Genomic DNA, 54,909 nt, shown 5'->3' with positions numbered 1-54,909 from the left:
TCGATCACCTCGGGGTCTGAGGGAAAGTACGCGTACGTGCGGGAAGGGCGGCGGGCGGGGCCCGGGGTCAGCGGGCGGTCGCCCCGAGGGCCCCGGCGCGGCGGTCGCGCGGGCGGCGGCGGTCCGGGCTCGGGCTGTGCTCGACCAGGCCGGCCCGGAACAGCCCGTAGCTGATCCGTCGTCGCGCGGCCGACTCCAGCTCGTCCCGCAGCGCGCCGCCGCGCAGCAGGGCGTCGGGGCCGAGCAGCCCCTCGACGACCGCCAGCGCACCGGCGGTGTCGCCGTGGTCGAGCCGCTCGCGGACACCGTGGAGGCCGGCGGGGCGCCGGTGCGCCTCGTCGATGGCCTGCAGGCAGGGCAGCGGTGTGCCGGTCAGCGCGACCAGCAGCTCCTCCCGGCGGATCTCCGCCGGGTCGTGGTCCAGTGCCGTCAGCACGCCGTCGACCAGGCCGATCCGGTGCCGGGCCCCGCGGCAGTCCACCGGGCGCGGCTGCCCGGGCCGGTCCTGGAGCGGGGCCGGTCCGGCCGGCGCGTGGCCGGGCGCGAGCGCCGCGGCGACCAGCGGGTGCAGCCGGTCGGCCCCGATCGCACCGGTGCGGAGCAGATCGAGGTCGGGGAGCACCCAGGTCGCCGCGTCGGGCAGCACCGGCAGGACCGGACCGGCACCGCCGACGGGCGCGGCGACGATCCGCCGGGCGGGCGGGCCCGGGCCGTCCCCGTCCGTGACGGGCTCCAGGAGCAGCCGCCGCCGCGCTCCCAGGCGGATGTCCACCGGCCCGGCGGCGCGCCCCTCGGCGGCGAGCAGGATGTCGGCCTCGGCGGCCCAGCGGTCGACGGCGCAGCGGAGCCCCGGTGCGCCCGGCAGGGGCGGCGGCTCGCCCCGCGGTCCGGGCTCCCGGTCCGGCCGGGAGCGGCCGTCGGCGCCGGACCGGTGGCGCAGTTCGCCGCTGCGGTGGGCGTCCCACAGGTGGCGGTGCAGGTCGAGGCGGAACCGCCGGTCGGGGCGGGGGTGGGGGTAGCGGGAGGCGCCGGCCGCGCGGTGGGAGCCGTCCCAGAGGGCGAGGCTGATCCGCTGGCCGGCGTCCGCCCAGGCGGGCGGCGTCCGGGCGACGAGCCGCACCGGGGGCCCGCCGTCGGGCCGGTGGGCGTCGTAGCGGGCCAGGGCGACCGTCAGGCCCGGGCGCAGCAGACCGTCCGGGGCGATCCTCGGCAGATGCCAGCGGAGCAGGTCGGGGGCCAGTCCGCGCAGGTCGGCGCGGAGTTCGGCGGCGAGGGCCCGGCCGTGGGTGCGCGTGACGGTGCGCAGGTCGAGGTCGACGTCGATGTTCGCGGCGGCGCAGGCTCCGGCCCAGTCGCCGGCCTGCCGGCGGGCCGTCGCGGTCTCGATCATGGACGGCGGCACGGCGAACTCGCGCACGCGCAGCCAGAGGGAAAGGCGGGAAGGCGTGTCCGCGGTCGAAGTGAGCATCAGCACTCACCTTGCGCGGACGGGGCCCCCAATCCGAATGCGGAAGGAGTAGTCATCGCGGGGAGCGTAGCGCTGGTGCCGTCGGGCTGTCAGCCGCTTTTCCGCGGGCCTGCCCCGACGGCCGGACGCGACCCGACAGACCGGGCGCGACGCGACGAACCGGGCGACCCGACAGACCGGGCGTGCCCCGGACCGACCGGTCCGGGGCACGCCGTCGGCTCGGCTACGGCACCTTGGCGTCGGGCAGCCGGACGCCCTTCACCAGGCAGTCGCGGAACTCGTACCAGGGCGCGGGGCCCGTCCAGCGCAGGAAGCCGGCGGCCCCGGTGCCCTCCGACCGGTTGGCGAACCGGCTGCCGTCGTACAGCAGCTTGCCGGCGGTGGTCGCGGTGCCGGAGGTCACCTGGTGCGACCCGAGCAGGGCGCAGTCCTGGTAGCGGATCACCGGCCCGCGCGAGGGGTTGACGGCGTCGAAGCGGTACACGTGGGGGACGACCGTGTCGTCCACCCAGGACTCGAACGAGCGGGCCGTGTCGTCGCAGGACACGAAGGTGATGCTGCCCTTGTACCAGGAGGAGTCGATCACCTTGTGGCCCGGGCCGCGGATCTCGAAGCGGATGCCCTGGGCGTACAGGCGCATCACCGAGTCGGCGCGCGGCGAGTTGGCGCCCAGCTTGAAGAAGGTGCCGGTCGACTTGGCGTCGACCAGGATGTACGACCCGCCGATGAAGTTCATCGAGCCGCCGCGCTCGTTGCGCACGAAGACGCCGGACTGGAACTCCACCTTGCAGTCACGGAAGGAGAAGTTGAGGAACTGGTCCTGCTGCTGCTCGGTCGGTGTCCCGCCCATCACCAGGAAGGCGTCCGCGTAGCTGCCGCTGATCTGGCAGTGGTCCCAGCCCATCTCGCTGTTGAGGTTGGAGTTGGCGGTGGGGCCGTCGAGGACGATGCCGGCCTTCCAGGTGCCGCGCCAGTCGACGTCGGTGTACCAGGTGTCCTGCACGCCGAAGGTCTTGGAGGAGTACGAGTAGTTGAACGTCGCGGTGGCGTCCTGGCTCTCGAAGGTCAGGCCGCTGATCCGGATGTTCCGGTAGCGGTCCATGTTCCGCCAGAACACGGTGTCGCGGACCGTCGGCGCGTACACGATGCGGGAGAGGCGCTTGCCGAACCCGGTGATCGAGATGCCGTCGATGACGCTCTGCTTGGTGCGGTCGGTGTTCTGGGTGGCCGGCAGCAGGCTGTCGGGCTGGGTGAGCAGGTAGGTGCCCGGCGGGATCAGCAGGACCTTCCCCGGGGTGACGCCGGTCTCCGGCGCACCGGCGAGGACCTCGGCCACGGCCTCGCGGAAGGCGGTGTCGCTGGGCGTGGCCCCGGTCGGGTCGGCGCCCTTGGCGACCACGTCGACCACGTACCCGCCCGCACCGGCCGCCACCGCGGCGGGCGCGGCGAGGGCGCTCTGGCCGCCGAGCGCCAGGCTCCCGGCCACGGCGCCCGCGCCGGTCAGCCCGGCGAGCAGGGCGCGCCGGCCCGGACGGCGCCCCGGGTCGCCCTCGCCCTCGGGCCCGGAGGCCCCGGACCGCGTGCCGTGCGTGGAATGTGTGGACATCGCCAACCCCCGTCGATCAGAACTGTCGGGGCCACGACCCTTGAGTGGATCATGACCGAACATCGTGATCATCTGGCATGTCCCGGCCCCGGCACAAGACTCCGGACCGCCCGGATCGGCCCGCCCGGCCCGACCGGGCCGTCCGGGGCCCCGGACCCGGGCCACCCGGGCGGGCGCACCGGACGGCGGGCCCGGTGGGGCGTCGGTAGCTTGGGCGGGACAGCCGCGGCACGGAGCAGCTGGGCCGCGCAGCAGCGCAAGACCGGGCAGGTTCAGATGGTCAGTGGCGAACTCGATCTCACCGGGCTCCGGCGGGTCTACGGGCGCCCGGGGAGCAGGCTCTTCTACACGCTCGTCTGTCGCAACGCCCGGCACTGGGGGTGGACCGAACCGGGCCAGTCGAAGTGGCGGTGCTGGCAGGCGCAGCGCCGGCTGGAGGGCGTCCTCGGCCGGAAGCTGTCGCTGCCCGCCGGGTCACGGGTGCTGGACGCCGGCTGCGGTGCCGGGGTGGTGGCGCGGCAGCTGGCCTCCCGGTTCGGCCTGCGGGTCACCGGCGTCGACGTGCTGGACTTCCACGTCCGCGAGGCCCGCCGGCTCAGCGCCCGGGCGGCGCTGGAGGAGCGGACGAGCTTTTCCTGGGGCGACTACCACGACCTGGAGTTCCCGGACGGCTCCTTCGACGGCGTCTACTCGATGGAGACCCTGGTGCACGCCTACGACCCCGAGCGGGCGCTGGCGGAGTTCCACCGGGTGCTGCGGCCGGGCGGGCGCCTGGTGCTGCTCGGCCCGGTGGGCGCGCCGCCGGAGGAGATCAGCCCCGAGGGGCACGCGGTGCTGGACCCGTTCATGGACGCGATGGTCTTCCCCGGGGCCAAGCGGTACGACTCCCGCAGCCTGAGCGTGCTGCTCGCCCGGGCGGGATTCCGGGTCGAGGAGGCCCTGGACGCCACCGCCCGCTACCGGCCGACCTCCGACGCGCTCTACGCCTACTTCCGGCTGCCGTACGCCCTGCTGCGGCTGTTCGGCCCGGCCGAGAAGTGGCTCAACCTGCGGTCGGTGGTGGAGATGTACCAGGTGCGGGAGTACGTCTCGTGGTTCGTGCACACCGCCGTGAAGCCTTAGCCCCGCGCCCTGCCCGGGCCCCGAGCGTCCGACCCGCGCCCCGCCCTCAGGCGACCCGCGCGCCGAGCATCCGCAGCACCAGCTCGCCGTAGCGGCGGCCGAGTTCCTCCGGGCTCTCGCTGCTGCGGTCGGTGTACCAGCGGGACACGTCGATGCCCAGCGAGGTGACGGCGCGGGCCGCCGTGCGGACCTCGGCGACCTCGAAGGCGCCGGCCGCGACGCCCGCCGCGATGAGGGAGCTGACCTCGCGCTCGATGTCCAGCCGCAGCGCGGCGACCACCGTGTAGGCGTCCTCGGGCAGCGCGTGCAGCTCGTAGTTGACCACCCGGCCGACCGTCCGCGCCCGGGCGTGCCAGGCCGTGAACTCCTCCACCAGGCGCCGCATCCGGGCCACCGGCTCGCCCTCGCCGGCCACCGCGTCGCGGACCAGGGTGAGGGTGGCCGCGTGGCCGGCCCGGCTGATCTCGGCCAGCAGGGCGGCCTTGGAGGGGTAGTGGATGTAGAGCGCGGCCGGGCTCATCCCGGCGGCGGTGGCGATGTCCCGGGTGGTGGTGGCGTGGAAGCCGCGCTCCGCGAAGGACTCGACGGCGGCCTGGAGCAGCCGGAACGCCGCCTCGGGGCGGGCGTCGGCGGCGCCGGGCAGGGCCGGCCAGAGCTCGGCGATGGGCGTGCTGGTCATGGCGCCATCCTCGCAGATGAGTCGTACCGGAATTCCGGCTGCGCCGGCCGGGAGGCCCGGCCGACTGTTGACAGGGTCCCGCACCGACAGCATGCTAAGCAAGCGCTTAGTCACGAGCCCGGTCGGGTGGTCCGTCCGGCCGGCCCGGCAACCCTTGGCGGCCGGGCCGGCCGGACGGCGCGGGACCCGACAACTCCGCAGAACCGTGCGAAAGGACCCTCCGTGGTGCACTCCTTCAAGGGCCAGGTGGCCGTCGTCACCGGATCCAGCCGGGGCATCGGCCTCGGGATCGCGCGCGAGCTGGTCGCCCGCGGGGCCCGGGTCTGCCTGACCGCCCGCACCGCCGAGCCGCTCGCCGAGGCCGTCCGCGACCTGGGCGGCCCCGAGGTCGCCATCGGCGTCGCGGGGAAGGCGGACGACCCGGCCCACCAGGACGAAGCGGTGGCCCGCACGATGGAGGCCTTCGGCCGGCTGGACCACCTGGTCAACAACACCGGCATCAACCCGGTCTTCGGCCCGGTCCTGGACACCGACGAGGCGGCCGCCGCCAAGATCCTGGCCGTCAACGTGCTCGCCCCGCTCGGCTGGACCCGCCGCGCGCACGCCGCCTGGATGGGCGAGCACGGCGGCTCGGTGGTCAACGTCGCCTCGATCACCGGTATCCGCGCCTCCCTGGGCATCGGCATGTACGGCGTCTCCAAGGCCGCCCTGATGCGGCTGACCACCGAGCTCGCCGCCGAACTCGGCCCCCGGGGCATCCGGGTGAACGCGGTGGCGCCGGCCGTGGTCAAGACGAAGTTCGCCGCGGCGCTCTACGAGGGCCGCGAGGAGCAGGTCGCCGCCGCGTACCCGCTGGGCCGCCTCGGCGTCCCGGAGGACGTCGCGGGCGCGGTCGCCTTCCTGCTCTCCTCCGACGCCGCCTGGATCACCGGCCAGACCCTGGTCGTCGACGGCGGCGTCACCCTCGGCGGCGGGATGTGACCGCCGTGACGGACGAACACGGGAGCCCGGCCGCCGAGTACGCGGGCCAGGGCGTGGTGGTCACCGGCGCCGGGCGGGGGATCGGGGCCGCGCTGGCCCGCGCCTTCGCCGCGGCCGGTGCCCGGGTGGTCGTCAACGACCTCGACGCCGCGGCCGCCCGGAAGGTGGCCGCGGACTGCGGCGCCGCCGCGGTGCCCGGCGACGCGGCCTCCGCCGAGGGCGTCGCCGCGCTGGTCGACGCGGCCCGGGCGGCGCTCGGCGACATCGACGTCTGGTGCGCCAACGCCGGCGTCGCCCCGGTCGGCGGGGCCGGCGCGCCGGCCGCCGCCTGGGCGAGCGCCTGGGAGGTCAACGTGCTCGCCCACGTACGCGCCGCCGACCTGCTGCTCCCCCGCTGGCTGGAGCGCGGCAGCGGACGGTTCGTCGCCACCGTCTCGGCCGCCGGGCTGCTCACCATGCTCGGCTCGGCCCCGTACGCCGTCACCAAGCACGGCGCGCTCGCGTTCGCCGAGTGGCTCGCCGCCACCTACCGCCACCGGGGCGTGCGGGTGCACGCCCTCTGCCCGCAGGGGGTGCGCACCGACATGCTGGCCTCGACCGGCGCGGTCGGCGAGGCCCTGCTGGCACCGACCGCGCTGGACCCGGAGGACGTCGCCGGGGCCCTGCTGACCGCGCTGCGCGAGGACCGCTTCCTCGTCCTGCCGCACCCCGAGGTCGCCGAGTACTACGCCGCCCGCGCCACCGAGCCGGACCGCTGGCTCGGCGGCATGAACCGGCTCCAGCGGGAGCTCGAAAGGAACGAGGCGCTGTGAGGGCCTGGCAGGTCACCGAGCTGGGCGAGCCGCGCGAGGTGCTGCGGCTGGCCGAGGACGTACCGCGCCCGGCTCCCGGGCCCGGGCAGCTGCTGGTCCGGGTGAAGGCCGCCGCGGTCAACTTCCCGGACGCGCTGATGGTGCGCGGCCAGTACCAGGTCCGCCCGCCCCTGCCGTTCACCCCGGGTGTCGAACTCTGCGGCGAGGTGGTCGCGGGCGAGCGCGCCGGGGAGCGGCTGATCGGCACCCCGCTGCTGCCCGCCGGCGCCTTCGCCGAATACGCCCTGCTGGACGCCGCGGCGGCCTTCCCGGCCCCGGCGGCGCTGGACGACGCGGAGGCCGCCGCCCTGCACATCGGCTACCAGACCGCCTGGTTCGCGCTGCACCGGCGGGCCGCCCTGCGGGCCGGCGAGACGCTGCTGGTGCACGCGGCGGCGGGCGGGGTCGGCAGCGCCGCCGTCCAGCTCGGCCGGGCGGCCGGCGCGCGGGTGATCGCCGTGGTCGGCGGCCCCGCGAAGGCGGCCGTCGCCCGCGAGCTCGGCGCCGACCTGGTGGTGGACCGGACCGCCCAGGACTTCACCGCGGCGGTCAAGGAGGCCACCGGCGGGCAGGGCGCGGACGTGGTCTTCGACCCGGTCGGCGGCGCGGCCTACACCGGCTCCACCCGGTGCGTCGCCTTCGAGGGCCGGATCGTGGTGGTCGGCTTCGCCGCCGGCGAGATCCCGGCGCCCGCGCTGAACCACGCGCTGGTGAAGAACTACAGCATCCTCGGGCTGCACTGGGGCCTCTACAACACCCGTGACCCGCAGGCCGTGCTGGCCGCCCACGAGGAGCTGACCCGGCTGGCCCGGGCCGGTGTGGTGCGACCGCTGGTGAGCGGGCGCCTCCCGCTCTCCGGGGCGGCCGAGGCCGTCCAGCGGGTCGCCGACGGCCGCAGCACCGGCCGGCTGGTGGTGCTCGGGGAGTAGCACCGGCGGGGCCGCGCCCCGGTCACCCGGCCGAGTCCGCGGCCGCTCCCGCGCCCTGCGCGATCACCTCCAGGGCCGGGCGCGGCGGGCGGCCGAGCAGGGCGGCGAGGTCCCCCGGCTTGCCCGGCCCGGCCAGGAAGCCGTGGGCGATCGCCGAGTACGTCCCGGCCACCATCGGCACCTGGAAGTCCGCGGCGCCCGAGGCCGCCACGGCCGCCCGCGCCCCGGCCAGCGTGCCGGGCCGGTACTCGACCGTCCGTCCGCCGGCCCGGGACAGCGCCGCCGCGACGTCCGCGCCGCCCACCGCCTCCTCGCCGACCAGCTCGTAGACCCGCCCGGCGTGCCCGGCCGGGGCCAGCGCCACGGTGGCCGCGACCTCGGCCAGATCCGCGCGGGCGACCGCCGCCAGCCGGCCGTCGCCGAGCGGCGCGGTGATCACGCCGTCCCGGTCCGGCGCGGCCAGCGAGCCCAGCAGTTCGGCGTAGAGCCCGTTGCGCAGGATCGTCCAGCGCAGCGAGGCGGACTCGCGCAGCCGCCGCTCGGTCCAGCGGTGCGCCAGCGCGTAGGCCAGGTGGTCGCCGTCGCCGGAGAGACTGGTGTAGACCACGTGCTCGACGCCGGCCCGCTCGGCGGCCTCGATCGCGGCCCGGTGACGGGCGATCACCACGTCGTCCTCGCCGTAGCCGGCCGAGATCAGCAGCAGCGTCCGCACCCCGGCGAAGGCGGCCGCCAGGGTCCGCGGCCGGTCGAAGTCCACCGTCCGGACGGGTACGCCGGCCGCCGGGGTCCGCTCCGGGGTGCGGCTGCCGGCCAGCACCCCGTCGAGCCCGCCCGGCAGCGCGGCCAGCCGCTCCAGCACCAGAGCGCCGAGTCCTCCGTTGACACCGGTGACGAGAAGCACCACGACCTCCAAGATCGGTTCCGGGCCCGCGGCTCTCCGCACCGCCCGGTGACCATCCTCGGTACCCTGACCGTTCGGCGTAAGGAGGCACTTCGATGTCAGTGGGGCACACCGCGGTAACCACCCCCCGGCCGGTGGTCTGGTGCGAGGACGGCGTGGACTGCGGGATCCGCGGGCTGCTGGACCGGCTCGGCGACAAGTGGTCCGTCCTGGTGGTGGTCGAACTCGCCCAGGGCGTCCGGCGGTTCCGCGAACTCCAGCGCGCCGTGCCGGGCATCTCGCAGCGGATGCTGACCCTGACGGTACGCCGGCTGGAGCGGGACGGGCTGGTGTCGCGGACCGTCCACCCGACCGTCCCGCCGCAGGTGGACTACGAGCTGACCGCGGTCGGCCACAGCCTGACCCATCTGATCCGGGCCATGGTGGACTGGTCCTACGACCACCACGACGCGATCCTCGACTCCCGGCGCGACTGGGACGCCGCCAACCCGGACTCCGAGATCCGCTGACCGCGCCCGGGCCGGTGCCGCCCCCGGCCCGCCCCCCGGGCCGCCCCGGGCCCGTGTCAGCGGGCGAACTCCATCTCCGGGAAGCGCGGCGAGGGCCCGTCCAGCAGGTGGTCGTCGTGCCCGCGCAGCCACCGGTCGAAGAACGAGGCCACGTACGCCCGGGTGGCGAGCACGGCCCGCTCCGGCCGGACGTCACCGACGTCGGCCCGCAGCGCCTCGCCGTCCACCGCGCCCTGCCGGGCGAGTTGGGGCAGCAGCGACTGCGCGTCGGTGTACGAGCCGTGCTGCGAACCGGCCAGTGTGACGTCGGCGCGCCAGCCCCGGCTGTGCTGCCAGAGGGCGTCCCAGCCGGGCTGGTGGTGGTAGTCGCCGGAGTCCGCGCTGTGGGTGCCCATCAGCAGGAACGGGCGGTCCAGACCGTCCTCGGCGACGCTGCTCAGGAAGACGCCCTCGCCGGTCGGCCCGGGGAAGTGCAGCTGGCCGTCCATGTTGACGCCGGCGGTGACGCGCGGGTCGTCGTGCATGGTCTGGACTGCGGTGAAGCCGCCGGCCGAGTGGCCCACCATGCCGATCCGGGTCAGGTCCAGCGAGCTCCCGAGACCGGCCGGGAGCCGCCGGTCGGTGCGCAGCGCGGCCAGTTCGTCCAGGACGAAGCGGGTGTCGTCGACCCGGGCCCGCATCGCCTTGCGCAGCAGGGCGCCGATGTCGAGGTCGGGCGTGCCGAGCATGCCGGGGAAGACGGACGTGGCCAGGCCGCCGTCCGGGAAGGCCACCTCGGAGGCGTCGTAGGTGTGGTCGACGGTGACCACCACGTAGCCGCGCGAGGCGAGGTCCTCGACCAGGCCGGTGCCCCAGGTGCGGGGGTCGCCGAGCCCGGCCGAGTAGAGCACCACCGGGCGCGGGCGGCCGCCGCCGGGCAGGGCGGGCGCGTCCTGGCGGGCGTGCGTGCGGATCGCCGACCAGTCCGTCCGCCCGCTCGCCGCGCGGTAGTTGAAGACGGCGGCGCCGCCGTCGCCGCCGAAGTGCTCGGCGGCGCCCGGCTCCATGGAGCGGGCCCGTTCGTCGCCGACCGCGGGGCGCGAGGTCGGGTACCAGAGGCTGATCATCAGTTCCCGGGCCCGCCCGGGCTGCCACGGGTCCGCGCGCCCGGCGTCGGTGAGGTGCAGCGAGGTGGTGCCGACCGGGTACGGCCCGGTGGGCTGCGGCAGCCGGGCGCGGGCCCGGCGCTCCGCCACGGCCGGCGCGTCCAGCGCCGCCGCCGGCGCGACCGCCGTGCCCAGCACCGCCGTGGCCGCCAGCAGCGCCGCGATCCCGGTCCGCACGCCCGGCCCCGACCCCCGCCTGCGCGTTGCACCCCGCACGACGTCCCGCGTCACTCCCCGCATGGCTCCCCCAGCTCCTCACCGTCGACGGCCGCCGCCCACCGGCCCGGCCCGTAGCGTGACCGTACGGGCCGGGGTGGTGCACGAACGTCATACCGCGGAGCCAATTGCCGCCGTGCTACCGCGGTATGACACGCCGGGCGCGGTGCCCGACGGTCACCCGCCCGGCGGCCCGCGCCTAGCGGTCCCCGGCCCGGTGGCGCTTGAGCTCGCGCCGGGCCAGCGAGCGCTTGTGCACCTCGTCCGGTCCGTCGGCCAGGCGCAGTGTGCGGTTGCCGGCCCAGAGCTGGGCGAGCGGGGTGTCCTGGCTGACGCCGGCCGCGCCGTGGGCCTGGACGGCCTTGTCGAGGATCCATTCGACGGTGCGCGGGGTGGCGATCTTGATGGCCTGGATCTCGGCGTGCGCGCCGCGGTTGCCGACGGTGTCCATCAGCCAGGCGGTCTTCAGCACCAGCAGCCTCAACTGCTCGATACGGACCCGGGATTCGGCGATCCAGTCCTGCACCACGCCCTGCTCCGCGAGCGGGCGCCCGAAGGCCACCCGGTCCAGCGTCCGGCGGCACATCAGCTCGACGGCGCGTTCGGCGATGCCGATCGCCCGCATGCAGTGGTGGATCCGGCCGGGCCCGAGCCTGGCCTGGGCGATCGCGAAGCCGGAGCCCTCGGCGCCGATCAGGTGGCCGGCCGGGACCCGGACGCCGTCGAAGTGGACCTCGGCGTGGCCGCCGTGGTCGGCGTCGTCGTAGCCGAACACCTTCATGCCCCGCCGGACGGTGACCCCGGGGGTGTCGCGCGGGACGAGGATCATGCTCTGCTGACGGTGCGGCTCGGCGCCGGGGTCGGTCTTGCCCATCACGATGAAGATCCGGCAGCGCGGGTTCATCGCGCCGGTGATGTACCACTTGCGGCCGGTCACGACGTACTCGTCGCCGTCGCGCTCGATCCGGGTGGCGATGTTGGTGGCGTCCGAGGAGGCGACATCGGGCTCGGTCATCGCGAACGCGGAGCGGATCTCGGCGTCCAGCAGGGGCCGCAGCCACCGCTCGCGCTGCTCGGCGGAGCCGAACTGGGCGAGCAGCTCCATGTTGCCGGTGTCCGGGGCGGCGCAGTTGAGGGCGGGCGGCGCGAGCTGCGGGCTGCGCCCGGTGATCTCGGCGAGCGGCGCGTACTGGAGGTTGGTCAGGCCGGCGCCGCCCTGCCCCGGCCGGTCCGCGTGGTCCGCGTGGTCCGGCAGGAAGAGGTTCCACAGGCCCTGCTCGCGGGCCTCGGCCTGCAGCTCGGCGACGATCGGCGGCACGTCCCAGGCGGGCCGGCCGGGGTCGGCCAGCTGGGCCTCCAGGACGGCTTCGGCCGGGTACACGTGCCGGTCCATGAAGGCCAGCAGGCGCTCGCGCAGCTCTTCGGTCCGGGCGTCGTAGGCGAAATCCATCGGTCGGTGCTCCTACCGGGCGGTGAGGGTGGTCAGGCCGTGTTCGGCGAGGACGGGTGCGATCTCGGCGGCCCGCTCGAAGCCGGCGCCGAGGGTGCGGCCCTGCCGGAAGCGGAAGTGGATGCCCTCGGCGACGACGGCGAGTTTGAAGGAGGCGAAGGCCACGTACCAGTCGAGGTCGGCGGCGGCGCGTCCGGTGAGTTCGGCGTACCGGGCGACGAGTTCGGCGGCGGCGGGGAAGCCGGGGGCGGTGGCGGCGGAGGGGATGATGCCGCCGCCGACACCGGCGAGTTCGGTGTACATCACCAGCAGGCCGACGTCGGTGAGCGGGTCACCGAGGGTGGACATCTCCCAGTCCAGGACGGCGGTGATGGCGTCGTGCCCGTCGACGAGCACGTTGTCCAGCCGGTAGTCGCCGTGGACGAGCGCGGGCGCCGGGGAGTCGGGCAGCCGGGCGGCGAGCAGCTCGTGCAGCCGGTCGACGCCGGGCAGGTCGCGGCTGCGGGAGGCGGCGAGCTGGGTGGACCAGCGGCGCAGCTGGCGCTCCAGGAAGCCCTCGGGGCGGCCGAAGTCGGCGAGGCCGACGGCGGCCGGGTCGATCCGGTGCAGGGCGGCGAGGGTGTCGACCAACTGCTCGCCGAGGGCGTGGACGCGCTTCTCGCCGAGGGCGGCGAGCGGGCCGGCGTCGCGGTGCGCGGTGCCGGGGACGTACTCCATCAGGTACCAGGGCGCGCCGAGGACGTCCGCGCCGGTGTCCAGCAGCAGGGTGGCGGGGACGGGGACGCCGGTGCCGCGCAGGGCGGTCATCACCCGGTGCTCGCGGCCCATGTCGTGGGCGGTGGCCAGCACGTGCCCGAGCGGCGGGCGGCGCAGCACCCAGCGGGAGGTGCCGTCGGTCAGCAGGTAGGTGAGGTTGGAGCGGCCGCCCTCGATCAGCTCGGCCCGCAGCGCGCCCCGGACGGTGCCGGGCAGTTCGCGGTCCAGATGGCCGCGGAGCCGGTCGAGGTCCAGGCCGGGCGGGTCGGCGGGGGTGTCGGGCATGGGCTCACTCTCCTGGTCAGCGTTTCTGACTAAGCGCTTGCTTAGCATTCAGCGGAGGGCTGTGCGCTGTCAATGCCGCCGTACCGCCACAATGTCGCCATGAGGTTGATCCACACCCTGGCCGGCGCACTGATCCTGGTGCTCACCGTCGCGAGCATCCTGCGCACCCTGGTCGTGCCGCGCGGCCTGTACTCCTCCCTGGTGCACCGGCTCTGGCGGGGCCTGCGGGCGCTGCTGCGGCTGTCCGCCACGCCCTTCGGCGGCTACCGCGCCCAGGACCGGGCGCAGACCTGGCTGGCGCCGCTGGTCCTGCTGGGCATGCTCGGGGTGTGGCTCGGCAGCATGCTGCTCGCGTACACCCTGCTGCTGCACGGCACCTCGCGGCTGGACTGGGCGGTCTCCTTCCGGGAGGCCGGCTCCAGCCTCTTCACCCTCGGCTTCGCCAGCGGGGACCGGCTCCACCTCTCGGTCATCGACTTCATGGCCGCCGCCAGCGGCCCGCTGGTGATCGCCCTGCAGATCGCCTACCTGCCGACCCTGTACGGCGCCTACAACCGCCGCGAGGTGGAGGTGACGCTCCTCAAGTCCCGGGCCGGCGAACCCGCCTGGGGCCCGGAGCTGCTGGCCCGGCAGTCCCTCGTGGACACCGAGACCGCGCTCCCCCAGCTCTACCGCGACTGGGAGCGGCTCGCCGCCGACATCGGCGAGAGCCACTCCAACTACCCCGTACTGCTGTCGTTCCGCTCCCCGCAGCCGAACCGCAGCTGGGTGGTGGGCCTGATCGCCGTCATGGACGCCGCCGCGATCCACCTGGCGATCAACCCGCGCTCGGCGCCGCCCGAGGCCCGCCTCGTCCTGCGGGCCGGCTTCACCGCGCTGCGCGACGTCGGCAGCTCGCTGCGCGTCGCCTTCGACCCGGACCCGGCGCCGGACAGCCCGATCCGCCTCAGTTTCACCGAGTTCGACGCGGCGGTGGCGATGATCACCGCCGCCGGGTTCCCCCGCGAACGCTCCGCCGCCGACGCCTGGCCGCACTTCCACGGCTGGCGCGTCAACTACGAGGCCCTGGCCTACGAACTGGCCCGCCGCAGCGACGCCGTGCCCGCCCTGTGGACCGGCCCGCGCGACTTCACCGCCCCGCCCATCCCCCCGGCCCGCCCCGCCGACCGCCGACCGGAGGCACCGCCCCAGGGCCGGTAGGCCGGCGGCCACCCGGCCGGGCGTCAGTTCCCGGGTGCGCCACCGTCGGGCAGTCGGCACGCCCGGGCCATCGCCACCAACGGCGGCGCCTCGGCGGTGGGCGGGACCTCGTTGACGACCTGGTAGCCCCACGCCTCGTACAGGGCGAGCACCTTGCCGCCGCCGGCCGCCGGGTTGACCATCAGCATGACGCGCCCCTCGCCACGGCCGCCCACGAGCCCCTCGTGGATCCGGCGCGCAGCACCGGTGCCGCGCCAGCGTGCGCGCACCCCCAGCTCCCTGAGCGCGAAGGTCGGCGCGGCCGTCAGCTCCGGAGGTGACGCCCTGGCCAGCCGGGCCCACCAGCGGTCGCCGGACTCCACGGTGTTGCCGTACGCGTACCCGACCGGCTCGGTGCCGTCGTACCCGAGGACGGCCTCGAACCCCGGCTGCCCGCCGTGCAGCTCCAGGCGCTCGACGAAGGCCGCGACGGCGTAGTTCGGCAGGTGCAGCAACGGCGCCCGCACCTCCGCGTACAGCGCGACCAGCGCCCGGCGCAGGGCCGCCGTCAGTTCCCGGTGGTGGCGCAGCACCGTCTCCGTCATGGGGCAGCCCTCTCCGGCTCGCGAACGTCCTGCTCCCACGGTTCCGCACGAACACCGCCCGCCGCCAGAGGGGGTTCGGCACACCGCCGAACCGGCCGAGCACGTCGGCCGCGCTCCGGGACCGGGTAGCGCGGCCCCGGCCGTGGGGCGGCGGTCGACGTCGGACGGCCGCCGCACGGGCGCGGCGCGTCAGACGTCGACCGGGGCGGCGGTGGCCAGCGAGCGCTCGGCGGCGGAGAGGATCTCGACCACCCGCAGGCCGAAGGCCGCGCCGCAGGGGTGGGGCTCGCCGGTGCGGGCGGAGTCGCGCAGGGCGTCCAGGGCGCGGTGGAGCGCGGCCAGCGGGCCCTCGCCGCGCTCGGGGAGGTGGACGACGCCCGACTCGCCGCGCAGCTCCATGCCCGTGCCGCCGGCCGCGAGCGGGGCGGTCAGGCTGAGCGCGAGGGTGCTGGACGCGCCGCCGGCGTGCAGCAGCACGAGGTGGACGGTGTCCCGGGGGCCGGCGACCGCGGTCACCCGGACCGCGTCGCCCAGCACCGGGAGCAGCACCGAGAGCGCGTGGGGGCCGACGTCCCAGAGCGCGCCCTTCTCCTGCCGCCAGGGCGAGGCCGCGTACGGGCTGGTGCTGTCGGGGGCGAAGACCGAGCCGAGCCAGTCGGAGCGGCCGGTGAACCAGCCGCCGGTGGCGGCCTGCTTCTCGATCCACGGCAGCTGCTCGCCGCCGAAGCGGACGGTGAAGAAGACCACCGTGGCGACGCCGTGCGCCTCGGTGGCCTGGACGACCCGCCGGGCGTCCGGGACGGTCAGCGCGACCGGCTTGTCCAGCAGCAGGTGGCAGCCGGCCTCGGCGGCGCGCACCGCGAGGTCCGCCTGGACGGTCGGCGGCAGCGCGATGGAGACGGCGTCCACCTCGGCGAGCAGCCGGTCGAGGTCCTGGTGGCCGGGCACGCCGTGCGCCTCGCCGAGCGCGGCGGCCGCCTCGGGCCGGCGGCCCCAGACGCCCGCGAGCTCGAAGTCGGGGTGCTCCGCCAGTACAGGCGCGTGCACCCGCTCCGCCCAGGGGCCGGTGCCCAGCAGTCCGATCCGCATGCTCTCTCTTCTCCCTCGCTCGTCCCTGCCCGGCGCCGTCGCGCACTGCTCAGCGCTGGACGCGGGCCAGGGTGAAACCGTCGTAGCCCTTGCTGCCGACCGTCTGTACGGAGGTCGCGGACACCCGCGGCTCGGCGGCGATCAGGTCGTGCAGCCGGCGGATCGCGACCACCGCCGGGTCGTCGCTGTCCGGGTCGGCGACGGCGCCGCGGCGCACCACGTTGTCGACCACGATCAGCGAGCCCGGGGCGGTGAGCTCCAGCGCCCGGGCGAAGTACTCGGGGTTGCTCTGCTTGTCCGCGTCGATGAAGACCAGGTCGAACGGCTCGGCGCCGTCCGCCACCAGCGCGGCCAGCGAGTCGGCGGCGCGGCCGAGCCGGACCTCGGCGACCTTCTCCAGGCCCGCCCGGGCGAGGTTCGCCCGGGCGACCCCGGCGTGCGCCGGGTCGATCTCCAGGGTGATCAGGGTGCCGTCGGCGGGCAGTGCCCGGGCCAGCCAGATCGCGCTGTAGCCGCCGAGCGTGCCGACCTCCAGGATGCGCCGCGCGCCCTGGGTGAGGGCCAGCAGGTGCAGCAGCTTGCCCTGGTTGGGCGCCACCGCGATGGGCGGCAGCCCCGCGGCTTCGGCGGCGGCCGTCGCGGCCTCCAGCGCCGGGTCGTGCCCGACCAGCCGCTCGGAGAAGTAGGCATCCACCGCGTCCCACGTCTGCTCTGCCACAACGCCCTCCACCTGCTGCTTTACATGCCACCGCCGGGGTAGCCCGATGCTACCCCGGCGGGAAGACAGCTCTGCTGGAACGCTCCGGTGCCGATCAGTCCACCGCGGGAGCGCCCACCGCGGGCTCGGCGGCGGCCGCCGCCGCCTCCTCGGCCTCGCGGGCCCGGGCGGCCTTGCCGGCCCGGCGCTTCATCAGCCAGGCCGAGAGGGCGCCGCCGGCCGCGGCCAGCAGCAGACCCACCCAGGAGAAGCGCGACAGCCACTGCTCGGCGACCTTGCCGACCTGGTACACCAGCAGGGTGGTGCCGCCGGCCCAGACCACGCCGCCCAGCACGTTGGCGATCAGGAACTTCCAGTACGGCATCTTCAGCGCGCCCGCGAGCGGGCCGGCGAAGATCCGCAGCAGCGCGATGAAGCGGCCGAAGAAGACCGCCCACATGCCCCACTTCTGGAACGAGCGCTCGGCACTGGCCAGGTGGTCCGGCCCGAAGTGCTTGGGGAACTTCCGTCCGAGCTTCTCGAACAGCGGCTTGCCGCCCTTGCGCCCGATCGAGTAGCCGATCGAGTCGCCGATGATCGCCCCGAGGATCGCGCAGACCGCGACCCAGACCGGGCTGACCACACCGCGGGCGGACAGCAGGGCCGCCGACACCAGGGCGATCTCGCCGGGCAGCGGGATGCCCAGGGACTCCAGCCCGATGATCAGCGCGACCAGGGCGTACACCGCACCCGGCGGGACGCTCTCGATCCAGGCGTCGATGTGCAAGGCCGTACCTCCGTGGCAGGACGAGATCCGTTCGTGGGACGGGCCGTGCCCGGTCCGGATGGGTCTCGACGACGATCCGATGGCGGCACCAGGCCGCTCCCCGAAAGATGCAGCCTAACGTGCCGGGCGGCCTGTCCCCCCGGCCGATCACCCCCGATTACGACGTACGACACACCTCCGTGGTTCCGGGTGGCGGCACCCGGCGTCGGGAAGCGGGGCCGGGCCCGCACGCCCCGGCGGACGGTGGCCCGGTGGTCGGTGTCGGAGCGCGGGCGGCGTCCGGGGTCAGACGCGGTACGCGGCGACGTAGCGGGCGGGGTCCCGGTGGAGGTCGCCGTGCCAGCGTCGCAGGCACCGGTCGGCGAACGTGCTGCCGGTCTCGACGAGGTCGTCCAGCGGGTCGAGGTAGGCGGGGACGTGCGGAGGCTCGACGCCGGCGGCGACGCGGGCGGACAGGCCGGCCCGGGCGAGGCGGAGGAGTTCGGCGGCGAGGGGTCGGACGGGGTCGCCACCGAGCTTGGCGGACAGGCCCAGGGCGGGGAGCGTGGCGAGTGCCGCGTGATGGTCCTGCGGGGTGTAGTGGCCGAGCAACTCCCAGGCTGCGGCCCGGGATTCGGGGTGATACGTCAGACCGGTCCACAGGGGACGGCGACCCGGCCCCGCGCTCCGGACACCGGGTGCAGGAGGGAACGCGGGAACGCAAAGCTCGTATCGAACATCGACACCGCACCTCTCCGCCGCGGGACTCCCGCCCAGCCTCGACGAGGAATCGTTCGCATGCCACCCAGCGGCACCCATCCGGCGACCGCCCGGCGGCGCCGGGCCGGCCCCGCGGCGACGGATCAGCGCGCGCCGGCCCCGGAACGGCGGTGGTAGTCCACGGTGACGATCGCGAGCAACGGGCCCCAGAGCAGCAGCGGGGCGTAGCAGAGGGTCATGGCCAGACCGGCCAGGCCGTGCGGGGCCTCCGGGTTGCCCATGGCGTCCGGGCCGTACCACCCGCCGAAGGCGGCGGCGAAGGTGAGCGCGGTGACCGCCACCGCCCCCAGCCCGGCGGGGACCACGGCGGCCCACGGACGCACCCGGCGGCCGCCGATCAGCGGCAGCCAGCGGGGGGTGACCCGGCCCCAGGGGCGGACCAGGCCCAGGGTGAGGAAGGCCAGCGTCTCGGCGAGCGCGCTCAGGGCGAGCACGTAGAGGGTGGCCCAGCCCGGCATGTGAGCCGTCATCTGCCGTTCCATCGCCCCGGAGAATCCGACCGGGACGCCGACGCCCAGGGCGACCCGCCAGAGCCCGGACGGGACGGCGGTCAGCGCCGCGACCTTGGCCACCCGGACCGCCCACGGTGCGGCGGGCCGGTACGGGAGCGGGGTGGCGACGGCACTGGCGGTGGGGGCGACCGCGGTGTCCAGCATCGGAGTTCCTCTCGTCGTTCGGTGTGCCTCCAGCCTGGCGGCGGGGCCGGTACCGGCGGCAGATGCCGATCGGGAGGTCCGCGGGCGCCCCGCCGCCCCGGCCTGTGCCGTTCGGCACGGGTGGCGGCGCCGCCCGGTGCATAGGCTGGGCGCATGATCGGGGAATGGGGGAGCATCGTGCCGGTGCTCGCGGTGGCGGCCGCACTGCGGATCAGGCGGCCACGGCCGACGGCGGCGGCGGGGGTGGTCTCGCTCGCGCTGACCGCCGTCGGGGCGGCGCTGGGCGGCTTCGGCGAGGACGGCCCGGCGGGGACGGTCGGGGTGGCCGAACTGATCGGGCTGCTGGTCCTGGTGACGATGACGGTGCGCACCGGCCGGGGCCGGGTGGCCGTCGGGGTCCTGGCCGCGGCGCTGCTCTGCTGGCCGCTGCGCTATGCCGCGCCGGTCGAGGGCTGGCAGCAGGTCGGACTGCTCGGCTTCGGCGCGGTCGGGGCCCTGGGGGCGGCGCTGGTCGGCTTCTACCTCTGGTCGCTGGACGGCCTCCGGTGCCGCGAGGTGGCGGCCGCGCGCCGGGCCGAACAGCTGGAACTCGCCCACGACCTGCACGACTTCGTGGCCCACGACGTCAGCGGGATGGTCGCGCTGGCCCAGGCCGGCGGCTTCCTGGCGGAGCCGCACCCCGAACTGGCCGAGGTGTTCCGGCGGATCGAGCAGTCCGGCCAGCAGGCGCTCTCCTCGCTGGACCGGACGGTCGCCCTGCTGCGCACCCCGGACGAGGACGCTGCCGGCCGCCGGGCCCCGCAGCCCGGCCTGGCCGAACTCCCCGCGCTGGCCGAACGGTTCACCGCCTCCGGGGCCCCCGAGGTCCGGCTCGACCTGCCGGAGCGGCCGGTCGGCCGGGAGGCCGGGGCCACCGTCCACCGGATCGTGGCCGAGGCGCTGACCAATGTCCGGCGGCACGCCCCCGCCGCCCGGTCGGTCACCGTGTCCTTCCGCCGACTCGACGGGCAGCGGCTGGAGTTGACCGTCGCCGACGACGGCGGAGCGGTGGAGAGCCCGCCCCGGCACCGGGGCGGGCACGGGCTGAGCGCCCTGGCCGCCCGGGTCGAGGCGCTCGGCGGTACGCTCGACGCCGGGCGCGCCGGGCAGGGCTGGCTGGTCACCGCCACGTTTCCGCTGCCGGCCGAAGGGGCCTCATGAGCATCCGCGTCCTCCTGGCCGACGACCACGACGACATCCGCGCGGCCTACCGGATGATCCTGGACGCCCAACCCGACCTCACCGTGGTGGCGGAGGCCGCCGACGGCCTCGCCGCGTTCGAACAGGCCCGCCTGCTCCGCCCCGACGTGGTGCTGGCGGACATCCGGATGCCGAAGCTGGACGGCCTGGAACTGACCCGGCGACTGGCCGGGCCCGAGGTGGCCGACCCGCTGCGGGTGGTCGTGGTGACCACCTTCGACCTGGACGAGTACGTGCACGCCGCGCTCCGGCACGGCGCGGCCGGCTTCCTGCTCAAGCGGTCCAGCCCCGCCCTGCTGGTCGAGGCGGTCCGCGCGGCGGTGGCCGGTGACACCCTGATCAGCCCGCAGGTCACCGTCCGGCTGCTGCGTCAACTGGCCGCCCCCGCCCCGGCGTCGCCGCAGGCGGAGCCCGCCGAGCCGCTGACCCCGCGGGAGACCGAGATCGCCGGGCTGGTCTCGGGCGGGGCGACCAACGCGGAGATCGCCGAGCAGTTGTTCATCTCGGCCGGCACGGTCAAGAACCACCTGGCGAACATCCAGCGCAAGCTCGGCGTGCGGAACCGGGTCGGCATCGCCGCCTCGGTCTGGGGCGACCGCCGATAGCGGGAGGGCCGCCGACGGCCGGACGGCCGCCGATGGCGGGGGCCACCGATGGCGGGACGGCCGGTGACAGCGGGACGGCCGCCGACGGCGGGACGGCCGGTGATGCCGGGGGCCGGCTACGGGGGCGGTAGGAGGCTTCCCAGCGGGCCGAGGTCGAGGTTCAGGTCCGCGCGGTTCAGGCCGTAGCGGGCGCAGAGGTCGTCCATCCTGTCGTGAAGCGCCATCAGGGTCGCACCGAGTCGCTCCTCCTGCTCCTCGCTGAGGTCCCCGGCGTCGACCCGGCGCAGCGCCTGGCGCTCCATGAGCTGCCGCAGGAGTTCGACCAGGGTGAGCACGAGCTGGACCAGGTCCCGTTCGACGTTCTCGGGGTCGGTGCCGTCGGTGTTGATCCTGCGGGCCGGGTGGGGCTGCCGGTCCCGCACCCGACGGCCGTCCCCGGGGGACGCGGGCAGCAGGCGGAACGCGCGATCGGCGGCCGCGGCGACCTCCGCGTAGCGACGGTCCCGGCCATCGCGGTCGGCGCGGCCGGCACCGCCGGCGCGGTCGGCGTCCGAGGGGCTCACGGCGCATCACCGCCGAGCCGCCTGCCGTCCTGCCACGGAGAGAGCTCCGGGCCGCTGATCGAGACGATCAGGGCCCGCAGCGAGATGCGCACGAGGTCGACGTCGGCGACGGACAGCACGATGTCGCCGGTGAGGACGACACCCCCGCCCAGCAGCCGGTCCAGGAGGTCGACGAGGGCGATCCGGCGGTCCGGCAGCGGCTCCTGCCCGCCGTACCGGTCGCCCGGCCCGGGCTGCTGACCGTTCATACCGGCCGTCCACCACCCGTCGGCTCGTCCTGGGGCAGGACGGCGAAGGAGTAGGGCGCCCACGGGCCGGTGACCTCGACGCGGACCCCGTTCAGCCCCTGCCCCGCCCGCAGGACGTCCTCGCGGAACACCCCGGCCCGCTCCACGGGCACCAGGTAGGCGTCGTTGAGCACGTTCTCGCCCTGCTCCCCCACCGGCTCCCCGCTGTGGACGCGGTGGTGCGCCCGGGCCACCGCCAGTCGGGCCGCGGCGGCCTCGACCCGGGCCGCCGCCTGTTCCGCGGCGCGGTAGCGCTCCGCGTGCCGGTCGCGCACGGCCCTCCGGGCGTGCAGGTACGCCCGGCCCGGCCCGACGTCCGCGGGCGGCGGACCCTCGGGCACCGGATCCGGTGCCGGAGCCTCGACATAGATCTTCACGCCCCATTCGACCTGCGCCGCGAGCCGGTCGAGCGCCGCCGTGAACTCGTCCTGCCGGGCGTCGAGGGCGCTGCGCACGCCGTCGTCGTCGAAGTACACCGTCGCGAGGCGCAGCGGGAGGACGGTGGTGACCGCGGCGAGCGCGGCGACCACGGCGTGGTGGGCCCGGGCCGCGGTTTCGAGCCACTGGAGGTCCTCCAGGTGCTCGGCGAGGGCGTCCTGCCGGAAGTCCTCGGCGGGGACGCGGCTGACGGCCGCCGCGAGCCCGGGGTCGTCGGCGTGCAGGAGCAGCACCGAGGCGCCGGCGATCCCGTGCGCGCCGGCGGCGGCGGGTCCGAGGGCTTCGGTGCTCCGGGCGATGGCGTAGGCGTAGACGACGGTGCCGGCCATCACTCCTCCCGGGTGCGTCGCGTGCGGGGCGCCGGGGCGGCGCGCTTCGCGCGTGCGGGGCGGCGGACGGGGGGCTCCTCGGCGGCCGGTGGCAGGCCCGGCTCCGCCCGCAGCCGGGCGAGTTCGCCGCGCAGGCGCTCGTTCTCGGCCTCCAGTTCCCGTGCCGGCTCCCGGTCGGCGGCCGGCAGGCGGTCGCCCCGGGCGCGCGAGGAGAGCGAGGGATCGTGCTCCCACCAGTCGATGCCCATCTCCTTGGCCTTGTCCACCGAGGCGACCAGCAGGCGCAGTTTGATGGTGAGCAGTTCGATGTCGAGCAGGTTGATCTGGATGTCGCCGGCGATGACGATGCCTTTGTCGAGGACGCGTTCGAGGATGTCGGCGAGGTTGGCGGAGGAGCCCTGGGCGTAAGGCGGTGCGGCTCGGGAGGAGGTGGAGCCGAACCTGTCGGCGATGGGTTGTGTCACGACCGTTCGGCCTTCCTCTCCTGGTTCGGGCCCCTGGCCGGGCCCGGGCGGGTCACGGCTCCCCGCGCTGCCATGCCCTGATCTCGTCCAGCCGGTCGAGGAGTTCGTCCTCCCGGCGGTCGAAGGTCTCCTCGTCGATGTCGCCGGCGAGCAGGGCCTGCTCCAGTTCGGCCAGTTCGCGTTCGACGGGCGCGGGATCGTAGTACTGCTGCTCGGCTGCTTCCTGGATGCGTTCGGCCACCCACACGGCGCCGCGGACGGGTGCCAGCGGCAGGGTGAGGATCTGCGTGATCAGACCCATGGCTTCCTCGCTTCCTCCGCATCATCTTCTCCGCGTCGTCTTCTCCGCGACCTCGGACTCAGACGAAGCTGTACGCGGGCAACGGACCGTGCAGGCGCAGGTCCACGCTGTCACCGAGTTCGGCGACGAGGCCCTTCTCGGCCGTCAGGAAGGCGTCCTCGGCGTCCCGGGCGACCAGGAAGGAGATGCTCAGGAAGACATCGCCGGACGGCGGGGAGGATCGCTCGTCGCGCGCGTGGGGCCGCAGCGCCTGGGTGATGCCGGCGGCGAGAGCCTCCTGGCGGGCGCGCACCTCCTGGGAGACGAGTTCGCCGAGCACCACCGGCGCGTCGGGGGCGGCGCGCCCGCCGCGGATCTCGTCGTTGAGGCGCCGGGCCTCCGGCGACTCCGCCAGGATCCGGCGCAACAGGCTCTCCTCGTCCTCGGTGGCCTTGAGGTGGAACTCGGCGCACCCGTCGAGTTCGCTCAGCCGGGCCGCGTACTGCTCGGCGTTTTCGGTGAGGGCCGCGCGGACGGCGTCGTCGTCGGGGGCGGTCAGGCCGAAGCGCAGCGGGAGAACCGTGCCGCCGGCCATGAGGCGCTCCTGCACCGCCTGGTGGGCGGCGAGGTCGCGGCGTTTGGCGCGCAGGCCGGGCGGCGCGTCGCTGACGACCGCGGTCAGCCGTCCGCTGTCGACGGTCCGCAGGGCGGCGGGGTCCGCTCCGACTCCCGCGAGGCCGCTCAGGTCGAGCGGATGCGTGCCGGCGACGATGGAGTAGACGTAGACGGCCATGGTTCACTCCTCGCGGTGCCGGGCCGGTCGGCGGGCCGGGCGCTCGCGCTTCTCGGCGGGCTCCTTCTCCTCGTCGCGGCCGCCGCGCACGGCGTCGGTGACGGCCTCGACGGCGCCGGTCAGCGCACCCTTGCTCTTGCCCTTGGCCCCGCCTTCGGTGACCTCGCCGACGATGTCGGTCAGTTGGGCGGGTGCCTTGCGCCCGGACTCCAGGTCCAGACGGTTGCAGGCCTCCGCGAACCGGAGATAGGTGTCCACGCTGGCGACCACGATGCGGGCGTCGATCTTGAGTATCTCGATCCCGACCAGGGAGACCCGGACGAAGACGTCGATGACCAGGCCACGGTCCAGGATGAGTTCGAGGATGTCGTACAGGTTGCCGGACCCGGCGCCGCCGGGCCCCGCACCGCGGGAGGCCACGCCCCCGCCTGCTGACTGCGGTACGACTGTCACGCTGGGCTCCGTTCCCGGTCGCTCGCAGCGATGTGCGGGTGACCGTTCCTCTCGTGTCGGTCGGGCGTTCCGGCGGCCGCGGTACGGCGGACCGGCCGGGACGGCGTTTCGGGCGCCGGCGAGTCTTCGGGCGATGACGCGTTCTCGGACGACGGCGCGGTCTTCGGGCGACGCCGAGTCAGAGCCGGTCGATCTGGCCCCGGCTGTACCGTCGCGTGCGCTCGTAGGCGACCAGTTCACCCTCTGCGTCCAGGGTGACCCGGTAGGTGGCCATCACACTGGTGGTGGGAGGAATCCGCTCCAGCTCCAGCACTTCGACGTCCGCCTGCCAGCCGTCCTCGGCGGGCTTCACCGCGGAGACCGACTCCGGGGCCCGGCCCAGCAGTTCTTCGAGCTGCCGGGCCGCACACCGGATGGCCTGCGGAGCGGACACCTTGCGCGGCCGCCGCCGTGGGGCCGCCGCGGCCCGCCGGGCCGTAGGAGTACGGGCCGGTGGGCTGTCCTCGTCGGAAGGACGCCGCGTCCTGCGCGCGGGCCCCTCGGGATCTGCGGCCATGACCATCTCCGGGCTGTTGTCCCGGCCGCACGCCTGCCCCGGGCCGGGATCAGGCAAACGCGCGCGCGCCGAATAGGAACATCCCAGCTGGGAACACGCGTCGGTGGGGCGGGGTGCGGCGACCCGGACCGCGACATGTGCACGAAGTGCTGCCCTCCGCGCGATGCTCCTCGGCCCTTTGGCCATGCCGCCTGAAGGGAAGACCTCATGAACGACACCACCAAGATCGCCCTCGCCGCCGCGGTCGCCGGCGGGTACGTCCTCGGTCGGGTGAAGAAGGGCAGGATGGCGTTCGCCGCGGCCACCTACCTGGCCGGCCGCCGCTTCGGCCTGGACCCGCGTCAGCTGGCGACCGAAGGGTTGCGCAAGCTCGCCGACACCCCCCAGATGGCGGAACTCAACGAACAGGTCCGCGGCGAGCTGCTCTCGGCCGGACGCAAGGCGGTCGCCGCCGCTGCCGACCGCCAGCTGACCAACCTCGCCGACACCCTGCGCGACCGGACCAGGAACATCGGCGCGAAGAAGCAGGAGGAACCGCCGGACGAGGACGAGGAGGAGTACGGGCCGGAGGAGGACGAGGACGAGCCGGCCGACTACGAGGAGGAGGACGCCGAGGAGGACGAGACGGAGGACACGGAAGACACGGGGGACGAAGAGGACGACGAGGCCGGTGACGACCGGGACGAGGACGAGGACCGGGAGCCGGAGGACGAACAGGGCGAGGACGAGGAGCCGCCGCCGGAGCCCCAGAAGCGCCGACGCAGCGCCCGCAAGGCGGACACGGAGGAGGAGGCCGAGCCCGAGCGGCCCCGGCGCCGCCGCCCGAGCGCGAGCGCCGCACCCCGCTCCCGGAGGCGGCCGCCGAAGGAGACGGACTCCGCCGAACCCGCCGCCGAGAAGCCCGCCCGGAAGAAGCCGGCTTCGGCCACAGCGCGCGAGAGCCGCCCCGCGGCCAAGAGGAGCGCGCCCACCGGCAAGGCGACCGCCGAGAAGACGGCGCCTGCCCGGAAGACGGCACCGGCCCGGAAGGCCGCGGCGAAGAAGACGGCGCCCGCCAAGAAGACGACGACCGCGGCCCGGGCGAAGCCCGCCGGCAAGGCGGCCGCGACCGCGAAACGGGCTCCCGCGAAGAAGGCCCCGGCCAAGAAGGCCACCGCCAAGAAGACCGCCGGGACGAAGCCGGCGGCCCGGTCCGGGCGCGGGAGGGCATCATGACCACCACGCAGCGCGGCGCCCCCGACACGGACGACGTCTCGGGCCTGGACAGGCTTCGCGAAGAGGTCGTCCACTACCTCGGCGCGCAGGCCGAACATCTCGCCGAGAAGGCCGGGGGCAAGCTCACCGAGGTGACCGACCAGCTCAGCGACGTCGCGGCGAACGGCGGGACCCTCCCCGCGGTCGGCGCCCGCGTCCTCCAGGGCGACTCCCCGGTGAAGGCCTTCGTCGGGGAGAAGGCCAAGAGCCTCAAGGACAACGTCGTCGGCAAGTTCAAGGAGGCCTTCGGCAAGGGCGGGAAGGGCGGCAAGAAGGCCGGCAGCACCAAGGTGATGAACATCGTCGAGGTGCTCGACGTCGGTGTCCCGCTGCGCCTCGCGTACGACCGGTGGACCCAGTACGAGCAGTTCAGCGGGTTCACCAAGGGCGTGCGCAGCGTCAACAAGGGCGATGACGTCAGCAGCGACTGGAAGGTCAAGGTGGGCCCCTCCACCCGCAGCTGGAAGGCGACGGTCCAGGAGCAGGTGCCGGACGAGCGGATCGTCTGGAGTTCGGAGGGCGCCAAGGGCACGACGCACGGCGCCGTCAGCTTCCACGAGCTGACCCCGACCCTGACCAGGATCGTCCTGGTCGTCGAGTACTTCCCCTCGGGGCTCTTCGAGAAGACCGGCAACCTGTGGCGCGCCCAGGGCCGCCGGTTGCGCCTGGACTTCAAGAACTTCCAGCGTTACGTCACTTTCGGTGACGACGAGGTCGACGGCTGGCGCGGGGAGATCCGCGACGGCGAGGTCGTCCGCACCCATGAGGAGGCCATGGAGGACGAGGAGGCGGCCGACCAGGACACCGAGGACGGCGAGGACACCGAGGTCGACGAGGACGACGAGGCGACCGGCCAGGACACCGAGGACGGGGAGGACACCGAGGTCGACGAGGACGACGAGGCGACCGGCCAGGACGCCGAGGACGACGAGGGGTACGACGACGAGGACGAGGAGCCGGAGGACGAGTACGCGGACGACGACTACGCCGAGGACGAGGACGAAGGGGAAGAGGAAGAAGCGGAGGAGGACGAGGGGTACGACGACGAGGACGAGGAGTACGGCGAGGACGAGGAGGACGAGGAGGCCGAGGACGAGGACGAGGACGAGGAGGCCGACGCCGACCGGCCGGCAGGCCGCGGCGGTCGCTGAGACGCGGCCGACCGCGCGGGCACGGCCCCGGTACGGGCCGTCCCCCGGCTGGGCGAACGATCGGTCCCGCTGCCGCGCCGCACCCCGTCCGGCGCGGCAAGGTGGGTCGCGTGCGCGTGCGTAGCGCACAGTCCGCCGAGTCCGCGAGGTGATTCGCATGTCCGAGGACGGGAGCGAGGCGTTCATCGCCGTCCGGCCCCGCCACGTCGTCCAGGCCACCGCGGACCGGCCGGCCCAGCACGCCGACGCCGCCGCCCGGGGAGCGCTGCGCGCCTACCGCTGGGCCCTGGAGCCCCACCGGCCCGCGCCGGTCACCGGCCGGGCCGTCGCCCTGCCGCTCCCCGGACTCGACCTCGCCGTGGAGGAGCGCGCCGCCATCGACGCCGCCCGCGACCCCGCGCTCCCCGAACCCGAACGCGCCCGGGCCCGCGGGCGCGGCCCACGCGCTGGGCTGGCTCCTCGGCTTCCGCCCGCTCACGGGGTGACCCCGATGACCATCTCCCCCGGCAGCGCCTACGCCCTGCGCCTGCGCGACGCGGTCGGCACGGTCCGCCCCGCCGTCGTGACGGCGAGCACCCGCACCGGTCCGGCCGGGCACCGCGTCTTCGCCGACAGCGACGGCGCCCTCCAGGTGGAGATCGCCTGCACCGGCGAGCACCGCATCCTGCGGAGCGTGCGAGGGCTGCGCATCATCTCCGCCGCCTGCCTGTCCTGACCCCCGGGCCGCCACCGGGCGCGGTCGGCCGTCACCGGGCGCGGTCAGCCGCCTGCGGGCGCGGTCAGGGGCCGGACGACGACTCCGGCCCCTGGCGGATGAATGGCTCCGACCCGACGGCCGGCTGCCACTGCGCGTCTACCCGGCCGGCGGACATGCACGCCGCCCGACGGGGTTGGTGCACCGCTCCCGCGACACCTCGTGCGGCGCCCGCCGCCGGGTTCGACCCCGCCGGCGTCCGGCCCGCTACGCCGTGCGCGAGTCCTGGCCGCTCTCCCGGTTGAGGAGGTGGCCGATACAGGCGTCCCAGTCGATGTGCCGGCCCTCGGTGCCCACGGGTACGGCCCGGTAGGTGCGGGCCAGGAAGTCGGCCAGGTCGCGGGTGCGGGCGAGCAGCAGGGCCACGCCACGGCTGTCCCCGTCTGAGATGGCGATCCAGGTGTGCTGCCGGTCGGCCGGTTCGATCCGGACGTCGCCCTCGCCGCAGACGCGCTCCAGCCCGGCGGCCAGCAGGTCACGGCCGAAGGTCCAGGACACGGGTACCGGTTCATCGGGGAAGAAGCAGTGGACGGCGTACGGGTCGCCGCTGCTGTAGGACAGCTCCACGGCTACCGACACGAGCGTGTCCGGGTCGGTCTGCAGGCACATCGTGGTGCGGGTCGGGAACACATCCATCCCTCTGGTCTCCCCAGTTTCGTCACGGCGGGTCTGCCGTCTGCCCCGCCGGAGCAATGTCACGCACCCCCATCCGGGTCGAGTTCGGCCGGACCGGCCGTCGGCGGGGCGGGCGACGGCCGCCGCGGTGACGACCGGGCCGCCGAAGCCGGCCGGCCCCCTCGGAGTCGGACGCCGCCGGTCCACGGCCTGACCGGCCTGCGCGAGCGCGCCACGATGCTGCGGGGCGACCTCACCACCGGCCCGGCCGCCGACGGCGGCTTCCAGGTGAGCCTCACCCTCCCCTGGGCTTCCGGGGTGAGTGCCTCGGGGTCGCAGCCATCGGCCCCGGAGCGAAGTCCAGGGCGGTGACCGAGGATCGACCGGCGACCGACGACGGGACACGTCGGAGGGCCACGACGTCACGCCCTCCACCCCTCCGGTGGCCGCAGGCGGCCCCAGCGGACGCTGGTGCCACTGAACTGCGCTTCCTCGCAGGCGACGACGCCCTCGGTCACCTGGGCACGGACGAAGGAGAGCATGCCCCCTGTGAACCTGGCGCGGTCGAGGGTGACCCTGCCCCCTCCGAACCGTGCGTGATGAAAGGTGACCGTGCTGCCGGTGAACTGTCCGTAGTCAAGTGTGATGGTGCCATCAGCGAACCGCGCGGCGTAGAAGCTGACCGTGCTGTCCGTGAATTCCGTATCGTCGAGGGCGACCACGCCGCCGACGAACTGCGCGTGGTCGAAGCTGACCGTGCCACCTTTGAACTGCGCACGGTGGAAGGCGAGCGAGCCGGCGGTACACCTCGCATGGTTGATGGTGACGGTGCTGTCGGTGAACCGCGCCCGCTCGAAGCTGACCGTGCCACCATTGAACTCGGCCTCGTCGAGGGCGACCGTCCCGCCACTGAACCGCGCGTCGTGGAACGTGATTGTTCCGGACGGGTCGAACAGAGCGCCACGAAGGGCGACAGTACCGCTGCTGAACCGCGCCTCGTCGAAGTTGACGGTGCCGCCGTCGAATCGGGCTTTGTCGAACCTGACCGTGCAGCTGCTGAACCGTGCGCCGCGAAAGACCACCGTGCCATCGCTGAACCGCGCTTCGTCGAAGATGAACGAATCTCCGATGAATTCGGCACCGGCGAAGGAGACGCTGCCGTGGAAGTGGCTGCCGGAGAAGTCACCTCCGTCGAAGGTGGCGCGCGTGAAATCAAGAGCGTAGGCCGACCAGGACGTCCGTTCCTGCCGCCCCTGAAGGTGGTCGCGAATGACCCGGATGATGGTGTGCCGGACCTCCCGTTCTCCCTTCCGGTACCTCTCGGACTCGGGGTCCCATTCATAGGGCATGCGCAGATAAGCGCACAGCACATCGATGCAGACCTGGCGTTGGTCCTCCCAGTCATCGGCCAGCCGGGCCATCGCGTACACGCCGGCAAGGCGTACCGCCGGTGTGTCATGGCCGAGCTGGCCGGCCGCGGTGGTGTAGCGCTCGGCGAACTGGGTGGCGTCCGACCGATGAGCTTCCCCTTCGGCGATTCGCTGTTTCCGGTAGGCGTAGACGCCGGCGAGCACCGCACCAAACACCGTCAGAATGGCGATGGTGAGTCTGATGGCGTCTGCCGCGCTGGTGGTCTCTGCGGAGTTCGGCCCGTCGGCCGGCCCTTCCGTGAGCCGACTCACCAACCAGTACCCACCGATTCCGGCACAGCAGACCGCGACAACAGCAAGGCAGGCCACGATCCACACAGGCCATAGGTCTGGCGCGTACCGACCGCTTGGATTCTGCGATCGGCGTTGCCACCAGCGTCCACGGGTCACCACTGCAGCATGCCCGAGCCCGGAACTTGGAGGTGGCCGTGGGACCCCCGGCCTCTCGCACGTCACCTGAGCGGAGCATCACGGCGCCATCGGCGTTGACGGCTTGAGTCGCGTCAGATCCGACGTTCCGCTACGGAGAGTCCGTCTCCCCGATGCGTGCGGCGGAACGCAACGCGGTCACGAACTCCCGACACGATCTGTAGCGATCCGCAGGAGGCTTGGCCAGGGCTTTCGCCATCACGCGGTCGACGGTCGGCGCGATGCCCGGGCACTTCCGGGACAAGTCCGGCGGCGGCTCGTACTGGTGCGCCCACAACAGCGCGAGGTCATTGTCACGCTGGAACACCGGTTCACCGGTCAGGGCCTCGTAGACGACGCAGGCCAGACCGTACAGATCGGACCTCCCGTCCCCCGGACTGCCCAAGATCTGCTCCGGCGCGACGTAGTCCACGGTTCCGATGAAGTGCTCCAACACGATGGGGGCGTCCGGTGATTTCGTGATCCCGAAGTCCGTGAGATATGCATAGTAGGGATCTTCGCTGCCGCTGCTCCTGGCAACCAGGATATTCCCGGGCTTCACATCCCCGTGGACGAGATCGTGCTCGTGCGCCGCATCCAGTGCCGACGCCACTTGCCCGGCGATGAGCAGCGCAGTCGTCACGGGAAGGCGCCCGTCCCGGTCCAGCAGGGCTCCCAGGTCCAGCTCGACACAGCGCATGGCGATGTACAGGAAACCGTCGAACTCCCCAGCCGCGAAGATCGGCACGATATGTGGATGGTCGATAGCCGCGGCAACACGCGACTCTCGGATGAAGCGTCGACGGAAGACGTCATCCCGCGCCAGCTCGGGCGCGAGCAGCTTCAGCGCCACCATGCGGTTCAACCGCAAATCCTTCGCCTGATAGACGACGGCCATCCCGCCACGGCCGATCTCGCGTTCCAGCTGGTAGCCGGCGATCTGCGCGCCGATCAAAGAGCCACCGTCCTCGACGATCGCCGCCCGGAGTCGTGACCGGGCCACACTGAGACCACTGGGCAGGGCCAGAAGGAGGAGGCCGGTCCAGGGAACTCGCCTCCGTGCTGGAGTCTAACCACCAGGGCAGGAATCTGACCGTTTGCCTGAGGTTCGGGCGGGTTGTCGCACCTCTGTCCGTATCCGGTGCACCGGGCTGTGGTTCGGCTTCCCGGTCCGGTCTTGCCCGGTTCCGCTGTAACGAGTGGTAGGTACACTGAGCGGCATGACGAAGAAGGAGGCGCTGACCCGCGCCGCGGCCGAACTCCTCTGGGAACGCGGGTACACCGGCACCAGTCCGGCCAAGGTCCTGGAGCGCGCGCAGGCCGGGCAGGGCAGCATGTACCACCACTTCTCCGGCAAGGCGGAGCTGGCGCTGGCGGCCATGGCGCGGATGAGCGAGGAGCTCCGCACCCGGGCCGAGACCGCGCTGGGCGGCGAGGGCGGGGCCGTCGACCGGGTCAACGCGTTCCTCGACCTCGAACGCGACCCGCTGGCGGGCTGCCGGATGGGGCGACTGACCCAGGACTACGACATCGTCACCGACGAGCGCCTCCGCGCCCCGCTGGCCGAGTTCTTCGGCTGGCTCGACGAACGGCTGACCGCGGTACTCGCCGAGGGAGTGCGTACGGGCGAGCTGCGGCCCGGCACCGACCCGGCGGCGACGGCCTCCCTGGTCATGGCGGCCGTGCAGGGCGGGTACGTCCTGGCCCGGGCCCAGCAGCAGCCCGCGGCCTTCGACCGGACGGTCGAGGGGCTCCGGCGGGTTCTGGCCGACCTCCGGGCCCACTCGGACGGGAACTGACGACGAGGGTGCGCGCCGCGGCACGCACTCGGCCGCCCCGCCCCGCCGGCAGGCCCTACCGGACGCGGCCTGACGCCGCACTCGTGGCAGCCAGGGGCGTAGCCTGCCGGGATTCCCGCGGCTGAGCCGTCGGTGGGGCGGTGACCTGGCCGGCTCCGGCGCTCCTCCCGGCCTGCGGTCCGCCCTCCCGGGCCGAAGGGGCGATCCGCAACATGCGGGGGGACCGGGAAAGGTGCGGCGGGTGACCGGAACAGCAGGCCGCCGAGCACAGCGGGGACCTCGTGACGACTCCGTACCGTGGCCGGCGGGCGCCCCGGGGAGCCGGTGACGGGGGCGCCCGCACAGCGGCGGTCAGGCGGTGGGGAGCAGGAGGAGTTTGCCGGTGGTGTGGCCGGACTGGAGGGCGGTGTGGGCCGCGGCGGCATCGGCGAGGGGGTGCCGTGCGGCGATGGTGAGGGTGAGGCGGCCCTCGCGCAGCCAGTCGAAGACCTCGGCCGCGCGGGCACGCAGTTCGGTGGGGTCGGTGGCGTGGTCGACCAGGGTGGGGCGGGTCAGGAAGACGGAGCCGTGGCCGGCGAGGGACTGGGGGTCGAGGGCGGGGGCCGGGCCCGAGGCGGCACCGGCCAGGACGAAGGTGGCGCGGCGCGCCAGGCAGGTCAGGCCGGCGCCGAAGGTGTCGCGGCCGATGCCGTCGAAGACGACGTCCACGCCGCGGCCGCCGGTCAGCTCGCGCGCCCGGGCGGCGAACTCCTGCTGGGTGCGGACGATCACCTCCTCGGCACCGGCCGCGGCGGCGGCGGCGGCCTTGGCCGGGCTGGAGACCGTGCCGATCACCCGGACCCCGGCGGCGGCGAGCAGGCGCGTCAGGTGGGAACCCAGGCCGCCGGCGGCGGAGTGGACCAGCGCGGTGGCGCCCTTGCGGGCGGGCCAGGTGCTGGTGGTCAGGTAGTGGGCGGTGAGGCCCTGGAGGAGGACGGCAGCGGCATCGGTGTCGGGGATGTCGTCGGGCACCGGCACGGTGGCGTCGGCCCGCACGACGACGAGTTCGGCGTAGCTGGCGGGGGCGGCCCACCAGGCGACGCGGTCGCCGACGGCGGGTGAGGTGACGCCGGGGCCGGTGGCGACGACGGTGCCGGCGCCCTCGCAGCCGGGGGTGAAGGGGACGGTCGCGCCGGTACGCCCCTCGCGTTCGTAGACGTCCTTGAAGTTGACGCCGATGGCGCCGGTACGGACCAGGACCTCGCCGGGGCCCGGCACCGGGTCCGGAAGGTCGACGGGGGTGAGGGCCTCGGGGCCGCCGGGCTGGTGGACCACCACTGCACGCATGGGTGTTCGTTCTCCTCGGATCGTCGGTCGGGATGGGAGGGGGAAGGCCGGGGGGCCGGGGCTGCTCGGGGTCAGCGCACGCTGCGGTGCACCGCCCAGCTGACGGCCACGAAGCCGGCCGCGACCAGCGCCAGGCAGATGCGCAGGCCGCCGGCGCCGGTGCCGGCCAGGACCGGGCCGAACAGGGCGATCGCGACCGCTCCACCGATCTGGCGGAAGGCGTTGAGGGAGCCGGAGGCGAGCCCGGAACGGTCGGGGGGCAGGGCCCGCAGCGCCAGGGTGGGCAGCGAGGGGCCCATCAGGCCGGCGCCGAGCCCGAGCAGGCAGCTGCCGGCCGTGAACAGCCACCAGTCGGGGGTGGCGGCCAGCGGCAGCAGGGTGAGGGCGCCTACGGCGGCGGTGGCCGCGCCGATGATCAGCAGGGCCCGCACCCCGGTGCGCTGGACGGCGCGGGCCAGGACGAAGGAGGCCAGGCTCCAGCAGAGCGCGAAGGGGACGAAGGCGAGGCCGGCCCCGAGCGCGTCCCGCCCCCAATGGCGTTGCAGGTGCAGGGAGATGGCGAATTGAGCGCCGTAGGCACCGAACTGGTAGAGCGCGCCGACGGTGAGGGCGGGGGTGAAGCCGGGGCGGCGGAAGGCGTCCAGGGGCAGCACGGGGTGGGCGGCGCGGCGTTCGGCGACGACGAAGGCGACGGCGGCGGCGAGGGTGATGGTGGCCAGGACCAGGGTCAGGGGCGCGCTCCAGCCCAGCGCTCCGGCCTGGACCAGGGTGCCGATGCCGGAGCCGACCAGGGCCGCAGTGGCGAGCTGGCCCGGCACGTCCAGCCGGACGGCGCGCACCGGCGAGGGGGCCACCTTGCGCCCGCAGACCACGGCTGCGGCCAGTCCGATCGGGACGTTGACCAGGAAGATCGCCCGCCAGCCGACGCCCGCGGTCAGCGCGCCACCCGCCACCGGACCGGCCACCAGGGCCAGCGAGCTGACGCCGCCCCAGATGGTGAAGGCCCGGGCACGGGCGGCGCTTTCGGGGTACATGTGCGCGATGACCGCCAGGGAGGCGGGCAGCAGGCCGCCCGCGGCCACGCCCTGGACGGCGCGGGCGGCGATCAGGGCCCCGATGCCGGGGGCGGCCGCGCAGGCGGCCGAGGCCGCGACGAAGAGCAGCAGGCTGACCTGGAACAGGCGGCGGGCACCGAGCTTGTCGGCGAGGGCGCCGCCGCCGAGCAGACAGGCGGCCATGGCGACGGTGTAGGCGTTGACCGTCCACTCCAACGCGGCCAGGGAGCCGCCGAGTTCGGCGCTGAGGTCGGGCAGGGCGACGTTGAGCGCGCTCCCGTCCAGCAGGACCATGAAGAAGCCGAGGCAGACCGAGCCGAGGGCGCCCGCGCCGGGCCCGGAGGTGCCGGCCGGCCCGCCGGCGCCGGGGCGGCGGCGCGGGAGCAGGGCGCGCCCGGGGGTCTCGATGGCCTCGCTCATCGGGGCGGCCCTCCTTCGGATGGGAAGTCGTCGGTCCTGGTCCGCGAGAGGCGTTCGCGGTCTATAGTGTTCGATGGAGGTCGATCACCATGAATGAAAGTCGCATCCGTGACGGTTCGTCAAGTGCGTTGACTCCGGCGGGTGACAGCCTCTCCCGACGGGCGCGCGGCCTGGAGCACACGGACCCGGCGGCGGTGACGCTGCACGAGGTGCTGCAGGTGCTCGCCGATCCGGTGCGGCGCACGATCGTGCGCGAGCTGGCCGGCAGCGCGGACTGGAGTCGCGCCTGCGGCACCTTCGAACTGGGCGTCAGCAAGGCGACCCGGAGTCACCACTTCACGGTGTTGCGCCAGAGCGGCCTGGTCGAGCAGCGCGACGCCGGCGCCCGGCGCTACAACCGGCTGCGCCGAGCCGAGTTCGACGCGCGCTTCCCCGGCCTGCTCGCCCTCGTCCTGGCGGAGGACACGACCGGCACCAGCAGACCCTCCGACGGCGCCGACTGCGCTCCGGGCATTGCCAGTTGACAAACCCTGTCATAGCTTTGTCGCAAACAACGGACGCGCGGGGACGGCCGCGGGCCGCACCGGCCACCCCTCGCGGGGTGCGCCAGGGGGCGGGCCCGGGCCGTTCCAGGCAGCCGGAGCCCGACCGCCGGCCGCGGGACTTCCCCGCGGTCGCCCTCGGGGCCGCGCCACGCGGGCCCGAGACCCTTCGGCGAACGGAGCCGGAATGCGAGTGGCGAACGCGTCCGACAGCACCGGCATCGAGGGTCCCTCCTCTCGGGGGCGATCGGCGCACCGGGACGGCGGCGGTGGCGGAGCGGTGGCGGAAGCGGTGGCGGAGCGGTGACGGTGGCGGAGCGGTGACGACGACCGAGCGGTGACGGAACGGCGGCAGTAGCGGTGACGGTGACGGAGCGGGAGCGGCGGTGACATGGTGACGACAGCGGAGCAGCCGGCGACGGGCCGGCGGCCGGGGCGCTTCCGCCCGGAGCGGCACGCCGAGCAGACCCGGCCGGCCGTCGGCCAGGTGTCGCCCGACCACCGCTCGCGCCTGGAGACGGACAACCCCCGCCGCTCGCCGCGGACACGCGGCCGGCTCGCCGCAGGCCCGGCCGTACCACCGGCCGAGCGCGGCGCCGACCGGGCGCGGGCCGGTTCCGCGCGGGCGCAGGCCGCCACCGCACAGACCGGGCCGCCCGGGGAGCCCGGGGCGATGGAGCGCACACCCGGACGCCCGTCGGCGGGAGTCGGGAGCCGACAGGAGGCCCGGCAGGCACCCGCGGCCCAGCGGTCGCAGGTCTCGACGGCGCGGGCGGCGGTCGGGACGGGGATCGGGGCGAAGGACGGACCGCACTGCCGAGCCGTCGAACAGTCACGAGAACTGCTTTCCGGCGCCGATCACTTGACACCCGTACCGACGACTCCGACACACCGGGCGGGCGCGGGGGTGCGGAGCCGGCAGGGGCGCACCGCGAAGACCGAGCGGCCGGCGGGCCGGGCTCTGGACAGCCTGGCCACCCCGAACAGCCATGACGAGCAGGCGGGCCGGACGCGACCGAGGACGGCAAGGGGCGCGCTGCGACGGCACAGCGGGTGCGCCGTGCGGTCCGGCGCGCCGACCGCCGAGGCGCGGCAGGCGGTCGGCCCGGTGCGCGGTCCCGGCCGGCGGGCGGTGCCGCTGCCCCTGCGGTCCGGGTCGTGCCGACAGGACGGTGACCACGAACGCGCGCCGTCCTTCGTCGAGGAGGCGCGCAACAGGGACCTGCCGACCCTTCATGACCACTGGTGCGCGCAGATGTCGTGCAGCCGCCGTCTGCCGCCGGGTGCGCAGGCGCGGGACCGGGCATGGCCGCGGACGGTGCGGGCGGAGAGCGCTGGGTTCGCGAGGTGTCTGGATCTGGTGACCGGCGCACGGAAGGCGCCGGCCGCGGCCGTGGATCCGGTTCGACCACAGGGCTGTCGCATGGTCTGCACTGTGAGTTCCTTCCCCCTATGGAAACCCCCAGGTGGGGGCACCTTGCGTACCACCAGGCATCAGAATGGACCCCGTCGCGTTCCCTCGTCCGCCGGCGGAGTCACTCCCTGATTGCCAGTCAGGTTCGTTCACCAGTTCTGGCGAGCGTAACCCATTCGCGTTCGCACTGACCAGAGCTGACGGGATGTCACTCGCCACTCGGATGCCGCTTGACTTGATCCGAGAGCCGTGGTTAGCGTAAAGCCGCACTGACCGCAGGCGACATGACAAGGTTGCGCCACTATGGCGCCGCGCCGCCCGCCGCCCGCCGCCTGGGACGTCCACCCTCGGGCCGCCCCCGCGTTCCTCCCGGTTCATCCGGCCCTACCGGCCGTGGGCCGGGCATTTCCTCGCGCCATCCCGTTGTCCAGACCTGTGTGCTGTTCGAACAGCGGTTTCACGACCATCGCCGTGCCCCGCTCCGCCATGCCCGTGCGCACCACGGGGGGGGAGCGGGCGAAGCGTCATGCCGCCGCCCGGCAGAAAGGCACGCCCGCCATGAGACCTGGCAACACCGCGTCGCACTCTCCGACGACGCGCCACACCGACTCCGACGACGCGCCGCAGACCACCACCGCACCACCGACCACCACCGCACCGCGCACCACCACCGCACCACCGAGCGCCACCGCACCGCGCACCACCGTCGCGGCGAAGGCGGCCGCCGCAGCACGCCCGGCCGGCGACGAGACGCCCGGCGACGAGACGGCCGCCGACCCGGTGCGCGAGAGCATGCGGCGCCTGCCCGGCCCGCTCCAGCTGCCGCTCACCTTCCTGACCGGGCGCCCGCTGGCCGGCCAACGCCCGGTGGCCCTGTCACCCGGCTTCCACCTGGCCACCGCCTCGCTGTCCGTGCTGGCCGGCGCCGCGGTCTCGGCCACCGGCTTCGTCCTGGGCACCTGGTTCCTGCTCCTGCTGCTTCCCGGCTGGGCGATGACCCTGCACGGTCAGCGGAACCTGCGGATGATGATCTACCACCAGTGCTCGCACCGGAACATGTTCGGACACCGCCGGCTGGACACCGTCATCGGCAACGTCATCTCAGCCCTCCTGGTGATCCAGAACTTCGAGCGCTACAGCCGCGAGCATGTCGCCGACCACCATGCCGTGCACCACATGACGTTGCGCGACCCCACCGTCCAGGCCTTCCTCATCAGCCTCGACCTGCACCCGGGCATGACCCGGCGCCGGATGTGGCGCAGGGTGCTGCTCAAGGCCGTCTCGCCCCGGTTCCACCTGGCCTTCGCGATCTCCCGGGTGCGCTCCTTCTGGCACAACAGCGCCGCCGCCGAGAAGGCCGTCGCCGTCGCCCTGTACGGCGGCGGCGGGGTCGCGGCGGTGCTGCTGGGGGCCTGGCCGGCCGTGCTGGTGGTCTGGTTCGTGCCGGTCGGCGTGCTCTACCAGATCAGCAACACGCTGCGGCTGTGCGTCAAGCACACCTTCCCCGCGCCCGGAACCACGGTGCGCCGCGGCCGCGAGTACTTCGGGAGCCTGACCAACGCGATCTTCATCGGTGAGGCGGCGCCCGCCCCCGGCCTGCCCGCCGCCACCGCCGCGCTGCGCTGGCTGCGCTGGAGCGGCCGGATGGCGCTGGTGCACTTCCCGACCCGCTACCTGGTGTTGACGGGCGACACCGTCGTCCACGACTACCACCACCGCTACCCCGCCAGCCGGCAGTGGCACGACTACATCTTCGCCCGCCAGCAGGACCTCGTCGACGGCCACCGCAACTGGCCGGCCTACACGGCCGAGTGGGGCCTGGTCGCCGCGATCAACCGGGTCTTCGACTCGCTCTCCGCGGCCGACCCGGAGGAGTTCGACGTCGCCCGCATCCGCTCGGTCAGCAAGCGCGAGCTGTTCGCCGCCTTCGACGACTGACCGGGCGCCCGCACCCGACGACCGCCAGGCCCTCGGGTCGCTCCGCCCCACACACCACCCCGTACCCGCCCGCACTCCACGGATAGGCGGTTCCCCATGCCCACGCCCATGCCCCTGCCCACCCGTCCGACCGGCGCCCCCGAACGCGGCGGCCGCCTGGTGATCCTCGGCGTCGCGGCCAGCGACAGCCACGCCGTCGCCAACCACCTGATCGCCCACGCCCTGCGCGCCGACGGCTTCACCGTCGTCAACCTCGGCACCTGCACCCCGGTCGACGAGTTCGCCGACGCGTGCGAGCGCCACCCGCAGGCCGAGGCCGTCCTCATCGGCAGCCTCAACGGACAGATCCACGAGGACCTGCACGGCCTCGCCGAGGCCAAGCGCTCCGGCCGCATCCACTGCCCGGTCGTGGTCGGCGGCAACCTCTCGGTCGGCAGCGTCAAGGACGAGTCCTCCGTCACCCGCCTCTACGACCTGGGCGTCGACCGCGTGCTCGCCAGCGCCACCGACCTCGTCCCCACCCTCGACGCCCTGCACGCCCCCACCGCGTCCGACCGCGTCCCGGCCGCCGCCGCCCGGTGACCCCCGTGCCCACCGCCCCCGCGCCGCCCACCCTGGAGGAGTCGGCGGCCTACATCACCCAGCTCGGCAAGCCCACCGCCGCCGAGGTGCTGGCCCGCGCCCGGACCAGCGGACGCACCGCCCTGCAGCCGCGCTGCGGGGTCGGCGGGCACCGCGAAATGGCCGTCCTGCTCAAGGAGCTGGAGACCGAAGGCCGCCCCGACCTGCTCACCCTCACCATCGACTCGCACACCCGGCTGCGCCGCTTCGAGCACGCCGCCCGGGCCCTGCGCACCGACCACCGCACCCTCAACGGCTATCCGCTGGTCACGCACGGCTGGCAGCGCGGACGGGAGCTGAACGAACTGGTCGCCGTCCCGCTGGAGATCCGGCACGGCTCCCCCGACCCGCGCGAGCTCTTCGCCACCGCCGTGGCCTGCGGCATCACCTCCTTCGAGGGCGGCGGCATCTCCTACAACCTGCCCTACTCCAAGGACGTGCCCCTCGCCGACTCGCTGGCCGCCTGGACCGAGGTCGACCAGCTCTGCGGCGAACTCGCGCACCTGGGCGTGGTCATGGACCGGGAGCTGTTCGGCACCCTCACCGCGGTCCTGATCCCGCCGTCCATCAGCCTGGCCATCAGCGTGCTGGAGGCCGTCGCCGCGGCCGCGGCGGGCGTGCGGTGCATCAGCGTCTCCTACCCGCAGAGCGGCCACCTCGCCCAGGACATCGCCGCCCTGCGCGCCGTGCCCGTCCTGGCCGCCCGCTACCTGCCCGCCGGCCTCGACGTCCACGCCGTGCTCCACGAGTTCATGGGCGTCTTCCCCCGCCGGCGCCACCACGCCGACGACCTCATCTTCTACGGCGCCATCACCGCCCGCCTGGGCGGCGCCTCCAAGCTCATCACCAAGACCTACCAGGAGGCCCACGGCATCCCCGACGCCGCCGCCAACGCCGCCGGGCTGCGCCTGGCCGCCGTCGCCCGCTCCCCCCTGCTCGACTTCATCACCGTCGACGAGGGCGCCGTCGCCGAGGAACTGGAGTGGATCCTGCGCGAGACCGCCGAGATCGTGGAACCCGTCCTGGCCGCCCCGCGGTTGGACAGCGCGATCGTCACCGCCTTCGCCGCCGGCCGCCTCGACATCCCCTTCAGCGCCAGCCGCCACGCCCGCTCCGAGGTCATCCCGCGCCGCGACCGCGACGGCGCCGTGCGCTACCACTCCCCCGGCCGCCTGCCGCTCTCCCGCGCCAGCACCGAACGCAACCGCCGGCTGCTCGACGGCCCCGCCCGCCCCGGCGCCGGCACCACCGAGCTGCCCGGCGCGGAGCTCTTCCAGGCCCTGCGCCGCGACATCGACTACTTCCCCCTGCTGTTCGGCGAACTCCCCCAGGACGCCGCCGCCCCGGGCGGCTCCGCCGCCGACAGCGCCACCTCCACCCCGGGAAAGGAACCCGCCCTGTGACCACCAGCCAAGCCATCCTCCGTGTCGGGATCGTGGGCGCCGGACCGCGTGGCGTCGTCGCCCTGGAGCGGCTGTGCGCCAACGCCGCGCTGGTGGCGCCCACGGTCCCCGTCGAGGTGCACCTCATCGACCCGTACCCCGCCGGCGGCGGCCGCGTCTGGCGACGCGACCAGGACCGCTCCCTGCTGATGAACACCGTCGCCTCCGACGTCACCGTCTTCACCGACGAGTCCGTCCCCTGCGAGGGCCCCATCCTGCCCGGCCCCACCCAGTACCAGTTCGCCCGCCTGGTCGCCGAGGGCCGCGTCACCGACGTCACCGACGCCGAACGCCAGGAGGCCTCCGGCATGCTGCCCTGGTCCTACGGCAGCCGCGCCTTCAACGGCGCCTACCTGCGCTGGGCCCTGCAGGAGATCATCCGCACCGCCCCCGCCCAGGTCACCGTCCACGTCCACGCCACCCGCGCCACCGCCGTCGACGACACCGAGCGCGGCACCCAGCTCCTGCACCTGGACGGCGAGGAGCAGCCCCTGGAGTGCGACGCCGTCGTCCTCGCCCAGGGCCACTTCGACGTCGCCCCGACCAAGGGCCAGCAGGACTTGAAGGACTTCGCCGACCGCCACGGCCTGCTCTACCGCGAACCCCTCAGCCCCGCCGAATGCGACCTCGACGCCATCCCGGCCGGCCGGCCCCTGGTGCTACGCGGCCTGGGTCTCAGCTTCTACGACTACGTCACCCTCTTCACCCAGGGCCGCGGCGGACGCTTCGAGCGCGACGGGGACGGCGTGCTGCACTACCACCCGTCCGGCCGTGAACCGCTGCTGTACGCCGGCTCGGGGCGCGGCGTGCCCTACCTCGCCCGCGCCGAGGTGCACCTGGAGGTCGTCCCCCGCTACCAGCCGCGCTTCCTCACCGCCGAGGTCATCACCCGCCTGCGCCGCGCCGCCGGCCGGGGCGAACTGGACTTCCGCGCCGACCTGTGGCCCTACATCGCCAAGGAGGTCGGCTACGTCTACTACCGCAGCCGTCTCGCCGACGCGCCCGAGGCCGAGCGCGAGGGCTTCCTGGCCGCCTACGCCGACCTGGACTGGGACACCCCCGCCATGCGGCAGCTGATCACCGACCGGTTCGAGGACCCCGACCAGCACTGGGACTGGGACCAGGTCGACCGCCCCAGCCTGGAGCGCCGCTTCGCCGACCGCGCCGCCTACCGGGACTGGGTCACCGGCCGGCTGGGCTGGGACCTCGAACAGTCCGCCCTGGGCCCGGCCCACAGCCCCTTCAAGGCCACCGCCGCCATCATGCGCGACCTGCGGGACGAGATCCGCCAGGTGATATCCCACCAGGGCCTGCGCGGCGGCTCCTACCGCGACCACGTGGACCGCTGGTTCAGCGGGCTCAACAACTACATCGCCAGCGGCCCCCCCACCGCCCGCGTCGAGGAGCTCGACGCCCTCGTGCGCGCCGGAACCGTCCACCTGGTCGGCCCGCGCATGAAGGTCGAGGCCGACGAGGCCACCGGGCGCTTCCTCGTCTCCTCCCCCTTCGTCGACGAGGCTCCGCTGGCCACCGAGGCCCTCCTGGAGGCCCACCTCGCCCTCACCGACGTGCGCCGCGCCACCGATCCGCTGCTGCGCCGCCTGATCGAGACCGGCGGGGCCCGCCCCCACGTCATCCCCGACGCGCAGGGCGAGCCCTACACCACCGGCGGCCTCGACGTCGCCGAGGTCTCCTTCCGCCTGCTCGACTCCGAGGGCACCGCCCACCGGGGCCGCTTCTCCTACGGCCCCCCGGTCGAGTCCGTCCAGTGGGTCACCGCCATCGGCGCCCGGCCCCACGTCGGTTCCCGCACCCTCATCCAGGGCGACGCCATCGCCCGCGGCTGCCTGCACACCGGCGTGGAGAACCTGCGCCGCCGTGCTCTCGCCCTCGCCTGACCGCACGTCCCTCCGGCCCCCTTACCCCGATCGCAGGAGAGTCCCCACGATGACCGACACCGCTGCCCGCCGCATGATGGACCTGCTCATCGGCCCCTGGGCCACCCAGGCCGTGCACACCGCCGCCACCCTGGGCCTGGCCGACCTCCTGGCCGCCGAGCCCGCCACCGCCGCCGAACTCGCCGAGCGCACCGCCACCCACCAGCCCTCGCTGACCCGGCTGCTGCGCTTCCTCGTCGAGCTCGACGTGCTGGCCGCCGACGCCGACGGCCGCTACCGGACCACCGACCTGGGCCGCACCCTGCGCACCGAGGAGCACGGCTCCATGCGCGACCTCGCCCTGCTCTACGGCGACGAGTTCTACGCCGGCTGGGGCCAGTTGCTGCACACCGTGCGCACCGGCGAGAACGCCTTCGAACACGTCCACGGCGCCGCCATGTACCCCTACTTCGCCCGCACCCCCGAGCTCACCGCCCGCTTCGACCGGGCGATGGCCGCCAGTTCCTCCTTCTTCGAGCCCGTCCCCGCCCTCTACGACTTCTCCCGCGCCCGTACCGTCGTCGACATAGCCGGCGGCAACGGCGCCCTGCTCACCACCGTGCTGCGCGCCCACCCCGCCCTGTCCGGCGTCCTGTTCGACACCGCGCACGTCATCGAAGCCGCCCGCACGGAGCTCGCCGACTCCCCCGACGCCGATCGCATCGGCTTCGAGAGCGGCGACTACTACGAGAAGGTCCCCGCCGGCAGTGACGTGTACCTGCTCTCGCGCGTCCTGCACGGACGCGACGACGAGGCGTGCGTCCGGGTGCTGGAGCGCATCCGCGAGGCCGTCACCGCCGACGGCGCCCTGTTGATCATCGAGCGCGTCATCCCCGAGGACGGGACCCCGTCCCTGGCCGCCTGGTTCGACGTCCACATGCTCGCCATCGCCGGCGGCTTCGAGCGCAGCACCGCGGAGTACTCCGGCCTGCTGGAGCGGGCCGGCTTCACCCTCGCGGCGGTCCACGACCTGCCGCTGGACAGCCGGCTGCTGGTCGCCGAGCCGCGCTGACCCTGTAACCCGGACCCCGGACCTCGCCGTTGCCACCCTGCCGGGCCGCGCGGGCGCGGCCGGCGCCGGACGGACCCGCCTGCCCAGCCCTCCGGGGCCGGGCGGGCGGGCGTTCGCGCGTGCGCCGGGCCGGCGGGTCAGTCCGCGTCGGGCGACACCAGCGTCAACAGCCGGTGCGGCTTGGCCAGCGCGCGCGAGACCGGGTCCTGGCGCAGCCGGGCCTGTGCGCTCGGGCCCGGCTGCATCGTGATGTGCTCGGGAGCGACCACTCCGCCGCACACCGGGCAGGCGCCCAGCGGGTCGAGCCGCGTCCCGCAGGCCGCGTGGCTGAAGACCGTGCGCGGCCCGCCGCTGGAGGCGTTGCGCTCCCCCCACTGCGCCAGCCCGTAGATCGGCTGCCACAGCTCGCGCCCGGCCGCCGTCAGGACGTAGCCGTAGCGCACCGGGGAGCTCTGGTAGGGCTCCTTGTGCAGCACGCCCGCGGCCACCAGGGCCTGCAGACGGCTGGTGAGGACCGCACGCGGGATGTCGAGGTGAGCGAGGAAGTCATTGAAGCGGTGGACCCCGTAGAAGGCGTCGCGGACGATCAGCAGACTCCAGCGCTCCCCCACCACCTCCAGCGCCCGGGCGAGCGAGCAGTCCTGCTGTGCGTAATCGGTTCCGAGCGCCATGCGGACCAGTCTAGCCGAAGGTTCCTTCACCGAACCCGGCGTGATAGATTCAGTTGAGTTCAATGAACAGACCTTAGATCGGACCCTCTCCCACCTCCCATCGCAGCGAGGACCACCCCGATGACGCCCAGCCCGCCGCCCCAGGGCCGCCGCCCGGCCCTCACCCTCTCGATCGCCGCCTTCGGCACCCTCCTCGTCCTCGTCGACTACACCTCCCCGCTCACCACCCTGTCGCCCACCGCCGCCGACCTCGGCCTCGGCTCCTCCGCCCAGACCTGGGTGCTCACCGGCACCCTGGTCGGCCTGGCCGCCCTGCTCCTCACGATGGGCAGTGCCGCCGACGACTACGGCCGCAAGCGGGTCTTCGGCGCCGGCGCGGTGCTGCTCCTGATCTCCACCGCCGTCTCCGCGGCCGCCACCGGCCCCACCGTGTTCCTGATCGGCCGCGTCCTCCAGGGCTGTGCCGCGGCGGCCGTGCTCGCCCCCACCCTCGGCCTGATCGGCCACGTCTACCCGGTCGGCCCCGGCCGGGTGCGGGCGCTCGGCATGTGGGGCGCCTCGGTGGGCCTGGGCATCGCCGTCGGCCCGGTCTACGCGGCGCTGCTGGAGCGCGCCGGCGGCTGGCGCTCGGTGTACTGGGTGCTCTCGGTGCTGTCCGCCCTGCTGATCGCGCTCACCGCGTACGGCTTGCAGGAGTCCCGCAACGACCGGCCCCGCAAGCTCGACCTGCTGGGTGTCGCCACCCTCGGCGCCGGTGCCTCCTGCCTCATCGCCGGCCTCGCCGAGGGCCGGCACGGCTGGGGCCGCACCCCCGTCCTGCTCCTGCTCGGCCTCGGCGTGCTGCTGCTCGTGCTGTTCGTCCTGGTCGAGGCCAGGATCGCCGAACCGATGCTCGACCTCGCGCTGTTCCGCAGCCCCGGCTTCATCGCCTCCAGCGGCGGCGCGCTGTTCACCGGCCTGGCCATCGTCGGCCTGATGAGCTACCTGCCGATGGCCCTCCAGAAGTCCGCCGGGGAGACCCCCCTGGTGGCCTCCCTGGTGCTCGCGATCTGGTCCGGCCTGTCCGTCGTCTCCGCCCTCCAGGCCCGCCGCCTCGCCAACCGGATGTCCGCCACCACCCAGGTCGCCGCCTCCCTGCTGCTGTGCGGCATCGGCGAGGCCGCCCTCTACGGCATGACCCCCGACGGCTCCTGGACGCACTTCGCCCCCGGCCTCGTGCTCGCCGGCGTCGGCAGCGGCGTCCTCAACGCGGCCCTCGCCCGGCTGGCCGTCAGCAGCGTGCCCGCGGACCGGGCGGCCATGGGTTCGGGCGCCAACAACACCGCCCGCTACCTGGGTTCGGCGCTCGGCGTCGCCATCACGCTGACCGTCGCCGGCCAGGCCACCGACGACCGCGGGCCGCGCTACGCGATGGCCGCCGGGACCGACCACGCCGTCCTGGTCGCCGCGGTGCTGTGCGCGGTCGGGGCGGGCGTGGCCCTGTGGGCGCGCTTCGCCGAAGCCCGCACCCCCGCCGCCGCACCGCCACCCGGCGGCACCGCGGGCGGCGCGGGCGCGGCGGGCACCGTCCAGAGCCCGGCGGTGTCCCGTGGCTGACCACCGCTCCGACCGCGGCACCCGGCCCGGCGCCGCCCCGGACCTCTCCGCCGCCGGCTCCGTGCACCACATCAACGCCGGCATCCTGGTGGAGCCCGGCCGCGGCCGGATCGTCGTACGCGCCGGTGACACCGTGCTCGCCGACAGCCAGCGGCCGATCGTGGTCCTGGAGGGCCGCTACCCCGTCCGGTACTACATCCCGCCCGAGGACGTGCGCCGCGAACTGCTCGCCCCCTCCTGGGAGAGCACCTACTGCCCCTACAAGGGCAACGCCGTGCACTACGCGCTCGCCTCCCACGGCGAGGGCGGCTCCATCGCCTGGTCCTACCCCGTCCCGCTGAGCGGCATGGAGGCCCTGACCGGGCTGATCGCCTTCTACCAGGAACGCGTCGACATCGACGTCGAGCCCTCCGACTGACCCCCGGGTCACCCCGACGCCGTCAGGCCCGCCCCCACCCGGGGGCGGGCCTGACGGCGTCTCACCCCGGAGACGGCGCTCGGCCAAGGCGCCTAGCTGGTGCCGAGGCCCCCTCCTGATCCACCGGGGGATCCCGCCGGCTACGGCTGCCCGGCGAAGTCCAGGACGGTGACCGAGGGGCGGTGGGTGGCCAGCGGGGGGACGGTGAGGGCGAGCGGGAGGAGGACCCCGAGCAGGCCTCGGGCGCCGACCGGCCGGACGTCGCGCACCGCGGCCACCGCCGGACTCGCGGTGCGCAGCCCGCCCCGCTCGCGGGCGTCCATCGCCCACGGCATCGGCGGCGGCTCGTAGTCGTGGGAGCGCATCCTCCCGGTCAGGGTGAGCCGGCTGAACCAGCGCGGTACGGCGTCCAGCACCAGCGAGCCGCCGGGGAAGCGTTCGGCGCAGCCCGCGATCAGGGCCTTCACCCGGGGCGGCGGGAGGTACATCAGCAGGCCCTGGGTGGTGATCAGGACCGCCTGGTCGCGGTCCACCTCCTCGGTCCAGCCCAGCTCGGTGGCGTCGGCGGCCAGGTAGCGCTGGCGCGGGCCGGGCGGGAGCAGTTGCTCGCGCAGGGCCACCGACTCGGGCAGGTCCACGGTGAGCCACCGGGCCCGCCCGTTGTCGACCCGCCAGTACTGGGTCTCCAGCCCCTCCCCCAGGCAGACCACGGTGCCGCGCGGCTCCCGGGCCAGGAAGTCGGCGACCTCGCGGTCGAAGCAGGCCGCCCGGAGCGCCTGGAGCTGGGCGGACAGGGCGCTCGCGCCGAAGCGCTCGGCGAAGGGGAAGTCGATCCGCTCGACCAGCTCGACGGCCTTCGGGTCGTCGAGCACGGTGTCCGGCCGCCGGGCCTCCACCGCCCGGTGCCAGAGCGTCCACAGGGCCGTCTCCGGCACTTCCCCCAGCTCGGGCCGCTCGCCGCTGCTCATCACGCGCTCCCTCGGACTCTCGGACGTGCTCCTGGCTCGGACCCGCCGATTCTGACACCGTCGGGCGTGAACCAGGGCGCGCGGCGCTCCGGCGCGCCGGGCGCGCGGCAGCCCGTCAGCCGACGCTGAAGGCGCCGTCCGGGGGCGGCGGGGAGTCCGTCGCCGCGGCGTCGGTGACCGCCGCCGTGCGGGCGGTGAAGGCGGCCAGGTCGGCGCCCTCGGTGAGCCGGGCGGGGAAGATGTCCGCGGCGAGACGGCGCGAGAGGTCGGCCACCGGGAGCGGACCGGTGGAGCCGGCCAGCAGGATGTTGCCGTAGCGGCGGCCGCGCAGCACCGGCGCCTCGGCGATCAGGCAGGCCTCCGGGAACACGGCTCGCACCGTCGCCGCCTGGGCGCGGGCGAAGGCGAGCGGCGGGCCGTCCGCGAGGTTGGCGGCGTAGCAGCCGCCGGGGCGCAGCGCGGCGGCCGCCAGCCGGAGGAACTCCACCGAGGTGAGGTGCGCCGGGGTGCGCGACCCGTGGAAGACGTCGGCGACGACGAGGTCCAGCGAGCCGGCCGGGACGGCCGCCAGGGCCGCCCGCGCGTCGCCGACCGTCGTCGTGATGTCCGCCCCCGGGCCCTGCCACGGCAGGTGCTCCTCGACGAGCGCGAGCAGCGGGCCGTCGACCTCGGCCACCCGCTGGCGCGAGCCGGGGCGGGTGGCGGCGAGGTAGCGGGGCAGGGTGAGGGCGCCGCCGCCCAGGTGGAGCGCGTCGACCGGCCGCCCGGCGGGGGCGAGGGCGTCGACCAGGTGGCCGATCCGCCGGGTGTACTCGAACTCCAGGTGGGTCGGGTCGCCGAGGTCGACGTAGGACTGCGGGGTGCCGTCGAGGGTCAGCAGCCAGCCGCCGTCGCGGTCGATGTCGGGCATGAGCTTGGCGTACCCGAGGTCGGTCGGCCGCCCGACCGGGACCGGCTCCTCCTCGTGCGGGCCCGGCGGGTTCATCCGGACGCCGGCAGGTAGGCGCCGAGCCAGCGGTCGAGCTCGGTGAAGACCTGGGTGCGGGCGGACTCGCCGGACAGCACGAGGTCGTGCATGCCGTCCTCGATCCGCACGATCGTGACGTGCCGGCCCAGGCGTGGGCCCTGGGCGGCGATGTCGTCGGCCCGCAGCACGGCGTCGGCGTGGTGCAGCCTGGCCTGCCAGGTGGTGGTGGCGATCGAGGCGGTGGAGGCCATCAGCAGCACGGGGACGTCGATGCCGAGCCCGCGCCGGACGCGGCGCTGGCCGCGGTCGATGGCGGCCAGCCAGCCGGCGTAGAGGGGGAAGCCCTCGGCCGGCTTGAGTCCCAGGTCGAAGTCCCATTCGCCGCGGTGGTCGCGGTGCAGGCTGTGCACGTAGTGCGGGTTGAGCGTGGAGGGCAGCTTGCGGGTGGCGGCGAGGCGGCCGAGGGCCTGCACGGCGGGGCCGCCGAGGGTGCGGACGGCCGGGGCGGCGGGCATCGAGAGGAACGGGCTGTTGAGGAAGAGTCCGTCGACCACGCCCCGCCCGGCGCGGCGCCCGGCCCACAGGGCGGTCACCAGGCCGCCGGTGGAGTGGCCGTTGACCAGCAGTTCGCGGTGCCCGTCGGTCTCCCGGACGACCCGCACCGCGGCGTCGAGTTCCTCGTCGTAGGCGGCGAGGTCGCGGACGAAGTTCGGCGACTGGTGCGGGCGCAGCGAGCGGCCGTACTTGCGCAGGTCGAGGGCGTAGAAGGAGAAGCCGCGCTCGACGAAGTGGTCGGCGAGGTGGGTCTGGAAGAAGTAGTCCACGTACCCGTGGACGTAGAGCACCGCGCGGTCGCTGCCCGGGACGAGCCGGCGTACCAGGGTGGCGCTGACGGCGCCCTCCTCGTCGGGGGCGAGCGGCAGCTCGACCGCCTCGTAGGGGGCACCCAGGATGTCTTCTCGGAACTCCATGTCCGCCGTACCCGTTCTCTGCTCCGCCTGCCGTGGCAGGACCGCCCATCCGGAGCACCGACGATACCGGCCGGTAGCTCCGCCCTGCCCGGCGGGAGCCGCCCCGGGCGCGGCGAAAGGTCCGGCGGACCGCGCCGGCGGGCCTCGCGGCGGGGCCGGACCGGGCCGCTCCGCCCCCCGTGCGCCTGCTGTGCGCCCGCGGTTCTGTGGCACGCTGCCCGGGCCACTGTCACCTTCCTTGCCCACGAGGCGAGTTGAGGAGCGAACATGCCGCACGGAGACCATCCGCAGCCGGGCCACCACGATCCCTCCCTCTACCGCACAGCGGCGGAGGCGATCGCCGCACCACCGGAGCGGCTGGCCTACGTCGCCGGATTCGACCGGTCGGCGCAGCGGCCGGACGCGCTGATCACCGTGGACACCGATCCGGCCTCGCCGAGCTACGGCCGGGTGCTGAACTTCGCCGAGCTGCCGGGGCTCGGTGACGAGCTGCACCACTTCGGCTGGAACGCCTGCTCCAGCGCGCTCGCGCACGCCTGCCACCGGAACCCGGAGCGGCGCTACCTGCTGCTGCCCGGGCTGCGCTCCTCCCGGCTGCACGTGATGGACACCCGGCCGGACCCGGTGCGGCCGCGGCTGGTGAAGACCGTCCCGGCCGAGGAGCTGGCGGCCAGAGCGGGGTACTCCCGCCCGCACACGCTGCACTGCGGACCGGACGGCGTCTTCCTGTCCTGCCTCGGCAGCGGGGACGGCGCCGACGGGCCGGGCGGGGTGGCGCTGCTCGACCACACCACCTTCGACGTCCTGCGGGCCTGGGAGACGGAGCGCGGACCGCAGCACTTCGCCTACGACGTCTGGTGGCACCTGGGGACCAACGTCGGCGTCACCAGCGAGTGGGGCACGCCGTGGATGGTCGAGGACGGCGTGGTGCCGGAGCTGCTGCTGGGCCGCAAGTACGGGCACGCGCTGCACTTCTGGGAGCTCGACTCGGGGCGGCACCTGCAGCGGGTCGACCTCGGCGACCAGTACCAGATGGTGCTGGAGCTGCGGCCGGCGCACGACCCGCAGGCGGAGTGGGGCTTCGTCGGCGTGGTGGCCAACGTCGAGGACCTCTCCTCCTCGGTCTGGCTCTGGTACCGGGAGGGGGCGGCCTTCACCGCGCGCAAGGTGATCGAGATACCGGCCGAGCCGGCGAAGCCGGAGGACCTGCCGCCGGCGCTGCAACCGTTCGGCGCGGTGCCGCCGCTGGTGACGGACCTCAACCTGTCGGTGGACGACCGCTGGTTGTACGTATCCGCCTGGGGCACCGGGGAGTTGTTCCAGTTCGACGTCTCGGACCCGTTCCACCCGCGCCCGGCGGGCTCGGTGCGGCTCGGCGGGGTGGCCGCGCGGACGCCGCACCCGGCCGAGCCCGGCCGGCCGCTGAGCGGTGGCCCGCAGATGGTCGAGATCAGCCGGGACGGCCGGCGGCTCTACCTCACCAACTCGCTGTACGGCGCCTGGGACGACCAGTTCTACCCGGACGGCATCGAGCCCTGGATCATCAAGCTGGACGCGGACACCGAGGCGGGCGGACTCAGCGTCGACCCCCACTTCTACCCGCACGGCGCGGAGTTCGGCGGTCTGCGGGTGCACCAGACCCACCTGGCGGGCGGCGACGCCTCCTCGGACTCGTACTGCTTCCGCTGAGGTCGGGGCCGGGGCTCAGCGCCGCCCCTGGAGCGGGCCATGGCGGTCGCGGGCGGGCGGCAGACCGGTGGCGACCGGCCGCGGGTCGCGAAGGTCCTCCCCGGGCAACGGCGTGCCGCGCGGCGGGCCGAGCCGCAGTGCGTCGGGCAGCCCATCGCGTACTGCCGCCAGCTGTGCGGCAGCCGCGGGTGTTCCACGGCGCCGTACTGGCCGGCCCGGGCCCACCGGTTTCGTCAGACCCCCGTGTCCAGGACTCCCGACCCCGCCGTCCGCACCAGGGGCGGCACCCTGACGGGCGCGGCGTCCCGCCTCCGGTGCTCTCCCTTCACCGCAGGCGGGACGCCGCGCCGTCGCCGGCCCGGCTCAGGCTCCGGCCGGGCCGGCCGCTTCGCCCCCGGTCGCGCGGCGCAGCCGGCGCCGGCGCGGGGGCTGGTCGGGCAGCCACCCGAAGGTCAGGCAGGCGCCCACCACTCCGAGGATCATGCCGATCAGGAAGCCCCCCAGGTTGGAGGTGACCCAGCTGGCCAGCGAGCTGATCACCGCGAGCACGGAGTAGAACAGCCGCTGGGCCGGGTTGAACAGGATCAGCACGCCGCAGATCGTCATCACGGCCGGCACCAGGTAGCCGGCCATCCCCTGCATCCCGATGTGCAGGATGACCGGCAGCGGTGCCTTCAGCGTGAAGAGGACCTCGGCGCCGCCCAGCAGCACCAGCAGACCGCCCCAGAACGGCCGCCGGCCCCGCCAGGCGCGCCAGCCACGCCCGGTGTGCGCCGGCCCGGCGGGACCGGCGGACGCCACGGGCGTCGACGGCGGTGCGGGCGCGACGGCCACCGTGCTCGCGGCAGCGTCGGAAGCAGCGGAACCACCTGGAGCACTTGGAGCACCTGAAGCAGCGGAGCCACCGGCGGCACCGGACACCCCGGCGCCGACGGCCGCCCCGCCCTCCGCGGCATCGGCGCCCCGCCCGGCCGGGCCGGCGCCGTCGGGTACAGGATCGGTCACCGTCAGCAGCCCTCCGAGCTGAAGCTCAGCCGCAGGTGGGGGAGCTTGAACGCACCCGCGGTGGTGGCGTAGTTGTGCTGCCGCAGGTTGTTGATGGTGACGGTGTCGGCCTGTTGTCCGAACACGCCCGGCAGGCCCTGGACGCCCGCCTTGGTGTAGGTGCTGGCGTCCCCGCCGATCTCGATGTTCTTGAAGGACGCGTCACCGGAGAGCATGTCCGAGTCGGTGGTCAGGTCGGTGGCGGTGACGGGGGTGCCGTCGTCGCCGGCCTTGATCAGCAGATTGATGCCGCCGAGGTCGACGCTCTGGCAGAGCTTGGTGAGCTGGGCCTGCTTGATCGCCGAGACGGCGACCAGGACCTGCCCGCCGGTGTCACCCTCGTTGGGGCTGCCCTCGATCATGTGGTCCAGGCTGCCGAACTGTTCGAAGCCGACGCCCTCCAGGCTGTCCGCCGTGACGGTGAACGGCATGCCGGAGATGGCGAACTGGGCGGCGAGGACGCCCTGCGCGGTGAGGGTCATCAGGACGGCGCCGGCGACGACGGCCGGCACGGCCATCAGGGCGGTGCGCCGGAGGCGGACCCGCCCTCTCGACTCGGCGGGCGCGTCGGTGCTTTCGGGCGTGGGGGCGGCGTCATCGGACGTGGCCATGTGTGCTCCCTAGGGTGGTGGGATGTGCAGGCACTGGCACGTTGTCCTGGCGCGGACAGCGTTCTGCGGTCCGGCCGGGTGGGCCGCCCCTCGGCAGCGGGGCGGGCCCGGTCGGACCGCAGATGGATTACTGGGAAGCTACTGCTCAGTAGACGGCGGGTCAATACGGGTGCACGAAGGATCATCGTCCGCGACCGAAGGGCCCGCTTCCAGGGCCGGTTCCGAAGCCGGAACGGGAGCCGGGACGGGAGCCAAGGCAGGCGCCGGCACCAGGCCCTGAGCCGCGGCCAGCTGCCGGGCGGCCTCCTCCGGACCGAGGAAGGGCGCCAGGCAGAACAGGCTCAACATCGGCAGTTCGGCCGGGAGTTCGCCGGTCCGGCCGGCGTCGACACAGCGGTAGAGGGTGCTGTAGACGCCACCGACCACCGCGTCCACCAGCGGCTGCACCTCGACGCCGCACGGCAGTGGGGGCACCTCGGCGAAGAACGCCCGGAACCGGGTGAGGAGTTGCTCGCGCTCACGGCGGCCGGCCGGGCCGACCGACTCCACCTCGATCACCGCCATGGTGGCGAAGGCGGGGACGCGGGCCAGCAGGTCGAGCATCGCGCGCAGGGCGTCGTGGATCCCGGCGCACCAGTTCGGGGCCGCCGCGAAGGCCGCCGCCATCCGCCGGATCACCACGCCGGTGCCGTGCCGGTGGGTGGCCAGAAAGGCGTCCTCCTTGCCGCTGAACAGCTCGTAGAAGACCGGCCTGGTGACCCCGGCCGCGCGGCAGATGTCGCTCACCGTCGCCCGCTGGTAGCCGTGCTCGGCCACGGTGTGGACCAGTCCGTCGAGCAGGCGTTCCCGCTGGGTGGCGGCGACCACGCCGGGGGGCAGCCGGCTCGGGCCGCGCTTGATCGACCGCGCCGGGTCGCGGCCGGTCCGCGCCCCGGGCAGCAGCAGTGCCTCGGCACCGTGAACGGCATCCAGGTCCATCGCCAACTCCTGTGCTCAGTATTGACATTGACGCAAGGGCTGGTTTACAACACTCGCAGGTTTCCAATCGAACGGCGCTGAGCCGACGGAAACCTCCACGCGTTCCGACTGTTCAGTATGGCGAACGCATGCCCGGCGGTGGCAGCCGTCGACGTGCACCACTCAGGCACCTCATCGCACGGCCCGCACCGCCGCGGTCCCCCGCACCACCGCACCTCCCGCACCTCCTCGCCGGACGGCGGGGCCCGTGGCGCCGGGCCCGCCGACGGCACGGGACGCGTGTCCGCAGGTTCTCAGCACCCCCACTCCGCTCCACCCTGCCGCGTGCACCGCGGCAGCTCCCGCCGCGCGATCCCAGCGCGAACCCGCGGGCTCCCCCACCCAGCTCGTACGGAGAGAGGCACCCTCATGCGCATCAGCCGCACCCTCGGCGCCGCGGCCCTGGCCGCCGTCGCCCTGGCGACCGCAGCCGTCACCCCGGCCCAGGCCGCCGGTTCAGCCGTGCTGACCCACACCTCCGTCGGCGGCCCCGCCGTCGCCGTCGGCGACGTCCTGACCGCCAACCTGGTCCCCGGCAGCTACGCCACCTTCTACTCCAGTGCCACCGGCACGAGCGGCATCAAGTGCGCCGTCTCCGCCTTCTCCGCCACGGTGACCAGCAACCCGGCGGCCCCGGGCGTGGCCACCGAGAGCCTCAACAGCCACACCTTCAGCTCCTGCACCGCGAACGTCATCGGTGTCACCGGCGTCAAGAGCATCACGGTCAACAACCTGCCGTACACCAACTCGGTCAGCGACGCGGCCGGCAACCCCGTGACGCTCAGCCCGACGGCGGCCGGTCCGCTGCAGACCACGGTCGTGCTGAACACCATCCTCGGTACCACCACCTGCGTCTACCGCGCGCCCGGCAGCATCTCCGGCACCACCGACAACACCGGTCAGACCATCGGGTTCGCCTCCCAGGCGTTCACCAAGGTCTCCGGCCCGAGCACCTGCTTCGCCACCGGCTACTTCACCGCCACCTACGGGCCGGTGATCGACAGCTCGGTCGCGGGCAACCCGCACGTCTACATCAACTGACCCTCTGCGCGCAGCAGTAGGCGGGAAACGACGGGCCATGCTCAAGGTGCTCGACGTGGACGGCGCGGTGCGCCGGGTCAAGGGCGGCTGGACGGCCACCGGGCAGAGCTGGGCGTACGAC

The 54,909-nt window shown here is 74.5% G+C and carries 55 protein-coding genes; 22 read left to right on the top strand and 33 right to left on the bottom strand.

All coding sequences use genetic code 11. From position 1 onward, the window contains the following. Window positions 1-67 precede the first annotated feature (67 nt). Both ABT263_RS23670 and ABT263_RS23665 read right to left on the bottom strand, forming a co-directional pair. The gene (locus tag ABT263_RS23670; protein ID WP_352293011.1) at window positions 68-1,468 is read right to left on the bottom strand and encodes a hypothetical protein; all 1,401 of its coding nucleotides are present in this window, start codon (window positions 1,466-1,468) and stop codon (window positions 68-70) included. 223 nt (window positions 1,469-1,691) lie between these two features. After that, window positions 1,692-3,074: a hypothetical protein gene (locus tag ABT263_RS23665; protein ID WP_352293009.1), complete on the bottom strand. Its 1,383-nt coding sequence runs from the start codon at window positions 3,072-3,074 to the stop codon at window positions 1,692-1,694. Window positions 3,075-3,284: 210 nt separating this feature from the next. Here ABT263_RS23665 and ABT263_RS23660 point away from each other — a divergent pair, with 210 nt between their 5' ends. Then, on the top strand, window positions 3,285-4,196 hold the full coding sequence (locus ABT263_RS23660; protein ID WP_352293007.1) for a class I SAM-dependent methyltransferase: 912 nt from the start codon (window positions 3,285-3,287) through the stop codon (window positions 4,194-4,196). Window positions 4,197-4,242: 46 nt separating this feature from the next. Here the strand turns inward: ABT263_RS23660 and ABT263_RS23655 are convergent, their stop codons facing one another. After that, window positions 4,243-4,875 (bottom strand): TetR/AcrR family transcriptional regulator, encoded by a 633-nt coding sequence (locus ABT263_RS23655; protein WP_352293005.1) that lies wholly within the window; start codon window positions 4,873-4,875, stop codon window positions 4,243-4,245. A 222-nt stretch (window positions 4,876-5,097) separates the two neighbouring features. Here ABT263_RS23655 and ABT263_RS23650 point away from each other — a divergent pair, with 222 nt between their 5' ends. From ABT263_RS23650 to ABT263_RS23640, 3 genes are read left to right on the top strand one after another with little or no spacing between them, the layout of a single operon-like run. Beyond that, window positions 5,098-5,856 carry an SDR family oxidoreductase gene (locus ABT263_RS23650; RefSeq protein WP_329486046.1) on the top strand — a complete coding sequence of 253 codons (759 nt, stop codon included), beginning with the start codon at window positions 5,098-5,100 and terminating at the stop codon, window positions 5,854-5,856. Window positions 5,857-5,861: 5 nt separating this feature from the next. Then, entirely contained in the window at window positions 5,862-6,668 is an 807-nt protein-coding gene (locus tag ABT263_RS23645; protein ID WP_352293003.1) for an SDR family NAD(P)-dependent oxidoreductase, read from the top strand. After that, on the top strand, window positions 6,665-7,636 hold the full coding sequence (locus ABT263_RS23640; RefSeq protein WP_352293001.1) for an NADPH:quinone oxidoreductase family protein: 972 nt from the start codon (window positions 6,665-6,667) through the stop codon (window positions 7,634-7,636). The genes ABT263_RS23645 and ABT263_RS23640 overlap by 4 nt, the downstream gene beginning before the upstream one ends. A 22-nt stretch (window positions 7,637-7,658) precedes the next feature. On the opposite strand, the gene ABT263_RS23635 is transcribed toward ABT263_RS23640, so the two are convergent. Then, window positions 7,659-8,537: an NAD(P)H-binding protein gene (locus ABT263_RS23635; RefSeq protein WP_352293052.1), complete on the bottom strand. Its 879-nt coding sequence runs from the start codon at window positions 8,535-8,537 to the stop codon at window positions 7,659-7,661. A 95-nt stretch (window positions 8,538-8,632) separates the two neighbouring features. Between ABT263_RS23635 and ABT263_RS23630 the strand changes: the two genes are divergently transcribed. Then, window positions 8,633-9,046: a winged helix-turn-helix transcriptional regulator gene (locus ABT263_RS23630; protein WP_329486049.1), complete on the top strand. Its 414-nt coding sequence runs from the start codon at window positions 8,633-8,635 to the stop codon at window positions 9,044-9,046. 56 nt (window positions 9,047-9,102) lie between these two features. Here the strand turns inward: ABT263_RS23630 and ABT263_RS23625 are convergent, their stop codons facing one another. The 3 genes from ABT263_RS23625 to ABT263_RS23615 form a co-directional block, all read right to left on the bottom strand. Further along, window positions 9,103-10,368, bottom strand: coding sequence for an alpha/beta hydrolase family protein (locus ABT263_RS23625; RefSeq protein WP_352292999.1), 1,266 nt, complete (start codon window positions 10,366-10,368; stop codon window positions 9,103-9,105). Between the two features lie 238 nt (window positions 10,369-10,606). Then, window positions 10,607-11,857, bottom strand: coding sequence for an acyl-CoA dehydrogenase family protein (locus ABT263_RS23620; RefSeq protein ID WP_352292997.1), 1,251 nt, complete (start codon window positions 11,855-11,857; stop codon window positions 10,607-10,609). Between the two features lie 12 nt (window positions 11,858-11,869). After that, a complete protein-coding gene (locus tag ABT263_RS23615) occupies window positions 11,870-12,898 on the bottom strand; it encodes a phosphotransferase family protein (RefSeq protein WP_352292995.1) in 1,029 nt (342 codons plus the stop codon). Window positions 12,899-12,997: 99 nt separating this feature from the next. On the opposite strand from ABT263_RS23615, the gene ABT263_RS23610 reads away from it, so the two are divergent. Beyond that, on the top strand, window positions 12,998-14,098 hold the full coding sequence (locus ABT263_RS23610) for a hypothetical protein (protein WP_352292993.1): 1,101 nt from the start codon (window positions 12,998-13,000) through the stop codon (window positions 14,096-14,098). 23 nt (window positions 14,099-14,121) lie between these two features. Here the strand turns inward: ABT263_RS23610 and ABT263_RS23605 are convergent, their stop codons facing one another. The 6 genes from ABT263_RS23605 to ABT263_RS23580 form a co-directional block, all read right to left on the bottom strand. Then, window positions 14,122-14,682, bottom strand: a complete 561-nt coding sequence (locus ABT263_RS23605; protein ID WP_352292991.1) for a GNAT family N-acetyltransferase — start codon at window positions 14,680-14,682, stop codon at window positions 14,122-14,124. Window positions 14,683-14,871: 189 nt separating this feature from the next. Continuing rightward, window positions 14,872-15,771, bottom strand: a complete 900-nt coding sequence (locus ABT263_RS23600; RefSeq protein ID WP_329486056.1) for a Gfo/Idh/MocA family protein — start codon at window positions 15,769-15,771, stop codon at window positions 14,872-14,874. A gap of 49 nt (window positions 15,772-15,820) precedes the next feature. After that, a complete protein-coding gene (locus tag ABT263_RS23595; protein ID WP_352292989.1) occupies window positions 15,821-16,489 on the bottom strand; it encodes an O-methyltransferase in 669 nt (222 codons plus the stop codon). A gap of 94 nt (window positions 16,490-16,583) precedes the next feature. After that, complete coding sequence (locus ABT263_RS23590; protein ID WP_329486058.1) at window positions 16,584-17,255, bottom strand: DedA family protein; 672 nt, start codon at window positions 17,253-17,255, stop codon at window positions 16,584-16,586. A gap of 285 nt (window positions 17,256-17,540) precedes the next feature. Then, window positions 17,541-17,846, bottom strand: a complete 306-nt coding sequence (locus tag ABT263_RS23585; RefSeq protein WP_352292987.1) for a hypothetical protein — start codon at window positions 17,844-17,846, stop codon at window positions 17,541-17,543. Window positions 17,847-18,097: 251 nt separating this feature from the next. After that, entirely contained in the window at window positions 18,098-18,670 is a 573-nt protein-coding gene (locus ABT263_RS23580; RefSeq protein WP_352292985.1) for a hypothetical protein, read from the bottom strand. A 153-nt stretch (window positions 18,671-18,823) separates the two neighbouring features. Between ABT263_RS23580 and ABT263_RS23575 the strand changes: the two genes are divergently transcribed. Together ABT263_RS23575 and ABT263_RS23570 are read left to right on the top strand one after the other, a co-directional pair. Continuing rightward, the gene (locus ABT263_RS23575) at window positions 18,824-19,870 is read left to right on the top strand and encodes a sensor histidine kinase (RefSeq protein ID WP_352292983.1); all 1,047 of its coding nucleotides are present in this window, start codon (window positions 18,824-18,826) and stop codon (window positions 19,868-19,870) included. Continuing rightward, the gene (locus ABT263_RS23570) at window positions 19,867-20,514 is read left to right on the top strand and encodes a response regulator (RefSeq protein ID WP_352292981.1); all 648 of its coding nucleotides are present in this window, start codon (window positions 19,867-19,869) and stop codon (window positions 20,512-20,514) included. The genes ABT263_RS23575 and ABT263_RS23570 overlap by 4 nt, the downstream gene beginning before the upstream one ends. Window positions 20,515-20,630: 116 nt before the next feature. On the opposite strand, the gene ABT263_RS23565 is transcribed toward ABT263_RS23570, so the two are convergent. The 8 genes from ABT263_RS23565 to ABT263_RS23530 form a co-directional block, all read right to left on the bottom strand. Beyond that, the gene (locus ABT263_RS23565) at window positions 20,631-21,077 is read right to left on the bottom strand and encodes a gas vesicle protein K (RefSeq protein ID WP_352292979.1); all 447 of its coding nucleotides are present in this window, start codon (window positions 21,075-21,077) and stop codon (window positions 20,631-20,633) included. Next, on the bottom strand, window positions 21,074-21,325 hold the full coding sequence (locus ABT263_RS23560; RefSeq protein WP_352292977.1) for a gas vesicle protein: 252 nt from the start codon (window positions 21,323-21,325) through the stop codon (window positions 21,074-21,076). Before ABT263_RS23560 ends, ABT263_RS23565 begins: the two co-directional genes overlap by 4 nt. Then, a complete protein-coding gene (locus ABT263_RS23555; RefSeq protein ID WP_352292975.1) occupies window positions 21,322-22,131 on the bottom strand; it encodes a GvpL/GvpF family gas vesicle protein in 810 nt (269 codons plus the stop codon). Before ABT263_RS23555 ends, ABT263_RS23560 begins: the two co-directional genes overlap by 4 nt. Then, window positions 22,131-22,595, bottom strand: coding sequence for a gas vesicle protein (locus ABT263_RS23550; protein WP_329486067.1), 465 nt, complete (start codon window positions 22,593-22,595; stop codon window positions 22,131-22,133). Before ABT263_RS23550 ends, ABT263_RS23555 begins: the two co-directional genes overlap by 1 nt. Before the next feature lie 52 nt (window positions 22,596-22,647). Next, window positions 22,648-22,896 (bottom strand): gas vesicle protein GvpG, encoded by a 249-nt coding sequence (locus ABT263_RS23545; protein ID WP_329486068.1) that lies wholly within the window; start codon window positions 22,894-22,896, stop codon window positions 22,648-22,650. A 58-nt stretch (window positions 22,897-22,954) separates the two neighbouring features. Continuing rightward, on the bottom strand, window positions 22,955-23,668 hold the full coding sequence (locus tag ABT263_RS23540) for a GvpL/GvpF family gas vesicle protein (RefSeq protein WP_352292973.1): 714 nt from the start codon (window positions 23,666-23,668) through the stop codon (window positions 22,955-22,957). Between the two features lie 3 nt (window positions 23,669-23,671). Beyond that, entirely contained in the window at window positions 23,672-24,121 is a 450-nt protein-coding gene (locus ABT263_RS23535; protein ID WP_329486070.1) for a gas vesicle structural protein GvpA, read from the bottom strand. Window positions 24,122-24,299: 178 nt separating this feature from the next. After that, window positions 24,300-24,677, bottom strand: coding sequence for a gas vesicle protein GvpO (locus ABT263_RS23530; RefSeq protein WP_352292971.1), 378 nt, complete (start codon window positions 24,675-24,677; stop codon window positions 24,300-24,302). Between the two features lie 207 nt (window positions 24,678-24,884). Here ABT263_RS23530 and ABT263_RS23525 point away from each other — a divergent pair, with 207 nt between their 5' ends. The 3 genes from ABT263_RS23525 (at window position 24,885) to ABT263_RS23515 (ending at window position 27,797) form a co-directional block, all read left to right on the top strand. Beyond that, the gene (locus ABT263_RS23525) at window positions 24,885-25,892 is read left to right on the top strand and encodes a histone protein (protein ID WP_352292969.1); all 1,008 of its coding nucleotides are present in this window, start codon (window positions 24,885-24,887) and stop codon (window positions 25,890-25,892) included. Continuing rightward, window positions 25,889-27,082, top strand: a complete 1,194-nt coding sequence (locus ABT263_RS23520) for an SRPBCC family protein (protein ID WP_352292967.1) — start codon at window positions 25,889-25,891, stop codon at window positions 27,080-27,082. Before ABT263_RS23525 ends, ABT263_RS23520 begins: the two co-directional genes overlap by 4 nt. A gap of 157 nt (window positions 27,083-27,239) precedes the next feature. Continuing rightward, on the top strand, window positions 27,240-27,797 hold the full coding sequence (locus ABT263_RS23515; RefSeq protein WP_352292965.1) for a DUF6296 family protein: 558 nt from the start codon (window positions 27,240-27,242) through the stop codon (window positions 27,795-27,797). A 246-nt stretch (window positions 27,798-28,043) separates the two neighbouring features. Here the strand turns inward: ABT263_RS23515 and ABT263_RS23510 are convergent, their stop codons facing one another. The 3 genes from ABT263_RS23510 to ABT263_RS23500 form a co-directional block, all read right to left on the bottom strand. Beyond that, window positions 28,044-28,472: an SsgA family sporulation/cell division regulator gene (locus ABT263_RS23510; RefSeq protein WP_352292963.1), complete on the bottom strand. Its 429-nt coding sequence runs from the start codon at window positions 28,470-28,472 to the stop codon at window positions 28,044-28,046. Between the two features lie 401 nt (window positions 28,473-28,873). Further along, entirely contained in the window at window positions 28,874-30,199 is a 1,326-nt protein-coding gene (locus ABT263_RS23505; protein ID WP_352292961.1) for a pentapeptide repeat-containing protein, read from the bottom strand. 202 nt (window positions 30,200-30,401) lie between these two features. Beyond that, window positions 30,402-31,187, bottom strand: a complete 786-nt coding sequence (locus ABT263_RS23500) for a serine/threonine-protein kinase (RefSeq protein WP_352293050.1) — start codon at window positions 31,185-31,187, stop codon at window positions 30,402-30,404. Between the two features lie 322 nt (window positions 31,188-31,509). Between ABT263_RS23500 and ABT263_RS23495 the strand changes: the two genes are divergently transcribed. After that, window positions 31,510-32,088 carry a TetR family transcriptional regulator C-terminal domain-containing protein gene (locus tag ABT263_RS23495; protein WP_352292959.1) on the top strand — a complete coding sequence of 193 codons (579 nt, stop codon included), beginning with the start codon at window positions 31,510-31,512 and terminating at the stop codon, window positions 32,086-32,088. A 351-nt stretch (window positions 32,089-32,439) separates the two neighbouring features. On the opposite strand, the gene ABT263_RS23490 is transcribed toward ABT263_RS23495, so the two are convergent. Both ABT263_RS23490 and ABT263_RS23485 read right to left on the bottom strand, forming a co-directional pair. Next, window positions 32,440-33,414 (bottom strand): quinone oxidoreductase family protein, encoded by a 975-nt coding sequence (locus tag ABT263_RS23490; RefSeq protein WP_352292957.1) that lies wholly within the window; start codon window positions 33,412-33,414, stop codon window positions 32,440-32,442. Window positions 33,415-33,485: 71 nt separating this feature from the next. Further along, the gene (locus ABT263_RS23485) at window positions 33,486-34,889 is read right to left on the bottom strand and encodes an MFS transporter (protein WP_352292955.1); all 1,404 of its coding nucleotides are present in this window, start codon (window positions 34,887-34,889) and stop codon (window positions 33,486-33,488) included. Between the two features lie 89 nt (window positions 34,890-34,978). On the opposite strand from ABT263_RS23485, the gene ABT263_RS23480 reads away from it, so the two are divergent. The 6 genes from ABT263_RS23480 to ABT263_RS23455 all read left to right on the top strand — a co-directional run bounded on the left by ABT263_RS23480 (window position 34,979) and on the right by ABT263_RS23455 (window position 43,795). Next, window positions 34,979-35,413 (top strand): ArsR/SmtB family transcription factor, encoded by a 435-nt coding sequence (locus ABT263_RS23480; protein ID WP_352292954.1) that lies wholly within the window; start codon window positions 34,979-34,981, stop codon window positions 35,411-35,413. A gap of 1,990 nt (window positions 35,414-37,403) precedes the next feature. After that, entirely contained in the window at window positions 37,404-38,783 is a 1,380-nt protein-coding gene (locus ABT263_RS23475) for a fatty acid desaturase (RefSeq protein ID WP_352292952.1), read from the top strand. A gap of 96 nt (window positions 38,784-38,879) precedes the next feature. Next, on the top strand, window positions 38,880-39,365 hold the full coding sequence (locus ABT263_RS23470) for a cobalamin-dependent protein (RefSeq protein ID WP_352292950.1): 486 nt from the start codon (window positions 38,880-38,882) through the stop codon (window positions 39,363-39,365). A 5-nt stretch (window positions 39,366-39,370) separates the two neighbouring features. Continuing rightward, the gene (locus ABT263_RS23465) at window positions 39,371-40,807 is read left to right on the top strand and encodes a methylaspartate mutase (protein ID WP_352292948.1); all 1,437 of its coding nucleotides are present in this window, start codon (window positions 39,371-39,373) and stop codon (window positions 40,805-40,807) included. Further along, window positions 40,804-42,744, top strand: coding sequence for an FAD/NAD(P)-binding protein (locus ABT263_RS23460; RefSeq protein ID WP_352292946.1), 1,941 nt, complete (start codon window positions 40,804-40,806; stop codon window positions 42,742-42,744). The genes ABT263_RS23465 and ABT263_RS23460 overlap by 4 nt, the downstream gene beginning before the upstream one ends. Before the next feature lie 49 nt (window positions 42,745-42,793). Continuing rightward, window positions 42,794-43,795, top strand: coding sequence for a methyltransferase (locus ABT263_RS23455; protein ID WP_352292944.1), 1,002 nt, complete (start codon window positions 42,794-42,796; stop codon window positions 43,793-43,795). A 137-nt stretch (window positions 43,796-43,932) separates the two neighbouring features. On the opposite strand, the gene ABT263_RS23450 is transcribed toward ABT263_RS23455, so the two are convergent. Further along, window positions 43,933-44,466 (bottom strand): winged helix-turn-helix transcriptional regulator, encoded by a 534-nt coding sequence (locus ABT263_RS23450; protein WP_329486093.1) that lies wholly within the window; start codon window positions 44,464-44,466, stop codon window positions 43,933-43,935. 120 nt (window positions 44,467-44,586) lie between these two features. Between ABT263_RS23450 and ABT263_RS23445 the strand changes: the two genes are divergently transcribed. Next, window positions 44,587-46,062, top strand: coding sequence for an MFS transporter (locus ABT263_RS23445; RefSeq protein ID WP_352292942.1), 1,476 nt, complete (start codon window positions 44,587-44,589; stop codon window positions 46,060-46,062). Continuing rightward, window positions 46,055-46,480: a DUF427 domain-containing protein gene (locus tag ABT263_RS23440; protein WP_352292940.1), complete on the top strand. Its 426-nt coding sequence runs from the start codon at window positions 46,055-46,057 to the stop codon at window positions 46,478-46,480. The genes ABT263_RS23445 and ABT263_RS23440 overlap by 8 nt, the downstream gene beginning before the upstream one ends. Before the next feature lie 140 nt (window positions 46,481-46,620). Here ABT263_RS23440 and ABT263_RS23435 read toward each other — a convergent pair whose 3' ends face one another. The 3 genes from ABT263_RS23435 to ABT263_RS23425 all read right to left on the bottom strand — a co-directional run bounded on the left by ABT263_RS23435 (window position 46,621) and on the right by ABT263_RS23425 (window position 49,386). After that, window positions 46,621-47,448, bottom strand: a complete 828-nt coding sequence (locus ABT263_RS23435; protein WP_352292938.1) for a class I SAM-dependent methyltransferase — start codon at window positions 47,446-47,448, stop codon at window positions 46,621-46,623. A gap of 115 nt (window positions 47,449-47,563) precedes the next feature. Beyond that, entirely contained in the window at window positions 47,564-48,433 is an 870-nt protein-coding gene (locus ABT263_RS23430; protein WP_352292936.1) for a spermidine synthase, read from the bottom strand. Next, window positions 48,430-49,386 carry an alpha/beta hydrolase gene (locus tag ABT263_RS23425; RefSeq protein WP_352292934.1) on the bottom strand — a complete coding sequence of 319 codons (957 nt, stop codon included), beginning with the start codon at window positions 49,384-49,386 and terminating at the stop codon, window positions 48,430-48,432. Before ABT263_RS23425 ends, ABT263_RS23430 begins: the two co-directional genes overlap by 4 nt. Before the next feature lie 267 nt (window positions 49,387-49,653). On the opposite strand from ABT263_RS23425, the gene ABT263_RS23420 reads away from it, so the two are divergent. After that, window positions 49,654-51,075: a selenium-binding protein SBP56-related protein gene (locus ABT263_RS23420; protein ID WP_352292932.1), complete on the top strand. Its 1,422-nt coding sequence runs from the start codon at window positions 49,654-49,656 to the stop codon at window positions 51,073-51,075. Window positions 51,076-51,438: 363 nt separating this feature from the next. Here ABT263_RS23420 and ABT263_RS23415 read toward each other — a convergent pair whose 3' ends face one another. From ABT263_RS23415 to ABT263_RS23405, 3 genes are all read right to left on the bottom strand, one after another. After that, on the bottom strand, window positions 51,439-51,876 hold the full coding sequence (locus ABT263_RS23415; protein ID WP_352292930.1) for a DUF6114 domain-containing protein: 438 nt from the start codon (window positions 51,874-51,876) through the stop codon (window positions 51,439-51,441). Window positions 51,877-52,082: 206 nt separating this feature from the next. Further along, the gene (locus ABT263_RS23410; protein WP_352292928.1) at window positions 52,083-52,730 is read right to left on the bottom strand and encodes a DUF6230 family protein; all 648 of its coding nucleotides are present in this window, start codon (window positions 52,728-52,730) and stop codon (window positions 52,083-52,085) included. A 138-nt stretch (window positions 52,731-52,868) separates the two neighbouring features. Next, window positions 52,869-53,708 carry a TetR/AcrR family transcriptional regulator gene (locus tag ABT263_RS23405; protein WP_352292926.1) on the bottom strand — a complete coding sequence of 280 codons (840 nt, stop codon included), beginning with the start codon at window positions 53,706-53,708 and terminating at the stop codon, window positions 52,869-52,871. Between the two features lie 408 nt (window positions 53,709-54,116). Here ABT263_RS23405 and ABT263_RS23400 point away from each other — a divergent pair, with 408 nt between their 5' ends. Beyond that, on the top strand, window positions 54,117-54,788 hold the full coding sequence (locus ABT263_RS23400) for a Tat pathway signal sequence domain protein (RefSeq protein WP_352292924.1): 672 nt from the start codon (window positions 54,117-54,119) through the stop codon (window positions 54,786-54,788). The last annotated feature ends 121 nt before the right edge of the window (window positions 54,789-54,909 follow it).

The organism is Kitasatospora sp. NPDC001603 (assembly GCF_040298365.1).
Classification (GTDB): domain Bacteria; phylum Actinomycetota; class Actinomycetes; order Streptomycetales; family Streptomycetaceae; genus Kitasatospora.
This window is presented reverse-complemented; position numbering and strand designations above follow the sequence as displayed.

Excerpts from the sequence above, each read along its gene's own strand:
- ABT263_RS23485 (WP_352292955.1), bottom strand. The coding sequence starts at position 34,889 with ATGAGCGAGGCCATCGAGACCCCCGGGCGCGCCCTGCTCCCGCGCCGC.
- ABT263_RS23580 (WP_352292985.1), bottom strand. The coding sequence starts at position 18,670 with ATGCTGGACACCGCGGTCGCCCCCACCGCCAGTGCCGTCGCCACCCCG.
- ABT263_RS23530 (WP_352292971.1), bottom strand. The coding sequence starts at position 24,677 with ATGGCCGCAGATCCCGAGGGGCCCGCGCGCAGGACGCGGCGTCCTTCC.
- ABT263_RS23500 (WP_352293050.1), bottom strand. The coding sequence starts at position 31,187 with ATGGCCGTCGTCTATCAGGCGAAGGATTTGCGGTTGAACCGCATGGTG.
- ABT263_RS23515 (WP_352292965.1), top strand. The coding sequence starts at position 27,240 with ATGTCCGAGGACGGGAGCGAGGCGTTCATCGCCGTCCGGCCCCGCCAC.
- ABT263_RS23600 (WP_329486056.1), bottom strand. The coding sequence starts at position 15,771 with ATGCGGATCGGACTGCTGGGCACCGGCCCCTGGGCGGAGCGGGTGCAC.
- ABT263_RS23490 (WP_352292957.1), bottom strand. The coding sequence starts at position 33,414 with ATGCGTGCAGTGGTGGTCCACCAGCCCGGCGGCCCCGAGGCCCTCACC.
- ABT263_RS23630 (WP_329486049.1), top strand. The coding sequence starts at position 8,633 with ATGTCAGTGGGGCACACCGCGGTAACCACCCCCCGGCCGGTGGTCTGG.
- ABT263_RS23670 (WP_352293011.1), bottom strand. The coding sequence starts at position 1,468 with ATGCTCACTTCGACCGCGGACACGCCTTCCCGCCTTTCCCTCTGGCTG.
- ABT263_RS23570 (WP_352292981.1), top strand. The coding sequence starts at position 19,867 with ATGAGCATCCGCGTCCTCCTGGCCGACGACCACGACGACATCCGCGCG.
- ABT263_RS23510 (WP_352292963.1), bottom strand. The coding sequence starts at position 28,472 with ATGGATGTGTTCCCGACCCGCACCACGATGTGCCTGCAGACCGACCCG.
- ABT263_RS23555 (WP_352292975.1), bottom strand. The coding sequence starts at position 22,131 with ATGGCCGGCACCGTCGTCTACGCCTACGCCATCGCCCGGAGCACCGAA.
- ABT263_RS23480 (WP_352292954.1), top strand. The coding sequence starts at position 34,979 with ATGAATGAAAGTCGCATCCGTGACGGTTCGTCAAGTGCGTTGACTCCG.
- ABT263_RS23450 (WP_329486093.1), bottom strand. The coding sequence starts at position 44,466 with ATGGCGCTCGGAACCGATTACGCACAGCAGGACTGCTCGCTCGCCCGG.
- ABT263_RS23655 (WP_352293005.1), bottom strand. The coding sequence starts at position 4,875 with ATGACCAGCACGCCCATCGCCGAGCTCTGGCCGGCCCTGCCCGGCGCC.
- ABT263_RS23495 (WP_352292959.1), top strand. The coding sequence starts at position 31,510 with ATGACGAAGAAGGAGGCGCTGACCCGCGCCGCGGCCGAACTCCTCTGG.
- ABT263_RS23525 (WP_352292969.1), top strand. The coding sequence starts at position 24,885 with ATGAACGACACCACCAAGATCGCCCTCGCCGCCGCGGTCGCCGGCGGG.
- ABT263_RS23405 (WP_352292926.1), bottom strand. The coding sequence starts at position 53,708 with ATGGACCTGGATGCCGTTCACGGTGCCGAGGCACTGCTGCTGCCCGGG.
- ABT263_RS23455 (WP_352292944.1), top strand. The coding sequence starts at position 42,794 with ATGACCGACACCGCTGCCCGCCGCATGATGGACCTGCTCATCGGCCCC.
- ABT263_RS23540 (WP_352292973.1), bottom strand. The coding sequence starts at position 23,668 with ATGGCCGTCTACGTCTACTCCATCGTCGCCGGCACGCATCCGCTCGAC.
- ABT263_RS23445 (WP_352292942.1), top strand. The coding sequence starts at position 44,587 with ATGACGCCCAGCCCGCCGCCCCAGGGCCGCCGCCCGGCCCTCACCCTC.
- ABT263_RS23615 (WP_352292995.1), bottom strand. The coding sequence starts at position 12,898 with ATGCCCGACACCCCCGCCGACCCGCCCGGCCTGGACCTCGACCGGCTC.
- ABT263_RS23420 (WP_352292932.1), top strand. The coding sequence starts at position 49,654 with ATGCCGCACGGAGACCATCCGCAGCCGGGCCACCACGATCCCTCCCTC.
- ABT263_RS23520 (WP_352292967.1), top strand. The coding sequence starts at position 25,889 with ATGACCACCACGCAGCGCGGCGCCCCCGACACGGACGACGTCTCGGGC.
- ABT263_RS23400 (WP_352292924.1), top strand. The coding sequence starts at position 54,117 with ATGCGCATCAGCCGCACCCTCGGCGCCGCGGCCCTGGCCGCCGTCGCC.
- ABT263_RS23575 (WP_352292983.1), top strand. The coding sequence starts at position 18,824 with ATGATCGGGGAATGGGGGAGCATCGTGCCGGTGCTCGCGGTGGCGGCC.
- ABT263_RS23410 (WP_352292928.1), bottom strand. The coding sequence starts at position 52,730 with ATGGCCACGTCCGATGACGCCGCCCCCACGCCCGAAAGCACCGACGCG.
- ABT263_RS23430 (WP_352292936.1), bottom strand. The coding sequence starts at position 48,433 with ATGAACCCGCCGGGCCCGCACGAGGAGGAGCCGGTCCCGGTCGGGCGG.
- ABT263_RS23545 (WP_329486068.1), bottom strand. The coding sequence starts at position 22,896 with ATGGGTCTGATCACGCAGATCCTCACCCTGCCGCTGGCACCCGTCCGC.
- ABT263_RS23425 (WP_352292934.1), bottom strand. The coding sequence starts at position 49,386 with ATGGAGTTCCGAGAAGACATCCTGGGTGCCCCCTACGAGGCGGTCGAG.
- ABT263_RS23620 (WP_352292997.1), bottom strand. The coding sequence starts at position 11,857 with ATGGATTTCGCCTACGACGCCCGGACCGAAGAGCTGCGCGAGCGCCTG.
- ABT263_RS23605 (WP_352292991.1), bottom strand. The coding sequence starts at position 14,682 with ATGACGGAGACGGTGCTGCGCCACCACCGGGAACTGACGGCGGCCCTG.
- ABT263_RS23560 (WP_352292977.1), bottom strand. The coding sequence starts at position 21,325 with ATGAACGGTCAGCAGCCCGGGCCGGGCGACCGGTACGGCGGGCAGGAG.
- ABT263_RS23435 (WP_352292938.1), bottom strand. The coding sequence starts at position 47,448 with ATGAGCAGCGGCGAGCGGCCCGAGCTGGGGGAAGTGCCGGAGACGGCC.
- ABT263_RS23470 (WP_352292950.1), top strand. The coding sequence starts at position 38,880 with ATGCCCACGCCCATGCCCCTGCCCACCCGTCCGACCGGCGCCCCCGAA.
- ABT263_RS23475 (WP_352292952.1), top strand. The coding sequence starts at position 37,404 with ATGAGACCTGGCAACACCGCGTCGCACTCTCCGACGACGCGCCACACC.
- ABT263_RS23665 (WP_352293009.1), bottom strand. The coding sequence starts at position 3,074 with ATGTCCACACATTCCACGCACGGCACGCGGTCCGGGGCCTCCGGGCCC.
- ABT263_RS23610 (WP_352292993.1), top strand. The coding sequence starts at position 12,998 with ATGAGGTTGATCCACACCCTGGCCGGCGCACTGATCCTGGTGCTCACC.